57 protein-coding genes (2 of these 57 running past the window's edge) are annotated in these 54,936 nt (G+C 70.8%); 25 read left to right on the top strand and 32 right to left on the bottom strand.

Annotated elements, in window-relative coordinates:
- Positions 1–1,115: the 5' portion of a FadD3 family acyl-CoA ligase gene (locus tag BCF44_RS39470; protein WP_116179697.1), read on the bottom strand. It extends 325 nt beyond the left edge of the window; the window shows 1,115 of its 1,440 coding nt (coding positions 1–1,115); it begins with the start codon at positions 1,113–1,115; the stop codon falls past the left edge of the window.
- A gap of 45 nt (positions 1,116–1,160) precedes the next feature.
- On the opposite strand from BCF44_RS39470, the gene BCF44_RS39465 reads away from it, so the two are divergent.
- Genes BCF44_RS39465 through BCF44_RS39445 form a run of 5 tightly spaced genes read left to right on the top strand, consistent with a single transcriptional unit; the run spans position 1,161 to position 5,118 of the window.
- Complete coding sequence (locus BCF44_RS39465) at positions 1,161–2,288, top strand: acyl-CoA dehydrogenase family protein (RefSeq protein WP_116179605.1); 1,128 nt, start codon at positions 1,161–1,163, stop codon at positions 2,286–2,288.
- Entirely contained in the window at positions 2,285–3,073 is a 789-nt protein-coding gene (locus BCF44_RS39460) for an SDR family oxidoreductase (protein WP_116179604.1), read from the top strand. Before BCF44_RS39465 ends, BCF44_RS39460 begins: the two co-directional genes overlap by 4 nt.
- 9 nt (positions 3,074–3,082) lie before the next feature.
- Positions 3,083–3,682, top strand: coding sequence for a TetR/AcrR family transcriptional regulator (locus BCF44_RS39455; RefSeq protein ID WP_116179603.1), 600 nt, complete (start codon positions 3,083–3,085; stop codon positions 3,680–3,682).
- Entirely contained in the window at positions 3,660–4,814 is a 1,155-nt protein-coding gene (locus tag BCF44_RS39450; protein WP_116179602.1) for an acetyl-CoA C-acetyltransferase, read from the top strand. The genes BCF44_RS39455 and BCF44_RS39450 overlap by 23 nt, the downstream gene beginning before the upstream one ends.
- A 10-nt stretch (positions 4,815–4,824) precedes the next feature.
- Positions 4,825–5,118 (top strand): hypothetical protein, encoded by a 294-nt coding sequence (locus BCF44_RS39445; protein WP_147328796.1) that lies wholly within the window; start codon positions 4,825–4,827, stop codon positions 5,116–5,118.
- Positions 5,119–5,178: 60 nt separating this feature from the next.
- Here BCF44_RS39445 and BCF44_RS39440 read toward each other — a convergent pair whose 3' ends face one another.
- The 3 genes from BCF44_RS39440 to BCF44_RS39430 all read right to left on the bottom strand — a co-directional run bounded on the left by BCF44_RS39440 (position 5,179) and on the right by BCF44_RS39430 (position 8,898).
- A complete protein-coding gene (locus BCF44_RS39440) occupies positions 5,179–6,297 on the bottom strand; it encodes a hypothetical protein (RefSeq protein ID WP_116179600.1) in 1,119 nt (372 codons plus the stop codon).
- Positions 6,298–6,477: 180 nt separating this feature from the next.
- Positions 6,478–7,809, bottom strand: coding sequence for an NtaA/DmoA family FMN-dependent monooxygenase (locus BCF44_RS39435; RefSeq protein ID WP_116179599.1), 1,332 nt, complete (start codon positions 7,807–7,809; stop codon positions 6,478–6,480).
- A 12-nt stretch (positions 7,810–7,821) separates the two neighbouring features.
- Entirely contained in the window at positions 7,822–8,898 is a 1,077-nt protein-coding gene (locus BCF44_RS39430; protein ID WP_116179696.1) for an LLM class flavin-dependent oxidoreductase, read from the bottom strand.
- A gap of 94 nt (positions 8,899–8,992) precedes the next feature.
- Between BCF44_RS39430 and BCF44_RS39425 the strand changes: the two genes are divergently transcribed.
- Positions 8,993–9,391 carry a VOC family protein gene (locus tag BCF44_RS39425; protein WP_116179598.1) on the top strand — a complete coding sequence of 133 codons (399 nt, stop codon included), beginning with the start codon at positions 8,993–8,995 and terminating at the stop codon, positions 9,389–9,391.
- Here the strand turns inward: BCF44_RS39425 and BCF44_RS39420 are convergent.
- Complete coding sequence (locus BCF44_RS39420) at positions 9,375–11,174, bottom strand: coagulation factor 5/8 type domain-containing protein (RefSeq protein WP_116179597.1); 1,800 nt, start codon at positions 11,172–11,174, stop codon at positions 9,375–9,377. The genes BCF44_RS39425 and BCF44_RS39420 overlap by 17 nt on opposite strands.
- Before the next feature lie 133 nt (positions 11,175–11,307).
- Between BCF44_RS39420 and BCF44_RS39415 the strand changes: the two genes are divergently transcribed.
- Positions 11,308–11,907, top strand: coding sequence for a TetR-like C-terminal domain-containing protein (locus tag BCF44_RS39415; RefSeq protein ID WP_116179596.1), 600 nt, complete (start codon positions 11,308–11,310; stop codon positions 11,905–11,907).
- A 4-nt stretch (positions 11,908–11,911) separates the two neighbouring features.
- Here the strand turns inward: BCF44_RS39415 and BCF44_RS39410 are convergent, their stop codons facing one another.
- Positions 11,912–12,643: an SDR family oxidoreductase gene (locus BCF44_RS39410; protein ID WP_116179595.1), complete on the bottom strand. Its 732-nt coding sequence runs from the start codon at positions 12,641–12,643 to the stop codon at positions 11,912–11,914.
- A gap of 141 nt (positions 12,644–12,784) precedes the next feature.
- Between BCF44_RS39410 and BCF44_RS58040 the strand changes: the two genes are divergently transcribed.
- The 6 genes from BCF44_RS58040 to BCF44_RS39375 all read left to right on the top strand — a co-directional run bounded on the left by BCF44_RS58040 (position 12,785) and on the right by BCF44_RS39375 (position 17,702).
- Complete coding sequence (locus BCF44_RS58040) at positions 12,785–13,684, top strand: TetR/AcrR family transcriptional regulator C-terminal ligand-binding domain-containing protein (protein ID WP_246016070.1); 900 nt, start codon at positions 12,785–12,787, stop codon at positions 13,682–13,684.
- A gap of 5 nt (positions 13,685–13,689) precedes the next feature.
- Positions 13,690–14,433, top strand: a complete 744-nt coding sequence (locus BCF44_RS39395; protein WP_246016069.1) for an alpha/beta fold hydrolase — start codon at positions 13,690–13,692, stop codon at positions 14,431–14,433.
- Positions 14,434–14,492: 59 nt separating this feature from the next.
- Positions 14,493–15,125, top strand: a complete 633-nt coding sequence (locus BCF44_RS39390) for an HNH endonuclease family protein (RefSeq protein ID WP_116179594.1) — start codon at positions 14,493–14,495, stop codon at positions 15,123–15,125.
- A 72-nt stretch (positions 15,126–15,197) separates the two neighbouring features.
- The gene (locus tag BCF44_RS39385) at positions 15,198–15,875 is read left to right on the top strand and encodes an NBR1-Ig-like domain-containing protein (RefSeq protein WP_246016068.1); all 678 of its coding nucleotides are present in this window, start codon (positions 15,198–15,200) and stop codon (positions 15,873–15,875) included.
- Between the two features lie 129 nt (positions 15,876–16,004).
- A complete protein-coding gene (locus tag BCF44_RS39380) occupies positions 16,005–16,382 on the top strand; it encodes a hypothetical protein (protein ID WP_116179592.1) in 378 nt (125 codons plus the stop codon).
- A gap of 63 nt (positions 16,383–16,445) precedes the next feature.
- Positions 16,446–17,702, top strand: coding sequence for a helix-turn-helix domain-containing protein (locus tag BCF44_RS39375; protein WP_116179591.1), 1,257 nt, complete (start codon positions 16,446–16,448; stop codon positions 17,700–17,702).
- A 231-nt stretch (positions 17,703–17,933) separates the two neighbouring features.
- On the opposite strand, the gene BCF44_RS39370 is transcribed toward BCF44_RS39375, so the two are convergent.
- The 4 genes from BCF44_RS39370 to BCF44_RS39355 form a co-directional block, all read right to left on the bottom strand.
- Positions 17,934–19,472: an ATP-grasp domain-containing protein gene (locus tag BCF44_RS39370; RefSeq protein ID WP_116179590.1), complete on the bottom strand. Its 1,539-nt coding sequence runs from the start codon at positions 19,470–19,472 to the stop codon at positions 17,934–17,936.
- Positions 19,473–19,562: 90 nt separating this feature from the next.
- Positions 19,563–19,919: a thioredoxin gene (trxA, locus tag BCF44_RS39365; RefSeq protein ID WP_116179589.1), complete on the bottom strand. Its 357-nt coding sequence runs from the start codon at positions 19,917–19,919 to the stop codon at positions 19,563–19,565.
- A 43-nt stretch (positions 19,920–19,962) separates the two neighbouring features.
- Complete coding sequence (gene ileS, locus BCF44_RS39360; RefSeq protein ID WP_170217986.1) at positions 19,963–23,049, bottom strand: isoleucine--tRNA ligase; 3,087 nt, start codon at positions 23,047–23,049, stop codon at positions 19,963–19,965.
- Between the two features lie 21 nt (positions 23,050–23,070).
- A complete protein-coding gene (locus BCF44_RS39355) occupies positions 23,071–23,940 on the bottom strand; it encodes a LysR family transcriptional regulator (protein WP_116179588.1) in 870 nt (289 codons plus the stop codon).
- Positions 23,941–24,053: 113 nt separating this feature from the next.
- On the opposite strand from BCF44_RS39355, the gene BCF44_RS39350 reads away from it, so the two are divergent.
- The gene (locus tag BCF44_RS39350) at positions 24,054–24,956 is read left to right on the top strand and encodes an SDR family oxidoreductase (RefSeq protein ID WP_116179587.1); all 903 of its coding nucleotides are present in this window, start codon (positions 24,054–24,056) and stop codon (positions 24,954–24,956) included.
- A gap of 61 nt (positions 24,957–25,017) precedes the next feature.
- Here BCF44_RS39350 and BCF44_RS39345 read toward each other — a convergent pair whose 3' ends face one another.
- Positions 25,018–25,560, bottom strand: a complete 543-nt coding sequence (locus BCF44_RS39345; protein WP_116179586.1) for a YciI family protein — start codon at positions 25,558–25,560, stop codon at positions 25,018–25,020.
- Positions 25,561–25,619: 59 nt separating this feature from the next.
- Between BCF44_RS39345 and BCF44_RS39340 the strand changes: the two genes are divergently transcribed.
- The 3 genes from BCF44_RS39340 to BCF44_RS39330 all read left to right on the top strand — a co-directional run bounded on the left by BCF44_RS39340 (position 25,620) and on the right by BCF44_RS39330 (position 27,650).
- Positions 25,620–26,096: a DUF4265 domain-containing protein gene (locus BCF44_RS39340; RefSeq protein WP_170217985.1), complete on the top strand. Its 477-nt coding sequence runs from the start codon at positions 25,620–25,622 to the stop codon at positions 26,094–26,096.
- Between the two features lie 73 nt (positions 26,097–26,169).
- Entirely contained in the window at positions 26,170–26,610 is a 441-nt protein-coding gene (locus BCF44_RS39335) for a MarR family winged helix-turn-helix transcriptional regulator (protein WP_116179584.1), read from the top strand.
- On the top strand, positions 26,610–27,650 hold the full coding sequence (locus BCF44_RS39330; protein ID WP_116179583.1) for an LLM class flavin-dependent oxidoreductase: 1,041 nt from the start codon (positions 26,610–26,612) through the stop codon (positions 27,648–27,650). The genes BCF44_RS39335 and BCF44_RS39330 overlap by 1 nt, the downstream gene beginning before the upstream one ends.
- Here the strand turns inward: BCF44_RS39330 and BCF44_RS55995 are convergent.
- Positions 27,610–27,780, bottom strand: coding sequence for a hypothetical protein (locus BCF44_RS55995; RefSeq protein ID WP_170217984.1), 171 nt, complete (start codon positions 27,778–27,780; stop codon positions 27,610–27,612). The genes BCF44_RS39330 and BCF44_RS55995 overlap by 41 nt on opposite strands.
- An 87-nt stretch (positions 27,781–27,867) precedes the next feature.
- On the opposite strand from BCF44_RS55995, the gene BCF44_RS39325 reads away from it, so the two are divergent.
- The gene (locus tag BCF44_RS39325) at positions 27,868–28,815 is read left to right on the top strand and encodes a GlxA family transcriptional regulator (protein ID WP_116179582.1); all 948 of its coding nucleotides are present in this window, start codon (positions 27,868–27,870) and stop codon (positions 28,813–28,815) included.
- A 19-nt stretch (positions 28,816–28,834) separates the two neighbouring features.
- Here BCF44_RS39325 and BCF44_RS39320 read toward each other — a convergent pair whose 3' ends face one another.
- The 5 genes from BCF44_RS39320 to BCF44_RS39300 are packed head-to-tail and all read right to left on the bottom strand — an operon-like array spanning position 28,835 to position 32,491.
- Entirely contained in the window at positions 28,835–29,500 is a 666-nt protein-coding gene (locus BCF44_RS39320; RefSeq protein WP_116179581.1) for a nitroreductase, read from the bottom strand.
- A 2-nt stretch (positions 29,501–29,502) separates the two neighbouring features.
- Positions 29,503–30,237, bottom strand: coding sequence for an SDR family oxidoreductase (locus BCF44_RS39315; RefSeq protein WP_116179580.1), 735 nt, complete (start codon positions 30,235–30,237; stop codon positions 29,503–29,505).
- Positions 30,234–31,106 (bottom strand): ABC transporter substrate-binding protein, encoded by an 873-nt coding sequence (locus tag BCF44_RS39310; protein WP_116179579.1) that lies wholly within the window; start codon positions 31,104–31,106, stop codon positions 30,234–30,236. Before BCF44_RS39310 ends, BCF44_RS39315 begins: the two co-directional genes overlap by 4 nt.
- On the bottom strand, positions 31,106–31,855 hold the full coding sequence (locus BCF44_RS39305) for an SDR family NAD(P)-dependent oxidoreductase (protein WP_116179578.1): 750 nt from the start codon (positions 31,853–31,855) through the stop codon (positions 31,106–31,108). Before BCF44_RS39305 ends, BCF44_RS39310 begins: the two co-directional genes overlap by 1 nt.
- A 12-nt stretch (positions 31,856–31,867) precedes the next feature.
- Positions 31,868–32,491: a TetR/AcrR family transcriptional regulator gene (locus BCF44_RS39300; protein ID WP_116179577.1), complete on the bottom strand. Its 624-nt coding sequence runs from the start codon at positions 32,489–32,491 to the stop codon at positions 31,868–31,870.
- A 123-nt stretch (positions 32,492–32,614) separates the two neighbouring features.
- On the opposite strand from BCF44_RS39300, the gene BCF44_RS39295 reads away from it, so the two are divergent.
- The 4 genes from BCF44_RS39295 to BCF44_RS39280 all read left to right on the top strand — a co-directional run bounded on the left by BCF44_RS39295 (position 32,615) and on the right by BCF44_RS39280 (position 35,985).
- Positions 32,615–33,475: a haloalkane dehalogenase gene (locus tag BCF44_RS39295; protein ID WP_116179576.1), complete on the top strand. Its 861-nt coding sequence runs from the start codon at positions 32,615–32,617 to the stop codon at positions 33,473–33,475.
- Positions 33,472–34,287: an RNA polymerase sigma factor gene (locus BCF44_RS39290; protein ID WP_116179692.1), complete on the top strand. Its 816-nt coding sequence runs from the start codon at positions 33,472–33,474 to the stop codon at positions 34,285–34,287. Before BCF44_RS39295 ends, BCF44_RS39290 begins: the two co-directional genes overlap by 4 nt.
- Positions 34,288–34,388: 101 nt before the next feature.
- Entirely contained in the window at positions 34,389–34,934 is a 546-nt protein-coding gene (locus BCF44_RS39285; protein WP_116179575.1) for a M15 family metallopeptidase, read from the top strand.
- A gap of 91 nt (positions 34,935–35,025) precedes the next feature.
- Complete coding sequence (locus tag BCF44_RS39280; RefSeq protein WP_116179574.1) at positions 35,026–35,985, top strand: methyltransferase; 960 nt, start codon at positions 35,026–35,028, stop codon at positions 35,983–35,985.
- 12 nt (positions 35,986–35,997) lie between these two features.
- On the opposite strand, the gene BCF44_RS39275 is transcribed toward BCF44_RS39280, so the two are convergent.
- From BCF44_RS39275 to BCF44_RS39240, 8 genes are all read right to left on the bottom strand, one after another.
- On the bottom strand, positions 35,998–36,483 hold the full coding sequence (locus BCF44_RS39275) for a DUF6630 family protein (protein WP_116179573.1): 486 nt from the start codon (positions 36,481–36,483) through the stop codon (positions 35,998–36,000).
- A 97-nt stretch (positions 36,484–36,580) separates the two neighbouring features.
- Complete coding sequence (locus tag BCF44_RS39270; protein ID WP_116179691.1) at positions 36,581–37,348, bottom strand: NPP1 family protein; 768 nt, start codon at positions 37,346–37,348, stop codon at positions 36,581–36,583.
- Between the two features lie 117 nt (positions 37,349–37,465).
- Complete coding sequence (locus tag BCF44_RS39265; protein WP_116179572.1) at positions 37,466–39,559, bottom strand: (Fe-S)-binding protein; 2,094 nt, start codon at positions 39,557–39,559, stop codon at positions 37,466–37,468.
- 6 nt (positions 39,560–39,565) lie between these two features.
- Positions 39,566–40,030: a hypothetical protein gene (locus tag BCF44_RS39260; RefSeq protein WP_116179571.1), complete on the bottom strand. Its 465-nt coding sequence runs from the start codon at positions 40,028–40,030 to the stop codon at positions 39,566–39,568.
- 115 nt (positions 40,031–40,145) lie between these two features.
- Positions 40,146–40,595 carry a peroxiredoxin gene (locus BCF44_RS39255; protein WP_116179570.1) on the bottom strand — a complete coding sequence of 150 codons (450 nt, stop codon included), beginning with the start codon at positions 40,593–40,595 and terminating at the stop codon, positions 40,146–40,148.
- Positions 40,592–41,314, bottom strand: a complete 723-nt coding sequence (locus BCF44_RS39250) for a DUF1295 domain-containing protein (RefSeq protein ID WP_116179690.1) — start codon at positions 41,312–41,314, stop codon at positions 40,592–40,594. The genes BCF44_RS39255 and BCF44_RS39250 overlap by 4 nt, the downstream gene beginning before the upstream one ends.
- 56 nt (positions 41,315–41,370) lie before the next feature.
- Positions 41,371–42,648, bottom strand: coding sequence for an SAM-dependent methyltransferase (locus BCF44_RS39245; protein WP_116179569.1), 1,278 nt, complete (start codon positions 42,646–42,648; stop codon positions 41,371–41,373).
- A 67-nt stretch (positions 42,649–42,715) separates the two neighbouring features.
- Positions 42,716–43,189, bottom strand: a complete 474-nt coding sequence (locus tag BCF44_RS39240) for a MarR family winged helix-turn-helix transcriptional regulator (RefSeq protein WP_116179568.1) — start codon at positions 43,187–43,189, stop codon at positions 42,716–42,718.
- Between the two features lie 80 nt (positions 43,190–43,269).
- Between BCF44_RS39240 and BCF44_RS39235 the strand changes: the two genes are divergently transcribed.
- Positions 43,270–44,640 carry an MFS transporter gene (locus BCF44_RS39235; protein WP_246016066.1) on the top strand — a complete coding sequence of 457 codons (1,371 nt, stop codon included), beginning with the start codon at positions 43,270–43,272 and terminating at the stop codon, positions 44,638–44,640.
- Between the two features lie 176 nt (positions 44,641–44,816).
- Complete coding sequence (locus BCF44_RS39230; RefSeq protein ID WP_342775693.1) at positions 44,817–45,827, top strand: sugar ABC transporter substrate-binding protein; 1,011 nt, start codon at positions 44,817–44,819, stop codon at positions 45,825–45,827.
- On the opposite strand, the gene BCF44_RS39225 is transcribed toward BCF44_RS39230, so the two are convergent.
- The 7 genes from BCF44_RS39225 to BCF44_RS39195 form a co-directional block, all read right to left on the bottom strand.
- Positions 45,817–46,884: an XdhC family protein gene (locus BCF44_RS39225; RefSeq protein ID WP_116179566.1), complete on the bottom strand. Its 1,068-nt coding sequence runs from the start codon at positions 46,882–46,884 to the stop codon at positions 45,817–45,819. The genes BCF44_RS39230 and BCF44_RS39225 overlap by 11 nt on opposite strands.
- A gap of 13 nt (positions 46,885–46,897) precedes the next feature.
- On the bottom strand, positions 46,898–48,322 hold the full coding sequence (locus BCF44_RS39220; protein WP_116179565.1) for an NCS2 family permease: 1,425 nt from the start codon (positions 48,320–48,322) through the stop codon (positions 46,898–46,900).
- A gap of 106 nt (positions 48,323–48,428) precedes the next feature.
- Positions 48,429–48,911, bottom strand: a complete 483-nt coding sequence (locus BCF44_RS39215) for a nucleoside deaminase (RefSeq protein WP_116179564.1) — start codon at positions 48,909–48,911, stop codon at positions 48,429–48,431.
- A 12-nt stretch (positions 48,912–48,923) separates the two neighbouring features.
- Positions 48,924–51,182, bottom strand: coding sequence for a xanthine dehydrogenase subunit D (gene pucD / locus BCF44_RS39210; RefSeq protein ID WP_116179563.1), 2,259 nt, complete (start codon positions 51,180–51,182; stop codon positions 48,924–48,926).
- On the bottom strand, positions 51,179–52,525 hold the full coding sequence (locus BCF44_RS39205) for an 8-oxoguanine deaminase (protein ID WP_116179562.1): 1,347 nt from the start codon (positions 52,523–52,525) through the stop codon (positions 51,179–51,181). The genes pucD and BCF44_RS39205 overlap by 4 nt, the downstream gene beginning before the upstream one ends.
- Complete coding sequence (locus BCF44_RS39200; protein WP_116179561.1) at positions 52,522–52,980, bottom strand: (2Fe-2S)-binding protein; 459 nt, start codon at positions 52,978–52,980, stop codon at positions 52,522–52,524. Before BCF44_RS39200 ends, BCF44_RS39205 begins: the two co-directional genes overlap by 4 nt.
- Positions 52,971–53,828, bottom strand: coding sequence for an FAD binding domain-containing protein (locus tag BCF44_RS39195; protein ID WP_116179560.1), 858 nt, complete (start codon positions 53,826–53,828; stop codon positions 52,971–52,973). The genes BCF44_RS39200 and BCF44_RS39195 overlap by 10 nt, the downstream gene beginning before the upstream one ends.
- 107 nt (positions 53,829–53,935) lie before the next feature.
- Here BCF44_RS39195 and BCF44_RS39190 point away from each other — a divergent pair, with 107 nt between their 5' ends.
- Positions 53,936–54,936 carry the 5' portion of a PucR family transcriptional regulator gene (locus BCF44_RS39190; RefSeq protein ID WP_116179559.1) on the top strand. It continues 478 nt past the right edge of the window, so only the first 1,001 of its 1,479 coding nucleotides appear in the window; its start codon is at positions 53,936–53,938; its stop codon lies beyond the right edge, outside the window.

The raw sequence follows: 54,936 nt of genomic DNA, 5'->3' as shown, positions 1-54,936 counted from the left end.
CCGCGGTCGTCGAGGGTTCCGACGTCGCCGGTGTGCAACCAGCCGTCGGCGTCGATGGCCTCCTCGGTCGCGGCGGCGTCGTTGAGGTATCCGACCATCACATTGGGGCCGCGCAGCAGGATCTCGCCGGTGTCGGCGATCTTCACCTCGAAGCCGGCGGTCGCACGACCGGAGGTGTGCGACACGGTCTCGGCGCTGTCGTCGGGCCGGCACATCGTCGCCACCACGGCCTCGGTCAGCCCGTACGCCGTGAGCACCGTGCCGAACCGCTTCTGCATCCGCTCCGCCAACGTGACCGGGACCGGCGCGGCGCCGGTGACCGCCAGCCTGAGGCTGTCGCAACCGGGTTCGGACAGCAGCGACTGGTAGATCGTCGGCGGCCCGGGCAGCACGGTGATCCGCTCCTGCTCGACCAGTTCCCGCGTGCGGGCGACGTCGAAGACGGCCTGCGGCACCAGCGTCGCGCCGGTGAGCAGGCAGACCAGAATGCCGGCCTTGTAACCGAAACTGTGGAAGAACGGGTTGATGATCAGGTACCGGTCGTCCGGGCCGACGTTGCCGCAGTCCGCCCATGCGGCGGCGACGGCCAGCGCCTGCCGGTGCGCGCTCATCGCACCCTTGCTGCGGCCGGTGGTGCCGGACGTGAACAGGATGTCGCTGATGTCGTCGGGCCGCACCGGCGCGGCGTCGACCTCGTCCGTGAACGTCCAGTCGCCGGTGGTCAGCACGAGTTCCGGGACGCCGCCCACCTCCGACAACTCGGCGAGTCGGTTCCGGCCAAGGAAGTCTGTCGCGACCACCAGCGCGGCGGCCTCGCTGCGCTCGATCACGTCCTGCATCTCGGCGGCGGTGAACCGCGTGTTCAGCGGCACCAGGACCCCGCCGGCATAGGAAGCGCCCAGCGCCGCGACGACCCAGTGCCAGGTATTGGGTGCGCAGATCGCCACCCGGTCGCCGGGCCGGATCCCGCCCGCGACAAAGACGGCGGCCAACCGGCGCACCCATGTGCGCAGGTCACGGTAGGAGAGGCGGACCTCCCCGTCGACAAGGGCCGCGTGGTCGCCGAAGCGGTCCGCAGCCGCGTCCACCGCGGCCGCAATGGTCTCAGGCGCCACCAACACCTCCTACCAAGCAACTGCTTGGTAGGCTAGCCTACGGTCATGGCGGTGACCAGATCCGAGATCCGGCGGTGGCTCGCCGAGCATCTCGTCGGGCGCTTCGCCGGGCTCAAGGGGCTCGGCGGGCCTGGCCGCGAGCACGAGGCGTTCGAGCAGCGCCTCGAGTGGGAACGCCACCTCGCCGCGCACGGCTGGACCTGCCCGGCCTGGCCGGTCGAGCACGGCGGCCGCGGCCTGACCTTCGACGAGCAGGTCGCCTTCCACGAGGAGTACGCGCTGGCCGACGCGCCCGCGCGGGTGAACCACCTCGGCGAGAACCTGCTCGGCCCGACCCTGATCGATCTGGGCACGCCCGAGCAGAAGGCCCGGTTCCTGCCGAAGATCAGGGCCGTCGAGGAACTGTGGTGCCAGGGTTACTCCGAACCCGGCGCCGGCTCCGACCTTGCCAGCGTCTCCACCTCCGCCCGGCTCGTCGACGACGAGTGGGTGATCACCGGGCAGAAGGTGTGGACGTCGCTGGCGCACGTCGCCGACTGGTGCTTCGTGCTGGCCCGGACCACGCCGGGATCGGTGGGGCACAAGGGCTTGTCGTACCTGCTCGTGCCGATGCGCCAGCCGGGTGTGGAGGTGCGGCCGATCCGCCAGCTCACCGGCACGTCCGAGTTCAACGAGGTGTTCTTCGACGGCGCACGGACGTCAGCGGATCTGGTGGTCGGCGAGCCGGGCGGCGGCTGGGCGGTGGCGATGGCGACGCTGGCGTACGAACGCGGCGTGTCGACACTGGGCCAGCAGGTGGGCTTCCGTCGCGAACTGGAGGACCTCGTCGCGCTGGCCGATCCGGAAGACGTTGTGCTGCAAGAACAGTTGGCCCGCGCGGCGGTCGAGCTCAGCGTCATGCGGTCGCATGCCCTGCGCACCAGGGGATCCGACCCGTCGGTGAGCAAACTGCTGTGGGCCGGCTGGCATCGACGCCTCGGCGAGCTGGCCATGCGGGTTCGCGGCGGCGAGTCGATGATCGTCAAGTCGACCACCTCCGGGGACGACCTCGACCGGTGGCAGCGGCTGTTCCTGTTCAGCCGGGCCGACACCATCTACGGCGGCTCGGACGAGATCCAGCGCAACATCATCGCGGAACGGGTGCTCGGGCTGCCCAGGGAGGCGCGCGGATGATCGGCCCACATCAAATCGACTACGTGCCTGGCCACAACCTGTTGGCGGACAAGGTGGTCGTCGTGACGGCGGCGGCTGGCACCGGCATCGGGTCGGCGGTGGCGCTGCGGTGCCTTGAGGAAGGCGCGCGGGTCCTGATCAGCGACTGGCACGAGCGCCGGCTCGGCGAGACGCTGGAGAAGTTCGCCGTCGACCACGGCTCGAACGTGGCCGCCCTGGCGTGCGATGTCACCGACGAGGCCCAGGTGCAGGCGTTGATCGACGGCGCGGCGGACCGGTTCGGCCGGCTCGACGTGATGATCAACAACGCCGGGTTGGGCGGCACGAAGTCCGTGCTGGACATGGGCGACGACGAGTGGTCGCGGGTGCTGGACGTGACCCTGAACGGCACCTTCCGCTGCACCCGCGCGGCCCTGCGCAGGCTGGTCGACCAGGGCGGCGGCGGCGCGATCGTCAACAACGCGTCCGTGATCGGGTGGCGGTCGCAGGCCGGGCAGGCGCACTATGCGGCGGCGAAGGCCGGCGTCATGGCCTTCACCCGCTGCGCGGCGGCCGACGTCGCGACGCACGGGATCCGGGTCAACGCCGTGGCCCCGAGCCTGGCTATGCACCCGTTCCTGGCCAAGGTGACGAGCGAGGAGCTGCTCGCCGAACTCACCGAGCGGGAGGCGTTCGGCAGGGCGGCGCAGCCGTGGGAGGTGGCCAATGCCATGGTGTTCCTTGCCAGCGACTATGCCTCGTACCTGACGGGCGAAGTCCTGTCGGTCAGCAGCCAGCACCCCTGAGGAGTCCCCATGAGCCGTCGAGCCGAACTGCTCGCGCTGGCCGCGAGGATGTTCGCCGAGCGCGGCTTCCTCGCCACCACCGTCCGGGACATCGCCGACGCCGCCGGCATCCTGTCCGGCAGCCTCTACCACCACTTCGACTCCAAGGAGTCGATGGTGGACGAGATCCTGCACGGCTTCCTGGACGGCCTGTTCGAGACGTACCGGGAGATCCTGGCGGCGGGGGAGCCGCCCCGGGCCGCCCTGGAGGCGGTGGTCGTCGCGTCGTTCGAGTGCATCGACCGCAACCACGACGCCGTCGCGATCTACCAGCGGGAAGCCGCCTACCTCGCCCAGTTCGAGCGGTTCGGCTACCTCACCGAGCGCAATGTCGAGTTCCGCAAGCTGTGGGTCGGGCTGCTGGAGGAGGGCATCCGGGTCGGCGCGTTCCGCGACGACCTGGACGTGGAGCTGGTCTACCGGTTCATCCGCGACACCGTGTGGGTCGCCGTGCACTGGTATCACCCGGGCGGGGCGCTCACCGCGGACGCCGTGGCCCGGCAGTACCTGTCGATCGTGCTGGACGGGATAGCGCAAGGGAGGGCCGATGGCCCAGGCGTACCTGGTTGACGCGGTGCGGACGCCGGTCGGCAGGCGGGGTGGCGGGCTGAGCCACCTGCACCCGGCCGACCTGGGCGCCCGCGCCATCGAGGGCCTGCTCGCGCGGGTGAACGTGGATCCGGGCGAGGTGGACGACGTGATCCTCGGCTGTGTCGACACGGTCGGGGGACAGGCCGGGGACATCGCCCGCACGGCGTGGCTGGCCGCCGGGTTCCCCGAGGAGGTGCCGGGCGTGACCGTGGACCGGCAGTGCGGCTCCAGCCAGCAGGCGGTGCACTTCGCGGCGCAGGCGGTGCTGAGCGGGACGGCCGACCTGGTCGTGGCCGGCGGCGTGCAGAGCATGAGCCGGATCCCGATCGGCGCGGCGATGACCGTGGGGGAGCAGTTCGGGTTCCCGACCCCGTACGAGGGCTGCGCCGGATGGGCGCACCGGTACGGGTCGGAGGAGATCAACCAGTTCCGGTCGGCGGACCTGATCGCGCAGCGGTGGGAGCTCAGCCGCGCCGAGATGGAGGAGTTCGCGTTCCGCAGCCACACCAAGGCGATCGCGGCGACGGACGCGGGGCACTTCCGTGGGGAGATCGTGCCGGTCGCGGGCGTGGAGGCCGACGAGGGGCCGCGGCGGGACACCAGCCTGGAGAAGATGGCGGCGTTGAAGCCGTTGCGGCCGGAGGGCCGGGTGACGGCGGCGCTCGCCAGCCAGATCTCCGACGGCGCGAGCGCCGTGCTGGTGGCATCCGAGGCCGCGGTGCGCAGCCATCGGCTCCGTCCACGGGCCCGGGTGCACCACCTGTCGGCCCGCGGCGCGGACCCGATCTACATGCTGACCGCGCCCATCCGGGCCACCCGGCACGCGTTGCAGCGGGCCGGCATGACCATCGACGACATCGACCTGTTCGAGATCAACGAGGCGTTCGCCAGCGTGGTGCTCGCGTGGGCCAAGGAGCTCAAGGTCGACCTGGACCGCGTGAACGTGAACGGCGGGGCCATCGCGCTCGGCCATCCGATCGGCGCGACCGGTGCCAAGTTGACGGCGACGCTGCTTGCATCGTTGGAAAGGACCGGCGGGCGTTTCGGCCTGCTAACGATGTGCGAAGGAGGGGGCCAGGCCAACGTGACGATCATCGAGCGCCTGCCCTAGGTTGGGTCCCGTGCCCGAGGAGCCGATCATCGCCTGCTCGCTGACCGAGGGCGAGCAGAAGGACCGTGTGGAGCAGTGGCGGCGGTTGCTCACGACCGCCGTCCGCCGGGAGCCCGTCGACGGCGGGATCCGTATCGTGCTGCCGATGGAGATGGCCGCCCAGATCGTCGCCCTGGCGGCCGACGAGCAGCTGTGCTGCCCGTTCTTCGACTTCGTGCTGCACCTGACCGACGGCCGCCTGGCCTTCGAAGTCCGCGCCCCCGACACCGCCGCCAACCTGGTAGCCGAAGTCTTCGGCACCTGACCAACCCCCGCGAGTCGCGCTCTCAGACATACCGAATGTGGGTTTCAGGCAGAACTGAGCCTAGAGTCCCAGAAGCTCGGCCATGATTGCCGGCGGCAGCGACGGATTGGCCGCCGCTGCCTCGGCAACGTCGGGGTTGGGGTCGGCCACCAGCTCGACGATCGTGTGGGGCGGCAGGTTGGGGTGCCGCGCCGCGTGGCGGCGTGCCTCCTTGTCCTGAAGGCACAGCAGCAACGCGTCGGCTGCCGCGCGCGGGTGCTTGGCGATCACGCGGTACGCCTTCCGCACCGTCTGGGCGTTGCGCGTGATGTGACGCATCAGGTCGGGCGGGCAGTTCGGGTTCCGTGCCGCTCGCGGATACAGGCGCGGGCCGTGCCTGGTCACCAAGTCCCACATCTGCTCGGCGGTAAGCACGGGATTGGTGACGATGCTCTTGCCGACCCCCGGATCGCGATCGGCCACCAGGAGGGTGATCAGGTCGTCGGCCAGGTCCTCCCGCTCGGCGACCAGCATCCGCACCTGCATGATCCGTGGCGTGGCAAGGCCTCGCAGCTCGTCAACGGTGGCGTTGGCGATGCGCGGCAGGAGCGTCGGGCCGATCCGGGTCGTGCCGGCGATGTCGACCAGCAGGTCCAGCGGGATCGACGGGTTCCGTGCGAGGCTGCGCCGCATTTCGCGGCTGGTGTCGGCGGCGACCATCCGGCGCAGTACCGCCGCCGGCGTGGCCGGGTTGGCGGCGATGTCCCAGCGGATCCCCGGCATCGCGTCCGTGGCAAGCCTCGCGTACACCCACTCCGGCAGGTCGGTCCGGTCCACGAGCTGCCAGCGAACGAAGTCGACCGGGTGTCCCACCAGGCGCGCCGTCACGTCGGGCGGGGTGGCCGGATTCCAGGCCAGGCCGGCGTCGATCACGGCGTCACCCCGCCGGCCCAGTTCCGTGAGCACCTCGGGCGGCGTGTTCGGGTCCCGCTCGGGCGGCACGACGTCCGGATCGAGCTCGACGACCGGCTTCCTGGCCGCCAGCAGGCTTTTCTGCTCCGCGGTGAGGTCCTTGCGCAGGGCCAGGTAGTAGCTCAGCTCCTCGTCCGCCAGCTCGACGAAGCGGTCCAGCAGCCGCGCCGGCAGCGCCGGGTTCTCGGCCAGGCCGGCCAGTTGTGGGATGTGGTGGAGCACGGTCACGCTCCCGCTCGGGCGGCCGCGCCGGCCGGCGCGGGTCCGCCACGTGCGGAACGGGCCAGAATCCACCACCCACCGGCGCGGGACAAGCGGTTTGCCGTATTTCGGTGTGACGCTGGGCGGGACTCGCGAGGGTGCCCGAAACCTACATTCGGTGTGTCCGAGAGCGTGACTCGCGGGGGTTCAGACGCCGAGGTGGTGGCGGAGGGTCGGACCGGTGTAGTCGGTGCGGTAGACGCCGCGCTCCTGGAGGAGGGGGATCACCTTGTCGGCGAACTCGTCGAGGCCGCCGGGGGTGACGTGGGGGACGAGGATGAAGCCGTCGGAGGCGTCGGCCTGCACGAGGTGGTTGATCTGCTCGGCGACGGTCGCGGCGGAGCCGACGAAGGTCTGCCGGCCGGTGACCTCGATGATCAGGTCACGGATGGACAGGCCCTTGGCCTCGGCCAGCTCCCGCCACTGCCGCGCGGTCGCCACCGGGTCCCGGTACATGCGGACGTCGGCCCGGCCCTGGGCGAAGGCTCCGGAGCCGACGACCGGGTCGAAGGCCGGCAGCGGCCCGTCCGGGTCGAACGAGCTGAGGTCGGTGTTCCACAGCTGCTCCAGGAACCGGATGGCGGTCTGACCGCTGACCTGCTGCCGTCGCACGACGGCGGCCCGCTCGTGGGCGTCGGCGTCGGTGTCGCCGATCATGTACGTCGCGGCCGGCAGCACGACCAGCTGCGAGGGCGTGCGGCCGTACTTGGCCAGCCGGCCCTTCACATCGGCGTAGAACTTCTGCCCGGCCTCCAGCGTCCCGTGCCGGGTGAAGATCGCGTCGGCGGTGGCGGCGGCGAACTCGCGGCCCTCGTCGGAGTCGCCGGCCTGGATGATCACCGGCCGGCCCTGCGGGCCGCGCGGCACGGGGAACTGCCCGGCGATGTCGAAATGCGAGTCGTGGTGGGCGAAACGCCCCGGCTCGCCGCGCAGGAACTCGCCGGTCGCCTTGTCCGCGACCACGGCGTCGGCCGGCCACGAGTCGAAAAGCTCCCACGCCGTCCGCATGAACGTCTCCGCCCGCGAGTACCGCTGGTCCGACGGCAGGAAGCCGCCGCGCCGGAAGTTCTCGCCGGTGAAGGCGTCCCACGAGGTGACGACGTTCCACGCGGCGCGCCCCTCGGACAGGTGGTCCAGGGTCGCGAACTGCCGCGCCACCTCGAACGGCTCGTTGAACGTGGAGTTGATCGTCCCGGCCAGTCCCAGCCGGGAGGTCACGGCGGCCAGCGCCGACAGCACCGTGAACGTGTCCGGCCGCCCGACCACGTCCAGGTCGTAGATCTGCCCGCCCTGTTCCCGCAGCCGCAGGCCCTCGGCCAGGAAGAAGAAGTCGAACTTGGCGCGCTCCGCGGTCTGCGCCAGCTTCACGAACGAGCTGAACTCGATGTTGCTGCCGGACGCCGGATCGCTCCACACGGTCGTGTTGTTCACGCCGGGGAAGTGCGCCGCGAGGTGGATCTGCTTGAGCGGCTTGGTCATGGCGTTTCCCCCTCAGGCCACGGAATAGCGGTTGGCGGGCCGGTCCAGGCCGAGCAGGCCCCGCAGCGTCGACGCCTCGTACGAACTGCGGAACGTCCCGCGCGACCGCAGCTCCGGCACCAGCCCCCGGCTGATCGCGGCGAGGTCGTGCGGCAGCTCCGCCGGCCGCAGCCGGAACCCGTCGAGCCCGGCCACATGCCAGTCCAGCAGCAGATCCGCCAGCCCGGACGGCGTGCCGGCGAACACGAAGGCGTCGGATTCCAACGGCGCCAACGCATCCAGCCGGGCCCGGCGATCAACCGCGGCCGACTCGGTGGAGTCCAGGAACACCACGAGGTCCGCGAACACCTGCGGCCCGCGCAGATCCTCGATCAGGGACCCGATGTCCTCACGGGATTTCGGCGTCACGAAAAGGACGTCCGCCGACGTGTCCACGATCCCCAGCGACGCCGCCACCAGCGGCTGCCCCTGCGGCGGACGCGGCGTGATCGACGGGCCGCGCACCTTGAAGAACCGGCCCTCGAAGTCGATGTAGTGCAGCTTCTCCCGGTCGACGAACCGCCCGGTGGCGACGTCGCGGATCGCGGCGTCGTCCTCCCAGCTGTCCCACAGCCGCCGCAGCACCTCGACGTAGTCGGCGGCCTCCTCGGTCAGGTCGCCGAACGGCTCCCCGAACGGCCGCCGGCCGAAGTTGCCGTACTCGTCGGCATCCAGCGAGACCGACACCTGCACGCCGCCACGACCCGTGCTGACGTAGTCCAGCGTGGCAATGGCCTTCGACAGGTGGAACGGCTCGGTGTGCGTGGTGACGATCTCCGGCACCAGGCCGATGCCTGACGTCAGCGGCGCGACCCGGGCCGCCACGAGGACGGCGTCGAGCCGTCCCCGCACGCCGTCCGACGGCAGCGACAGCGTGTCACGGAAGGTGACGAAGTCGAGCGTGCCGGCCTCGGCCTCGCGCACGAGATCCACCCAGTAGCCGGCGCTGAACACCTCGGTCGGCCGCGCGTCGGCCGAACGCCAGGCGGCCGGATGCCACCCCGCGCCGTCCAGTGCGACCGCGAGTCGTGGGCCACTTCCACGTGTCATGACGGCGATTGTGCGCCGGGCGCGGCGCATCGCGCAGGTGGTGACCACGCAGTGGGAATGTGCGCGGGACCGGGAATAACGAGAGAATGCGGCCATGTCGCACATCGGACTGGTCGCGGTGGTCGTGCACGACTACGACAAGGCCCTCGCCTTCTACACCGAGGCCCTGGGATTCGAGCTCCGCGAGGACACCGACCAGGGCGGCGGCAAGCGCTGGGTCGTCGTCGCCCCGCCCGGGTCGACGGAGACGGCGATCCTGCTGGCGAAGGCGGACGGCCCGCGCCAGCGGGACCGGGTCGGCGACCAGACCGGCGGCCGGGTCGGCCTCTTCCTCACCACCGACGACTTCGCCCGCGACCATGCGCGCATGCTGAAAGCCGGCGTGGAGTTCGAGGAGGAGCCGCGACACGAGCCGTACGGCACGGTCGCGGTCTTCCGGGACCTCTACGGCAACCGCTGGGACATGATCGAACCCGTCACGGGTACTGCGTGAGCATGGCGAGGTTGGTCGTCTTGTCCGACGGCCCGCCGGTGGTGTTCACGACGTGCGCGATGGTGCCCGTGCCGCCGCCCAGCGCGAACGTGATCATGCTGTGGAACCGGACGCCCGGCCGCTGCGGCGCGGCGATCGCCCGGTCGGCGACGATGGTCGGGTCCACGGCGAAGATGCAGTAGCTGCCCAGCCCCCACGCCTCGTGCCGGCGCACGTGGTCGCCGACCGCGTAGGCCGGGAAGCCGCGGTGCGGGCCGTCCATCCAGCCGGCCTGGTTGGGCGGGTCGTAGGGCATCTCGTTCTGGAAGAAGTAGGTGCGGCCGTTCTCGCCGTTCCACTGCACCTGCGTCTTCTGGTGGTGCTCGACGAACAGCCCGTAGGCCACCACGTCGTCGCCGTTGACGACCAGACCCTGGTCCACGGTGTTGTCGGTCCAGCCGACGCCGTCGCCGTGGTCGGCCCGCCACAGCCAGGTGTTGTCGATGATCACGTTGTTGCTGTTGACGACCACCGACTGCTTGGCCTTGCCGGCCAAGGTGCCGCCGATCCGCGCGAACACGTCGTGCATGGAGCTCGGGTTGGCGCTGTGGTCGCGCTTCGAGCCGGCCGGCCCGAACCGGATCAGCGCCTCGGACTGTGTGGTGCCGGCCTCGATCAGCAGGCCGGCCAGGTTCACGCCGTCCACGTCGGCGACGTCGATGGCGATCGCGCCGTTGTCCGGGATCAGGGTGGCGTAGCCGAGGCCGAGGATCACCGTGTCCGGCTTGGTGACCTTGAGCGACTCGGACAGGTGGTAGATGCCGGGCGTGATCAGCAGGTGCTTGCCGGCGGCCAGCGCCGCGTTCATCTCGGCGACGGTCGTGCCGGCCTTGACGATCAGGAAGTCGGCGATGGGGATCGAGGTTCCCGCTGGCTTCTGCGCCTCCCAGCTGGTGGCCTGAACGTCCCGCCGCACCGCCGGCACGAACACCTGCCACGCGCCGGCCGCGTCCACGTAGAGGAACGGCTTCTCGCGGATCACCGGCGACTTCGGCACGGAGGTGACCGGCGGCGTCGGGAACGTGGTGGCAGGCGCGTTGGCCGTGCCGACGAAGACGATGTTCCAGTTGGAGCCGACCCAGCTGCCCAGCACCGAGTTGCGGGTCACCCACTGCTGCTGGGTGCCGGAGTTGATCTGGCCGGTGAGCTGGCAGTCGGCGATGTAGCCGCCGCTGGACCAGCTGCCGTCGGACAGCTTCAGGTCGCCGAGCAGGTAGATCCGCCGGTAGAAGGTGGCCTGCGAGACGGCCCAGGTGTCCTGGCCGCTGCGGGGCACGATGTTCAGGTTCTCCGCGCCGCGCCAGAAGTTGATCAGTGTGTTGTTGCCGTGGGCCTCGCCGAGGACCTGGCAGGAGCCGGTGATGCCGGCCGCCGACGGCTGGAGGCCGAGGCCCGCCACGTGCGTGTAGTAGCCCAGCTTCACGTCGATGCCGTAGCCGCCGGGCTTGAACAGCAGCGCGTACCGCCCGGAGCCGAACTCGGCGTGCTGCTGCTGGGCGTAGACCGCGTCGACGGTGGCCTGGATCTGGGCCTTCGGCACGGAGCCGTCGAAGACGTACACGTTGGGGCCGAGGTCGGGGTCGCCAGGCTTGGGCCGCGACGGGGGAGGAGGCGCCGGGGCCGGGTCGGCCGCCGCTGGATCGGCCACGGCCTGGGAGACGAACGCCACGGCCGGCGCCGCCGCCAGCGCGGCGCCGAGGAAGCCTCTGCGAGCAAGACCACGACCGGTGTTTTCGGTGGACACAGGGCAAGTCCTTTCGAACCGGGCCCCGACCGCCGCCCGACCGGGGCTTTGTTCGAGAGATGATCTAACTCGTAAAATTTATGAGACGTCAAGGCGTCGCGCCCAGGAGACGCCCTGTCCATATAGTGGGGCCATGACCGAGACGCAGCCGCCGATCCGCCGCGGCCGGGGCCGCCGCCCCGCCGCCGAGGTGCGCGAACAGGTGCTGGCCGCCGCCGGCGAGCTGCTGCTGGCCGAGGGCATGGCCGGCTTCACCATCGAGAAGGTGGCGGCCCGGGCGGGGGCCAGCCGGATGACCATCTACAAGTGGTGGCCCTCCCGCGGCGCGCTCGCGCTCGACGGGTACGCGACCAAGGTCCGCACCGTGCTGGAGTTCCCCGACACCGGCGACATCGAGGCCGACCTGACGGCGCAGGTGCTGGCGTTCACGCATCTGCTCACCGGAACCGGCGCCGGCAAGGTGATCGCGGAGCTGATCGGCGCCTCACAGACCGATTCCGAGCTGTCCTCGGCTTTTCGGGAGCGCTACTCCGCGCCGCGCCGCGCGCTGGCCGTTGAGGCGATGGCCAAGGCGATCGAGCGCGGCCAGCTCCGGGACGACATCGACCCCCAGGTGGTCGTCGACCAGCTCTGGGGGGCGTGCTATCACCGGCTGCTCATCCCCGACGAGCCGATCACCGATGAGTTCGCGAAGTCGTTGGTGCACAACGTGATGCTCGGCATCAAGCGGTGAGGGCTCAGACCACGCCGCCGTTGACGTAGATCACCTGGCCGTTGACCCAGCGCGCCGGGCCGGCGAGGAACGACACCGCCTCGGCGATGTCGTCCGGCACGCCCAGCCGCTCCAGCGGCGCCGCCTTGGCCGCGCGGTCGATCGTCTCCTGGTCCTTGCCGTCGAAGTACAGCGGCGTCGCGGTCGGGCCGGGGGCCACGGCGTTGACGGTGATGTCGCGACCGCGCATCTCCTTGGCCAGGATCAGGGTCATGCCGTCGACCGAGCCCTTGGTGGCGGCGTAGGCGGTGTAGTTCGGCACGGCGATGTGCGTGACCGAGGTGGAGAAGTTGATCAGCGCGCCACCGCGGCGCAGCCGGCGCACGGCCTGCTGGTCGACCACGAACGTGCCGCGCACGTTGATGCGGTGCATCCGGTCGAAGTCGGCCAGGTCCAGGTCGGCGAGCGGCGACACCAGCATGATGCCGGCGGTGTGTACGACCACGTCGACGCCGCCGAAGGTCTTCTCCGTCTCGTCGAACAGCGCCGCGACCTGTTCCTCGTCGGCGACGTCGGCCTGGAACGCGAAGGCGCTGCCGCCGGCCGCGGTGATCGCCTCGACGGCCTCCTCGGCGCGCTTCGGGTTGCCGGCGTAGTTCACGACGACCTTCATCCCGTCCTTGGCCAGCCGCTCCGCGACGACCCGGCCGATGCCGCCCGATCCGCCGGTGACGATGGCGACCCTGGTCTCGCCCATGATGCCCTCCTCCGTAGTGGACGCTATGTACATATAATCAAAGACGTGTACGCCGTGTCCATATGTAACTCTGTGTCAATAGTCACGCGGCGTCCGGTCAAGCTATGCATACACTATGTCCATATACCCGGGAGGTGCGACATGCGTGGCCGACGACCCGCGGACCTGGTCCGCGGCCAGGTGCTGGCCGCGGCCGGCGAGCTGCTGCTGGCCGAGGGCATGGGCGGCTTCACCATCGAGAAGGTCGCCGCGAGGGCCGGGGCCAGCCGGATGACCATCTACAAGTGGTGGCCGTCCAAGGGCTCACTGGCGCTGGACGGCTACGCCTCGGTGGTGCGGCACAGTCTGGAGTTCCCCGACACGGGCGACGTCGAGGTCGACATCGCCGCCCAGCTGCTCGCCTTCGTCCACCTGGTCCGGGACAGCCGCGCCGGCCGGGTGATCCGCGAGCTGGTCGGGGCCGCCCAGACCGACGCCGAGCTCGGCCTGTCCTTTCGGGAACGCTACTCGCGCCCACGCCGTGCACTTGCCGAGCGAATCCTGCGCACCGCGGTGGAACGTGGTGAACTCCGATCCGACTTCGACCCGCAGGTGGTCGTGGACCAGCTGTGGGGCGCCGTCTACAACCGGCTGCTCATCCCCGACGAGCCGCTGACCGACGAGTTCGCCCGGGCGCTCGTCGCGAACATCCTGCCCGGCCTGCGAACAAGGAGAGACACCGTGAGCACTCCCGCCGCCATCCAGGCCTTCGTCGACGCCACCAACAGCGCCGACACCGAGGCGTTCGTGGCCGCCTTCACCGAGGACGCGTTCCTCGACGACTGGGGCCGCCAGTTCCACGGCCACGACGGCGTGGCCAGCTGGAACAAGACCGACAACATCGGCGTGCGGGCGCACTTCGAGATCGAGTCGATCGAGCCGGGCGGCGAGCCCGACAGCTACACCGTGACGATGAAGGTGCGCAGCCACCGGTTCAACGGCACCGGCCCGATGGCCATCAAGGTCCGCGGCGACAAGATCGCCAGCCTGGTGATCTCATAGTCCCCGTGTTCGTGCTCGACGAAGGTCAAGGCTGCCCGGTCTTCCTGCTGCTGCACGGGTTCAGCGGTTCGGTGCGCTGGTTCGACGCCGTCGCGCCGCTGCTGGCCGCGCACGGCCGGGTGCTGCGGGTCGATCTCCTTGGCCATGGCCGGACAGGTGGCCACGACGGGCTGGACGCCGAATCGCAGGCGGCGGCGGTTTGCGTCGTCCTGGATGAGCGAGGCATCGAGCGGGTCACCGCGATCGGGCATTCCTACGGCGCCGACGTGGCGCTGGCCCTCGGCCCGCGGGTCGACAAGCTCGTGATCATCGGCCAGGCGCCGGACTACAGCTACGCGACCTTCCCGACCGGCAGCAGACTGCTGGCCGCGCCGGTGCTCGGCCCGCTGTTGCACCGGCTCGCGCCGCCATCGGCGGTGCGCAAGGCGACGTCCTATGCCTTCGCGCCGGGGTTCGACTTCGATCCGGTGCTGCTGCGCGATCACGCGGCCACCTGCCCGGCGGTGGCGCGGGCGGTGCTCGTGGATCGGCGCGAGGCGCTGGCCCGGCGGCCGTTGGACGAGCGGGTGCGGGACCTCGGCGTGCCGACGCTGGTGGTCCTCGGCCGGCACGACCGGTTCTACGATTGTGCCCGGACGGCCGAGCGCTACCGGGCTGTCGGCGCCCGCGCGGAGATCATCGAGGCTGCCGGTCACAGCCCGCAGATCGAGGCCCCGGCGAAGATCGTTGATCTAGTGCTTTCGTTGTAGCGCAAACTACCCCGAATGACCTCTGTATTGCCGCTCGAAGATCCAGTAGCCATTGGATCATGGCTGGCACCCGAACCGGCGTGGCCGCCGGCATCGCCCTGTTCGCGCTGACCCTGACCGCATGCGACCTGCCGGCGACCGCCGGCAAGGACAGCAACGCGCCCCTGCCCAGCGACAGCAGCGCCCAGCTGGCGTCGCTGAAGATCGGCGCCGCCGGCCCCATGACCGGGTACTCGCGCGACCGCTTCGGCGGCGGCTGGATCACCCAGCCCGACGGCTGCGACACCCGCGCCGACGTGCTGAAGGCCCAGGGCACCGGCGTGCAGTCCAAGGGCTGCACGGTGACCTCCGGCAAGTGGCTCTCGCTCTACGACGGCCAGAACGTCACCTCCCCGCACGACCTGGACATCGACCACCTGGTGCCGGAGGCGGAGGCCTGGCGCACCGGCGCGGCGCAGTGGACCCAGGACCAACGGGTGGCGTTCGCCAACGACCTGGACGAACTGGTCGCGGTCACCGCGCACAGCAACCGCAGCAAGGGCGACCAGCCGCCGCCCGGCTACATGCCGGCGGTGCGGACGGAGTGGTGCGACTACGCCACGCACTGGATCAAGGTGAAGGCGAAGTACAAGCTCACGATCTCGCAGTCCGAGCGCGACGCCCTGACCAGGATGCTGGGCACCTGCCACTGAGACGCGCCTCACAGCCTGACTCGGCAAGCGGATCGGCGAGTCGGGCGTCAACAGGGCGTGAGCGACGGTGCGGTGACGCGACGGCGGGGCCGGGTGGCGAAGGGTCCCGAGGTGACGGTGGGGGCGACGGGATCCTTCGCCCTCCAGTTGTGGCAGCTGAAGAAGGCGGCGGGGGACCCGTCCTACGACCGGATGCGCGCGGAGTTCGGGGCCCTGGCGTCGAAGTCGGCGCTGTCGGACGCGGCGCGCGGGCATCGGCTGCCGTCCTGGGACATCACATGGGAGTTCGTGCGGCCGCTGGCGGTCGGCGTGCTCGGCCAGGACCCTCGGGCGGCGCGCCGGGCCTGGCGGCTGAAGTGGGAGACGGCCGCCTCGCAGCCTGACCTGGCCGTCGCGGCGATCCCGGGCGACCGGTCGACGTTCGTGAGCGATCTGGACGTGCCCGATGGCACGCGGGTCCGCGCCGGCGGCCGGATCGTGAAGACCTGGGCGCTGCGCAACTCCGGCACGGTGCCGTGGGTGGGCCGGTACCTGCGCCGCGCGGCCTCGTTCGGGCCGGCCGAGTGCGTGACGCCGGCCGAGGTGCCGATCCCGGCGACCCGCCCCGGCGAGGAGGTCCGGGTCTCGGTGGACGTCCGTGTGCCGGAAACCCCGGGCTACCACCAGGTCTACTGGAAGATGGTGGACGCGGGCGGCCGGCTGATGCTGCCCGGCCAGCGAGCGGTGTTCTTCCTGCTCGAGGTGGTCTGATTTGTCCGGCGGCCAAATCGGCGACCAGCGCCGTCGGCGGGATTTGTCCGCGATCGCCGCCGGCCGCTTCCCGCTGACGCGGTCACGCGCCCAGCCTGGGGGAGATCCATTCGAGAGAGGGGACCTCCCATGAGGAACTGGATTCCGCTGCTGGCCGCCGGCATCGCGACCGTGGCGCTGGCCGCCCCGGCCGTCGCCGCCCCGGCCGCGCCGGACAGCGCCTCCAAGTGCGGCACGAAGTTCTGCATCGACGTCAAGGGCAGCGGCCTGCATGTGGACTCGGCGACCGTGTCGACCAAGTCGGGGCAGGCCGTGACCGGGTACTTCTACCTGGAAGCGAGCACCGGTTCGGGCGCCTCGTGGGTCTGGTCGCCGAAGGTGACCACCGACGCGGTCACCTTCGGGCCGATCGACTTCACCCGCAACGTGTCGCTGTGCGGCGGCGAGGCCCCGACCAAGTCGGAGGTCGATCACCCCGGCGACGGCTGCATCAGCGTGCACTCCTGACCGGGCCCGCGGTCCTGGCCCGCCCCGTTGGGCCAGGGCCGCGACTTTCGGCCACTTCCGGTCGTGGACGACGTCGCCGACTGCCACTATCAGCGGATGGATCCGCTGCCCGAATCGGTGTGGAACGCGCGGGAGGTCCAGGACGCCGTCGCGGCCAACTCGCCGTCGTCGGTGATCGCGTTCGCCCGTCGCGCCCACGGCCTGCGCCAGGACGAGCTCGGCGCGCTCGCCGGCTTCTCGCAGTCGGCGATCTCCCGGCTGGAGTCGGGCAGCAATCTCGCCTACGACATGCGGGTGCTGCGGATCGTGCAGCGCACCCTGGGCATCCCGGCGCACCTGCTCGGCCTGGCCGAACAGGGCGTCGCCCCCGCCGAGCTGCGTGAACGCGGCGGCACCGAGGCGCTGGTGGCGCTGCTGGGCAGCGGCGCCTCCTCCGGCGCGCCGGCCACGCCGGAGATCGTCCGCGAGCTGCTGGTGGCCCGCCGCATCATCAACGACGCCGACAACCGGCGCGTGTCGGCGGCGCTGAAGCCGGCCGCCCGCGACCTCTACGAGCTGACCGACCGGCTCCGCCGGTCCGTCAGCGGCGAGATGCGCCAGGTCCTGCTGTCCGTGGCGGCCCTGTACGCCGAGTTCGCCGGTTGGCTGCACGAGGAGACCGACGACTGGGACGGCGCCGAGCACTGGACCGCCCGGGCGATGCAGCAGGCGCAGGCGGCCGAGGACCGGGACATGGTGGCGTACACCTACGTGCGGATGAGCCAGCTCGCCGCCCGCGACGGCGACCACGACCGGGTGGTCGGGCTGGCCCGTGCCGCCCAGCGGGAGCGGGACATCAGCCCGGAGCTGCGGGTTCTCGCCCTCCAGCAGGAGGCCCGCGGCCTGGCCCAGGCCCGCGCGGAGGCGGCCTGCATGAGCCGGCTGGACGACGCCGCTCGGTTGATCGACCGGATCGAGCACGTCGACACCGACGAGTACCGGGTCGGCTCCTGGACCGACATCGAGCACGTGGAGATGCAGCGCGCCTCCTGCCTGGTCGACCTCGGCCAGCCGGCGGAGGCGATCAACCTCTACACCAGCCTGCGGCCGCGGTGGGGACACGTCTGCCCGTGGTTCCAGGGCGTGCACACGGCCAAGCTGGCCCGCGCCTACGCCCATCGCGGCGACGTCGAGCAGGCGGCCGCGGTCGGGATGGACGCGGTCGCGCTGGCGAGGGTAAGCGCCTCCCCGCACGTGGTGCGGGAACTGCGCGCGCTGTCGCCCTGGGCGGACACCGCCGCGTTCAGCGAGGTGACCGCCCAGGTGCGGGCGTTGGGCTGACGGGGTTCGGGCCGACCGCGTATGCGGATCGCGCATACGGGACCCGGAGCCGGCATCGTCCCTGCCGCGGCCCCGCTGACCTGGGCGAAGATCGTCGTATGGACGAAGCGGGGACGCGGGTCGAGGTCCGGGACGACCTGCTGTGGATGACCTACGGCGATCTGACCTTGCACTTCTACGCGACCCCGCACCTCGTGGTGTGCGAGGTCGGCGACGTCGGCCCGAAGGCTGTCAGCTCAGTGCCTTGCGGATCCGTGCCTCGGCCTCGCGCGTGACGTCGTGTGGGGCCCGGATGTCCGCGACCTCCGCACCCGCCAGCGCCTCGAGCACGGTGTCCACGGCCGCGTCCACAGTGGACCAGCCGGGCACCCGAACCAGCAGCGCCAGGCCGTCGCGCACGTCGTCGTACTCCGGCGTCACGTACACCGGATCCTGGTGGCAGACGACGACGTCCACGCCCTCGACCGCGACGGCGGCCAGCAGCACGTCCCAGTCCGGCTCCAGCAGCAACAGCACCGGCCGGCCGGACAGCCCGGGGGAGTAGACGAAGGTGCAGTACTCCACGGGCACCAGCGCGGCGACCTCCTCCCGGTGCGTGGCCAGCTCGGTGCGCCACAGCACCAGCGCGCCGAAGTACTCGCGGTGCGCGATCGGCACCTCGCCGGGAACGATCAGCTCGTCGTAGATCTCCGGCTCCGGCATCCTCGGATTGCGGTCCACGCCCAGCAGTTGCCGCTGCTCACGGGGGAAGGCCAGCTGCGTGTACGAGCCGCAGCGGCGCTCGCCCAGCGGCGCGACCGCCCGCCGGGACAGCACGTCGATCCAGTCCTCGGTGATCGACCGGTCGTACTGGAGGTGGATGCTCTCGAACACCATGCCGCCGCCGACCCGGGGGTTGATCTCCACGATCTCGGCGACGCCGTCGGCGGTCACCCGCATCTCGACGTGGTAGCCGCCGTCGGTCAGCCCGAGCGCGTCCATGGCCCGGCGGGCGACGGCCTTGGCCCGCGCCAACTCGTCGTCGGTGACGATGGTGGCGGGGGAGGCCATGCCGCGCTCCAGCACGGTGTCCACGCCGAACTCGATCAGGGTCTTGTCGTGGTCCACGACCAGTCGCTCGGCGCCGTCCTGGCGGATGATCTCCAGGCTGATCTCGCGGCCGTCGATGAAGGACTCGGCGATCAGCTCGTTGTCGGCGAAGTACTCGGCCATCATGTCCGCGTCGGCCGGGCCCTCGGCGAAGGCCGCCCGCAGCGCCTCGACGTCGGCCCACGTCCGGACCAGCCCGACGCACAGCGAGCCGACACCGCGCCGCGGCTTGACCACGAACCGCTCGCCGGCCTCGATCCGTTGCCGCAGAGTGGGATCGGTGATCGGCAACGAGTCGAGGTTCGACAACCCGTTGGCGCACAGGGTCTTGCGCATCCGATGCTTGTCGAGGGTGCCGTCCAGGGCCGCCGGCGGCGCGTCCGGGGCGCCGAGCAGCCGGTTGGCCTCGGCCATCAGCGGACGCAGCGAATCCGCCTGCGTCAGACAGAAGACGAGGCCGTCGACGGCCCGCACGACCGCCGCGACCTCGTCATGGGTGATGGACACCCCGGCGGTGACGGAGTGCTCGACCTCGATCTGCTCGCAGAGCAGCCGGAACTGCCGGCCGCCGTCGGACGGCAGCGAGGACACCACGTACGGCTCGAAGCCCTTCGACCGCAGCGTGTGCACGTGCGATCTGGTCAAGGCCGCGCCCCGCCGCACCAGCAACAGTGCCCGCATGGTTGTCCACCTCCACAAACGGCTCCTCCCGGCCACGCTAGGGCCGGGAGGAGTGCCGTTCGTAGGGTCAGAACCGGCGCGGAAAAGGTGTCACTGCTGGGCGGCGATCTGCTCCCGCACCTTGTCCATGTCCAGCTCCTGGACCTTGCCGATGAGCTCCTCCAGCGAGGCGGCCGGCAGCGCGCCCGGCTGGGCGAACACCACCACGCCGTCACGGATGGCCATCAGCGTGGGGATGGAGCGGATGTTGAACGCCGCCGCCAGCTCCTGCTGGGCCTCCGTGTCGACCTTGCCGTGCACGATGTCCTCGTGCTGGTCGGACGACTGCTCGAAGACCGGCCCGAACATGCGGCACGGGCCGCACCACTCCGCCCAGAAGTCCACCAGGACCGTGCCCTTGCCGACGACCTCGTCGAAGTTCTCGCGGGTCAGTTCCACCGTGGCCATCGCCACCTCCTTCGCTGCCCGTTCAACGCCGCGACGATGGTTTTCATTCCTCGGTGACGTCCGCCACCTTGGTCAGCCAGACGGTCAATCCGAGCTCGGCGAACGTCGTCGGGTTCGCGTCGCCTTCGCCTTCCGACACCTCCACCGCCAGCACCTCCTCCGCGAGCAGGTCCCGGTGCCGACGCAGGGCCGCCGCCACGTCCGGGCGGTCGGCGGTCCACCGGAGCCGGATGCGGTCGGCGACGTCCAGGCCGATGGCCTTGCGCGTGTCCTGCACCAGGCGCAGGGCGTCCCGGGCCAGGCCGGCGAGCGTGAGCTCCTCGTCGAGTTCCAGGTCCAGCGCCACGGACAGGCCGTTCTCGGTGGTCACCGCCCAGCCCTTGCGCGGCTGCTCGGTGAGCACGAGATCGTCGCCGCTCAGCGTGATCGCCTCGCCGTCCAGGTCGACGGTGAGCGAGCCGTCCACCGGCGCGCCGGCGGTGGCGATGGCCTTGGCCAGCTGCTGCATGCGCGGCCCGAACCGCTTGCCGAGTACCCGGAAGTTGGGCTTGACCGTGACCTCGACGAGGTCGGTGGTCATCGGCTCGACCCGGCGGACATTCAGCTCGTCGGCGATCTGGTCCCGCAGATCGGGGCCGAGGTCGGCGAAGCCGGGGGCGTTCACGAGGGCCGACGCGAGCGGCTGCCGGGTGCGGACCTTGTGCACGGCCCGGGTCGACCGACCGAGCTCCACGAGATCCCGCACCAGCCGCATCTGCGCCACCAGGGCGGGATCCGACGGCAGGTCCGCCGCCGACGGCCACGACGCCAGGTGCACGGAATCGGCGTCGGCGTGCAGGTGCTGCCACACGTAGTCGGTGACGAACGGCACGAACGGCGCCATCAGCCGGGTCAGCACGTCCAGAACCTCGTGCAGGGTGGCCATCGCGGACGGCGCGGCCCGCCAGAACCGCCGCCGGGACCGGCGGATGTACCAGTTGGACAGGTCGTCGACGAACCCCGCGAGCCGCCGGCCGGCCGCGGCGGAATCGAAGCCCTCCAGCGCGGCGTCCACGTCGGCGACGACGCCGTGCAGCTCGGCCAGCAGCCAGCGGTCCAGCACGTGCCGCTCGCCGGTGAACGGCGCCGGCCGCCAGTCGGCGAGATCGGCGTAGCGCAGCAGGAAGGACGCCGCGTTCCAGTACGTGAGCAGCACCTTGCGGACGATCTCGCTCAGCAGGTCGTCGCCGACCCGCCGGTCCACCCACGGCGACCCGCCGGCCAGCATCAGCCAGCGCACCGCGTCCGCGCCGTAGCGGTCGAACAGCTCGAACGGGTCGACGATGTTGCCGAGGTGCTTGCTCATCTTGCGACCCTCGGCGTCGAGGATCAGCCCGAGGCACAACACCGTCTCGTACGAGGAGCGGTCGAACACCAGCGTGCCGACGGTCATCATCGAGTAGAACCAGCCGCGGGTCTGGTCGATGCCCTCGCAGATGTACTGCGCCGGGTAGGAGGTCTCGAACTCGGCCTGGTTGCGGTGCGGCGCACCCCACTGCGCGAACGGCATCGCGCCGGAGTCGTACCAGACGTCGATCACCTGCGACACCCGACGCGCCTCGCCGCCGCAGTCGGGGCAGGTGATAACGACGTCGTCGACGAAGGGCCGGTGCGGGTCCAGGGCGCTGAGGTCGCGACCGGCCAGTGTGGACAGTTCGGCCAGCGATCCGACGCAGGTGAGGTGGTCGTCGCCGCATCGCCAGATCGGCAGCGGAGTGCCCCAGAACCTGTTGCGGGACAACGCCCAGTCGACGTTGTTGTCCAGCCACGCCCCGTACCGTCCGTGCTTGACGTGTTCCGGATGCCAGTTCGTGCGCTCGTTCTCCGCGACCAGCCGGTCCTTGATCGCGGTGGTGCGGATGAACCAGGACGGCAGCGCGTAGTAGATCAGGGCGGTGCCGCACCGCCAGCAGTGCGGGTAGCTGTGCGGATACGGCTCGTGCTTCACCAGCAGGCCGCGCTCGGTCAGCGCCTCGATCACGGGCTCGTTGGCGTCACGGAAGAACAGCCCGCCGACCAGCGGCACGTCGGCGTGGAAGTGCCCGTCGACGCCGATCGGGTTCACCATCGGCAGCCCGTGCCGACGGGCGACGGCCATGTCCTCCGCGCCGAAGGCCGGCGCCAGGTGCACGATCCCCGTGCCGCTGTCGGTGGTCACGTAGTCGGCGGTGAGCACGACGAACGCGTCGTCGCCGAATTCGGCCAGCGGCACCAGATCCAGCGGCCGCTGGTACGACGAGCCGGCCAACTCCGCGCCGCTGAGCCGGGCCAGCACGGTCGCCTCCGCCGGCAGCAGCGCCTCGGCGGTGACGATCTTCTCACCGTCCACTGTGGCCAGTGCGTAGACGGCATCGGGATGCACCGCCACCGCCGTGTTCGACGGCAGCGTCCACGGCGTCGTCGTCCACACCAACAGGTTCGCGCCCTGCCACGGGCCGCTCGTGAGCGGGAACCGGACGTACACCGAGGGATCGATGTCGTCCTGGTAGCCCTGCGCCACCTCGTGGTCCGACAGCGGCGTCTCGTCACGCGGACAGTACGGTGTGACGCGGTGATCCTCGACCAGCAGGCCCTTGTCGAAGACCTGCTTCAGCGACCACCAGACGCTCTCCACATAGGACGGAGCCATCGTGAGGTAGGCGTTGTCGAGGTCGACCCAGTAGCCCATGCGCTCGGTCATCGCCCGGAACTGGGCGACGTTGCGCAGCGCCGACTCCCGGCAGCGGGCGTTGAACTCGGCGATGCCGTAGGCCTCGATGTCCTGCTTCTTGGTGAAGCCGAGTTCCTTCTCCACGGCCAGTTCCACCGGCAGGCCGTGGCAGTCCCAACCGGCCCGCCGCTGGACGTGGTGGCCCTTCATCGTCTTGAAGCGCGGGAACAGGTCCTTGAACACGCGCGCCTCGACGTGGTGCGCGCCCGGCGTGCCGTTGGCGGTCGGCGGGCCCTCGAAGAAGCCCCAGCGTGGGCCGCCGGCCGTGCGCTCCAGGGAGCGGCCGAACACGTCGGTGGCCCGCCACCGGTCGAGAATCTCCCGCTCGACCGCCGGCAGGTCGATCTCGGTCGGCAGCGGGGAGAAGGCGCGTTCGCTCACGGAATCGACTGTAACGACGGGTCAATTCGGTTTCAGCTCGGCCTCCGCGATCTTGCGGAACTCCGCCACCAGGCGGCTGCGGTCGTCGGCGCGGGTGGCCACCGCCACGTGGCTCGGGTCGACGCCGTCGAGCGGGATCACGGTCAGGTCGGGCCGGAGCCGGCGAGCGCTGCCGGCCATCGGCACGATCGCGATGGCCTCGCCGGCGGCGATGTGCTCGAACTTGTCCTCGATCACGGTCACCAGCGGCCCGTCCGGGGCGCGTCGCCCGTCCGGCCGCGGGTCGATGCGCCAGAAGGCGTTCCACACCGCGTCCTCGACGCGGGGCAGTGGCTCGTCGGCGATGTCGTCCAGGGCGAGCGTCTCCCGGTCGGCCAGCGGGTGGTCCATCGGCAGCAGCACGCCCCGCGGCTCGTCGTAGAGCACCGTGACGTGCAGACCGTCGGTGGCGAACGGCAGGCGCGCCACCACCGCGTCCACCCGGTGGTCGAGCAGCGCCTCCCGGACCTCGCTCCACGCAACGTGCAGTGTCTGCACGTCCGCGTCCGGACGTCGGTTGCGCAGCTGGCGCACCGCCTTCGTGATGATGATGTTGATGGTGTAGCCGAGCACGATCCGGCTGGGCTGGGCGGCGGCCCTGGTGTGCGCGGCGGCCCGCGCGGCCGCCTTCAGCAGGGCCTTGGCCTGGGGGAGGAACACCTCGCCGGCCTCGGTCAGCGCCGTGCCCCTCGGCGTGCGATCCAGCAGGCGCGCGCCGAGATCGTGCTCCAGCCGCTGGATCTGCCGGCTCAGGGACGGCTGGGCGACCCGCAGCTCCTCGGCGGCGCGGCCGAAGTGCCGGTGCTCGGCGACCACCGTGAAGTACCGAACCAGGCGCAGGTCGAGGTCCACGTACCCAGCCTAACTGCGGTGATGCCCGAACCGCATTGTCTCCTGCGGAAAAGGACTTGGACCCGTGGAGATCATCGGGCGCAGGGTTGAGTGGACACAGAGAGGAGCGCCCAATGCGCGTGTTCGTCACCGGTTCGACCGGGTTCATCGGCAGTGCCGTCGTCCGCGAGCTTCAGGAGGCAGGTCACCAGGTGCTGGGGCTCGTGCGGTCGGATGCCAACGCCTCGGCGCTGGCCGAGACCGGCGCCGAGGTCCATCGCGGATCCCTGGACGACCTCGACAGCCTGCGGGCCGGCGCGGCCGCCACCGACGGCGTGATCCACACCGCGTTCAACCACGACTTCACCGACATCGCGGCCGCCGCGGCTACGGACCTGGCCGCCGTCGAGGCCATCGGCGAGGTGCTCGTCGGCTCGGGCCGGCCGCTCGTGATCGCCTCCGGCGTCGGCGCACTGCACAAGGGCCGCCCGAGCGTCGAGACCGACGTGGCCGACTCGACCGAGCCGATGGCGCGGCGCATGCAGTCGGAGGTGGCCCTCCTCGCGCTGGCCGAACGGGGCGTTCGCACCTCGGCCGTCCGGCTGCCGCCCTCCGTGCACGGCGAGGGCGACCACGGCTTGGTGCCGCGGTTGATCCAGATCGCCCGGGACAAGGGCGTCTCCGCGCATCCCGGCGACGGGGAGAACCGCTGGTCGGCCGTGCACCGCCTCGACGCCGCCCGGCTGTTCCGCCTGGCGCTGGAGAACTCGCCCGCCGGCCGCGTCTACCACGCCATCGGCGACCAGGGCGTGCCGGTTCGCGACATCGCCGACGCCATCGGCCGGCACCTGGGCCTGCCGGTGACGTCCGTGGCGCGCGGCGACGAGGCCGTCCGGCACTTCGGCTGGCTCGGCGCGTTCTTCGGCAACGACGTCCAGTCGTCCAGTGCCCTGACCCAGCAGTGGCTGGGCTGGCGGCCCACCGGTGTGGGGCTGCTGGCCGACCTGGAGCAGGGCCACTACTTCAAAGCACTATGACTTCAGTGACGAGTGAAATTAATAGCTGACCGAGAGGAGGACGAAAAAACCGGCGAAGACGTCAACGCCGGCCGCCGAACTGCCAGTTGTGCACCTCGATTGCGGCATACCGCTCCAGGCTCAAGATCGCGCGCGCCGCGTCCGGGTCCGGCGCCCGGAGCAGCACGGCCGTGCCGAGCCAGGCGGTGCCGTCGTCGGAGAGCAGCGGCCCGTAGGCGATCAGCTCGTCCCGGTCGTCAGGCACGGCGAGGTCCGCCGCCTCGCCCATGCCGAAGCCCAGCACCAGGTAGCGGTTGCCGCCGGTCCGGCCGCCGGGGAAGTCCCGCATGGTGCGGCCTATGGCGTTGTGCCACCGGCGCAGCAGCACGTCCCGGTACACGCCGGCCTGGTAGTTCGGCTCGTCGAAGGCGAACGCGCGGGCCGCGGCGGGATCGGGTAGGTCGATGATGTGCACGCTGCCGGTGGCGGTTTCGCCGGCCAGCGTCGGCCCGCGGGCGATGAGCTCGCGCTCGTACCGGTCCATGTACGCCCAGTGCCGCTCGCCGAGCTCGCGGCGCAGCACCTCCGAGCCGGGCCGGTCGCGGTGGTAGCAGAAGAACTCCATAGGTTGATCTTGCCGCCTCGGCCGCCGGGAATGCCGGTTTCCGATGACAGGATCTGACCGTGACCGATCTCCCCCGCGTCAAGGTGGCATTCGATCTTCCTCAGGAGCCCGGCCGGCCGTCGAGTGGCCGGGAGCACTTGTGGGCCACCCCGTTGCCGGACAGCGAGGACGTCCGGCTGGACAACATCCCCTTCTTCGTCGACGGCGTCGCGCTGGGCGACGTCTTCAGCGTCCGCGTCGGCGAGGACGGTTACCTGTACGCGGCGGAGAAGGTGGCCTGGTCCGGCGCCTGCACGATCCGGCTGGTCGTCCTCGACGACGGTCCGCTCGCCGGCGACGTGACGCGGGCCCTCGACCTGCTCGCGCCGCTGTTCGTGGAGGGCGAGGCCGCCGAGCAGTACCGGATGCTGGCGCTCACCGTTCCGCCGGAGGCCGATCTCGCGGCTGTGAAGAACCTGCTCATCGACGGCGTGGTCGACGGCTGGTGGGAGTACGAGGAGGCCTGCGTCGGCGACGCGTGGCGGGCCGCCGAGTAGGCCCGGGAATGTCCCCGCGTCCGTAGTTGTTCGTTCAATTGCTGTTCGGACAGGAAACCACGGAGGAGGGACGATGGCGCAGCCAGTGGCCGGCACGGTCAGTCACCTGATCTTCCGGTTGGCCCGCGAGCACCGGCTGCTCGCCGGGCACCTGTTGCGCGAGATCGGCCTGCACCCCGGCCAGGAGCTGGTGCTGCTGTCGCTGTGGGACAACGGCCCGCAGCGCCAGGCCGACCTGGTGCGGATGCTGGGCTCCGACTCGGCGACCATCACCCGCACCGTGTCGCGGCTCGAACGCGCCGGCTTCGTGCGCTGCGAGCACAGCGCCGACGACCGTCGCGTGGTGGTCGTGCACGCCACGGAGGCGGGTCAGGCGCTGCGACCCGAGGTGGAACGCGTCTGGCAGCGGCTTGAGGAGCTGACCACGGCCGGCTTCGACGAATCGGACGACGGCGCCGCCCGCGCCGTGCTGGCCCGCCTGGAGGCCAACCTCCTGGGCGCGAAGGGAAAGTGATGACTGCACCCGTGGAGTTCGGGGTGGACACCTTCGGCGACGTCACCGTCGACGCCGAGGGGAACCGCAAGTCGTACGCGCAGGTGCTGCGCGACGTCGTCGAGGAGGCCGTGCTGGCCGACCAGGTCGGCATCGACTACTTCGGGGTCGGCGAGCACCACCGCGACGACTTCGCCGTCTCCGCCCCCGAGGTGGTGCTGGCCGCGATCGCCGGCCGCACCGAGCGGATCAAGCTGGGCACCGCCGTCACCGTGCTCAGCTCGGACGACCCGGTCCGCGTGTTCGAGCGGTTCGCCACGCTGGACGCGGTGTCCAACGGCCGGGCCGAGATCACGCTGGGCCGCGGTTCGTTCACCGAGTCGTTCCCGCTGTTCGGCTACGACCTGGCCGACTACGAGAAGCTGTTCACCGAGAAGATCGACCTGATGGCCCACCTGCTCACCGAGGAGCCGGTGACCTGGCAGGGCACCGTCCGGCCGCCGCTGGAGGGCGCGAACGTGTTCCCGAAGACGGAGCGCGGCCGCATCCCCACCTGGGTGGGCGTCGGCGGCAGCCCCGAGTCGGTCGTCCGCGCCGCCAGCTACGGCCTGCCGCTGACGCTGGCGATCATCGGCGGCGACCCGGCGCGGTTCGCCCCGTACGTCGATCTCTACCACCGGGCGCTGAAGCAGTTGGAGTTGGAGAAACTGCCGGTGGCCGTGCACTCGCCCGGCTTCGTCGCCGACAGCGACCAGGAGGCCGCCGACCTGGTGTGGCCGCACAGCAGGGCGATGCACGACCGGATCGGCCGCGAGCGGGGCTGGCCGCCCATGACCCGGGCCCAGTACGACGGCGAGATCGCGCACGGCTCGCAGTACATCGGCGCGCCCGAGACCGTCGCCCGCAAGATCGCCCGCACGGTCAAGACCCTTGGCGTGCAACGGTTCGACCTGAAGTACTCGAACGGGACCATCCCGCACGAGCACGCCATGCGGAACCTGGAGCTCTACGGGACGAAGGTCATTCCTCTCGTGCGTGAGCTCCTCGCTGAGGGGGAGTGACCCGCAGGTCCGCGAGGACCCGGGCCAGGTCGCGGTCCTCGATGTCGGTGCTGCCGTAGAGGCGGGAGTGCGGCATCGACGGTCCGCGGCGGAGGGCGTTGCGCAGGCGCTGGGTGAAGTGGTTCGTCATGGCTAGAAGTGTGCGCTGAGATAAATCCTGCCAACAGTGGCAGGTCAGACGTTGTTGCACAAAATCCTGCCAGGTAGACTTCGCCGCATGTTGAGGTCCGTCGCCGCGCTGGTCGTGGACGGTATGGCGCCGTTCGAGTTCGGTGTGGTGTGCGAGGTGTTCGGCGTCGACCGCACCGACGACGGCGTGCCGCCGTTCGACTTCCGGGTCTGCGCCGAGCGGCCCGGCGAGCCCGTTCGGACCGGCGTCGGCGTCACGCTGACGCCGGACCGCTCCCTGGACGACCTCGTCGCCGCCGACCTGGTCGCCGTGCCCGCGTGCACCATCCGCCCCGAGTACCCGCCGGCCGTGCTCGACGCCCTGCAGGAGGCCACCGCTCGTGGCGCCGCCGTGCTTTCCGTGTGCAGCGGCGGTTTCCTCCTCGGCGAGGCCGGTCTGCTGGACGACCGCCCGTGCACCGTCCACTGGCGGTACGCCGAGGAGTTCCAGCGCCGTTTCCCCAAGGCCCGCGTCGACGCCGATGTGCTGTACGTCGACGACGGCAACCTCATCACCAGCGCCGGCACCGCCGCCGGCATCGACGCCAGCCTGCACATCGTCCGCCGCGAACTGGGCGCCCGCATCGCCACCCTCATCGCCCGTCGCATGGTGGTGGCGCCGCAGCGCGAGGGCGGTCAGCGCCAGTTCGTCGAGATGCCGGTGCCCGAGTGCACCGCCGACAGCCTCCAGCCCGTGCTGCTGTGGATGCTGGAGACCCTCACCGAGGAACACACCGTCGCCGAGCTCGCCGACCGCGCCGCCATGTCCGAGCGCACCTTCGCCCGGCGTTTCGTCGCCGAGACCGGCACCACCCCGCACCGCTGGCTCACCACCCAGCGGGTGCTGCACGCCCGTACCCTGCTGGAGCAGAGCGCCCTGAGCATCGACGAGATCGCCCGGCTGGCCGGCTTCGGCACCCCCGCCCTGCTTCGCCACCACTTCCAACGCGTCATCGGCGTAACCCCCACCGACTACCGCCGCTCCTTTTCCGCCTGACGCGCCGTCGTTCCGGCCGTCAGCCGTCGACGAACCTGACGGTCTCCGCCAGCCCTGCCCGCCCGACCCGATCCTGGCTCCCCGCCGGATCCTCGTACCCGATGGACATGCCGCAGAACAGCATCAGCTCAGCCGGCGGCGACAGCACCTCGCCGACCGTCCGGTGCAGCTTCGCCCAAGCCATCTGCGGGCAGCTGTGCAACCCCTCGGCCCGCAACAGCAGCATCACCGTCTGCAGGTACATACCGAGATCCGACCACTGTGGACGGCACATTCCCCGGTCCACATAACAGAACAACGCCGCCGGAGCGCCGAACGCCGCCCAGTTGTCACTGGCAGCCCGTTGCCGTGCCTCCCAGTCGTCCCGAGCGATACCGAGCGCCCCGTAGCGCTGCCGACCGAACTCGGACCGGCGCTCGTGGTAAGGGGATTTCAACTCTGCCGGATACATCTCGTACTCCGGCTCGTCCCAAGCATCGCCCGCCGCCAGCCGTTCGGCGCACCGCTTCTTCAAATCCGCCAACGGCGCGCCCGTCACCACAAAGATGTTCCACGGCTGGAGGTTCGACCCGGAGGGAGCCCACGCAGCGCCGGTCAGCACACGCTCCAAAGTCTCTCGGGGAACAACCCGGTCGCTGAAAGCGCGCACCGCCCGGCGGCTGCGCACGGCCTCATACACGTCCATGATCAGCGCGACCGCAGCCAGTCGCGGTAGCGGGTGCTGGCCAACGACGCCCCATCCCGTGGCACAAGCGCATCGCCCTTCACCAGAGCGAAAAGCCCCGCGCTCGCGTCGGTGACGACGTGACGCTTGTCCCCGGTCGCCTCCAGCGTGATACGGCCCAATTCGTCCAAAGTGAACACCTCGGGACCGGCGATCTCCCGCGTGCCCTGGAGCGGCGTGCCGGCCGCGACACCAGCCACCGCCGCGGCGACCTCGGCCGAACTGATGGGCTGGATCGGCGTAGCGGGCAGGCGCACGACATCCCCTTCGGTGGTCCACTCCATCGACGGGCCGACGAACTCCATGAACTGTGTGGCGCGGACGATCGAGTACGGGATCGGGCCGGCCTTCACCAACTCTTCCTGCAGCGTCTTGGCCCGGTAGTACGCCATGTCCGGCACCTCGTCGACGCCGACGATCGACAGCGCCACGATGTGCCGCACGCCGGCCGCCTCGGCCGCCGCCAGCAGATTGGTCACCGACGTGCGGAAGAAGTCGAGCGAGGCGTCGTCGAACGTGGGCGAGTTGCTCACGTCGACCACGACCTCGGCGCCGCGCACCGCGTCGTCGAGCCCGGCTCCGGTGAGGAGATCGATGCCGGTGGAGCGGGAGTGACCGGTCGCCTCGTGGCCGGCCGCGGTCAGATCGCTGACCACCTGGGAGCCGATGAGTCCGGTGCCGATGACGGCGATCTTCATGGCTGGTCCTTCCGGTAGAAGTCGGCCGCGGTGACGGTGGCGGGCACGCCGAGCTCGGCGGCGACCGCGGTGATCGCGGCGTCGCCGACGGCGAGGTCGGCCTGGCCGTCGGTGGTGAAGTACGGCGCGATGAACGTCTTGTAATGGGCGCGGATCTCGTCAGTCGTCTGCCCGCCGAGGAACGTCCGCATGTGCCGGACCGTCGTCACTGGATCGGCAGAAATCACCCGGAGCGCCCGTCGGTGCGCTCGCACGACCGCCTGCACCGCAGGGTCGTCCGGCGCGATATGGGTTGGATCGACGGCAACGCCGACGGTCGGGATCTGGAAGTGGTCGCCGACCCAGGCCAGCACTCGCCACCCGTTCTCCGCGGCGACCGCTTCGGGCGCCATCGTGCTGCCGACGTAGGCGGCGTCGATGGTGCCGTCGCGCAGCCGACGCAGGTCCATGCCGTAGTCGCCGGGGGAGCGGACGATCGTGTCGACGTCGCGGTCCGGGTCGATACCGTTGCGGCGCAACACGATTCGGGCGAAGCAGCCGGGCGCGGTGCGCGGCGCGTGCACCGCCAGCTTCCGTCCGGCGAGGTCGTGCAGTGACGTCAGCTCCGGTCGGGCGAGGAACCAGAACAGGGGGCGATCGGTGTTGACGTTGAGCGCGACCCAGGGAACGCCGCCGGTCAGCCGGGACAGCAGCGCGCGCCCGAGGCCGATGGTGGCGCCGCGGCGCAGCCGTTCCTCGTCCCAGGCGCGGCCGTCCCGCAGCGCGACACGGACGCCTTCTTGCTCGTAGAACCCTTCCTGGTCGGCGATGTAGGCAGCCAGTTCCTCGTGCAGGCCCCGTCCGACGTAGGCCAGATCGATGGAGAGCATCAGTACATCGCCATCCCGCCGTTGACCGCCGCAGTGGTGCCGGTCATGAAGGAGCTGTCCTCGCCGGCGTAGAAGGCGACCGCCTGCGCGACGTCGGTGGGCAGGGCCAGCCGCCCGAGCGGGGTCGCCGCGATCTGACGTTGCGCCTGCTCCCCGTCGAGCACGTGCGAGATCCGGGTTTCCGCCACCGGACCGGGCTCGACGACGTTGACCGTGATGCCCTGCGGGCCCAACTCCTGGGCGAGATAGCGGGCGAACTGCGTGAGCGCGGCCTTGGCCGTGCCCAGCGCGATCATGCCCTCCCGAGGCCGGCGGCTCAGACCGGTGCCGAGGTAGATGATCCGCCCCGACCGCCGTTCGGTCATGCCCGGCAGCACGGCCTTGGTGACGGTGAACGCGGCGCGCATCTCGTCGTCGACCTTGCCGCCCAGCTCGTCCCACGTCATGTCCTGGAACGGTTTGATGGCGTACGGCGTGAGGGCGTTGTGCACGAGCACGTCCACGTCGCCCCAGACCCGTCGCACCTGGTCGAGCAGGCCGGCGACCGCCGCCGGTTCGCGTACGTCGGCCTGCACGGCCATGGCCTCGCCGCCGGCGGCCTCGATGTCGGCCACGACTTCCTTGGCCGCCGCCTCGCTGCGCAGGTAGTTGACCACCACCCGCATTCCCCGGGCGGCCAGCAGACGTGCCGTCGCCGCCCCGATTCCGCTACTGGCGCCGGTGATCAGCGCCACCCTGTCCCCAGTCACGAGTCTTTCCTCCTAGTCGGTGCCGGGGCGGATCGCCCCGTGGAGCACCGTGTCGACGGTCGCCCGCAGCAGATCGGCGGCCGTGCAGTCGAGTCGGCGGGGGAGTTGCGAGTTGAGCAGTCGCTCCACCGCGCCCCGGGTGATCTCGCCGAGCAACTCGGGCGGCGCGGACAGCAGCCCGCGCTCGTGCCCGTCCCGGAACAGCTCGTCGAGCCGCTGGTAGACGACGGCGTCGATGCGCTGCTCCACGTGTCGGCGCAGGACCGCGTCGCCGCGTCCGGTGGCGAGCTGGGCCGCGCCGATCTGGTCGAGCCCGCCGCACGCGGCAATCAGGAACTGCCGCACCTGCTCGCCGAACGGCTGGTCGACCGTCTCCGCGGCCGCCGCCGCCACCGCGCGCTCGATCACGGCGAACTGCCGGTCCAGCACCACCGTCATCAGGCTGTGCTTGTCCGGGAAGTGCCGGTAGATCGTCTTCTTGCTCATGCCGAGCTCGCGGGCCAGGTCGTCCATGCCGACCCGGCCGGGGCCGGGGGCGAGGAACAGCCGTCCGGCCGCCTCGACGATCACCGCCCAGCGTGGGTCGTCGGCGCCGCGCGGATCCTCGGAAACTGCGGAAACTATTTCGGTTTCCATAGTTTCCACGGTGCTCCGGTGATCTTGGGGTGTCAAGTGACGTGGGTCTCACGCACGCCGATGTCACAGCCGGCCCCGGGCGCGTGTCCAACCCGGTGAAGGCAGTTCAACGAGGGAGGACACATGAAGACCGTCGAGGTCTTGGACTCGGTCATGGCGTACCGCGAGGAGGGCGCCGGGGACACCACGATCGTGTTCCTGCACGGCAACCCGACGTCGTCCCATCTGTGGCGGAACGTGATCCCGCTGCTGTCGGACCGGGCCCGGTGCCTCGCGCCGGACCTGATCGGCATGGGCGACTCGGGCAAGCCGGACATCGACTACCGGTTCGTGGACCACGTCCGCTACCTGGACGCCTGGTTCGACGCCCTCGGTCTGGGTGACGGGGGCCTGGACGACGTAGTGATCGTCGGGCAGGACTGGGGCGGCGCGCTGGGGATGGACTGGGCCCGGCGGCACCCGGACCGGGTGCGCGGGCTGGCGCTGGTGGAGACCTTCCTGCGGCCGCTGAGCTGGGCCGAGATGCCGCCGCTGGGGCAGGACATCTTCCGGCGCATCCGGTCCGCCGAGGGCGAGCAGATGGTGCTGCGGGACAACCAGTTCATCGAGTTCAACCTGCCGCACGGGGTGCAGTCGGGGCTGGCGCCGGCCGATCACGACGTGTACCGCGCGCCGTACCCGGACGAGCGGTCGCGGCGTCCGCTGCTGGCCTGGCCGCGGGAGATCCCGTTCGACGGCGAGCCGGCCGACGTGCATGATCGAATGGTCGCCTACGGCGAGTGGCTGGCGGCGACGCCGCAGGTGCCGAAGCTGGTGATGACCGTCGAAGAGGGAGTGGGCATGGGGTCGGCGGAGACGGCGACGTGGGCCAAGGAGACGTTCGCGGCGGTGACGCTGGTGTCGCTCGGACCGGGCGGGCACCAGGCGCCGGAGGACCAGCCCGAGGCGATGGGCCGGGCGATCGGGTCCTGGCTGTGGGCATGAGCGACGTCGTCGCCCGGGCCGTCGACGGGGACCAGGAGGCGCTGCGGGAGATCGTGCACGAGCTGCGCGATCCCCTGTACCGCCTGGCGTTGCGGATGGTGTGGCGGCCGGCGGACGCGGAGGACGCCACCCAGGAGATCCTGATCCAGGTGATCACCCGGCTGGCGTCGTTCCGCGGCGAGGCCAAGCTGCTCACCTGGGCGTACCGGATCGGCGTGAACTACCTGCTCAACCTGCGCCGCAAGACGCCGCAGGAGGCGAGGGAGCTCAGCCTGGACGAGTTCCGCGACGACCTCGCCGACGGGCTGGCCGACGCCGACTACGCCGGCCCCGACGCGGACCTGCTGGTGAACGAGGTGCGGCTGTCCTGCACGCAGGCGGTGTTGCAGTGCCTGGAGCGGTCGGAGCGGGTGGCGTTCGTGCTCGCCGACGTCTTCGAGCTGACGTCCACCGAGGCGGCCTGGGTGCTGGACATCTCGCCGGCGGCGTACCGGAAGCGGCTGGAGCGGGCCCGGGAACGGCTGCGGACGTTCATGGGGTCGACGTGCGGCATCGTGACGCCGGAGGGGTTCTGCCGGTGCGCGCGGCGGGTGGAGAAGGCCGTGTCCGTCGGCCGGATCGACCCGGCCGCGCCGGCGCTCGTCGGGCACGCCGTCAACGGGCGTGGCGTGCAGGAGGCGGCGGCGCAGATGCACAAGCTGCACGACGCCGCCGCGGTGCTGCGGGCGCATCCCGACTACGCCGCCCCGCGTGAGCGCACCGACGCGATCCTGGGGTTGCTCCGTTCCGGCACGTTTCCGCTGCTGGAGTGAAAGACCAGACCCTGGTATGACGCCGGGATCAGCGGCTGGGATGACGTCCGGGCGGGTCGAGGGTTCCTAGCATTCGGTCACCGACCGAAAGAGGGCCCACCATGGACGTCTACCGGTTGGCCACTATCGGCCTGGCGCGGCTGCGGCTGCCGCTGGACACGCTCGCCGGGCGCTGGCGTCCGCGCGAGCGGGCCGCCGAATGGGCGTTGGGTCTGCGGTTTCCCCACGAGGACCTGACCGGCCTGGACACCGGCGCCCGGGTCGCCTTCGCCGCGGCCCGGTGCGAGGCCCTCTGGCGGCACGGCATCGTGATCGGCCTGACCTCCGGCGCCCGCAGCGCCGCCGAGCAGCAGCGCCTGTTCGACGAGGCCGTGCTGGAACACGGCAGCGCGGCGGCCGCGCGCCAGTGGGTCCTACCTCCGGCCGAGTCGCTCCACGTGCAGGGCCGCGCCCTGGACATCCGTCCCCGGGAAGGCGCCCAGTGGCTGGAGACCCACGGCCACCGCTACGGCCTCTACCGCACCTACGCCAACGAGTGGTGGCACTTCGAACACTGGCCCCACTCCCGCCCCACCCTCCACGAAACCCCCGCGAGTCGCGCTCTGGGACACACCGAATGTAGGTTTCAGGTAGATCATCAGCGCTGACGCACTCACGTGCGGGCGGAATCCCGGTTGACAGGGCGTGGCACCGTTGATCTCCGTGACCACACAGGACAACGTTGCCGCTATTCGACAGATGGCCGGTCTGGCCACACCTATGGCGCTCAGAGTGGCGGTCACCCTCGGCCTGCCGGATCGGCTGCGAGAGCCGGCAACGGCGGATCACCTCGCGACGGAACTGGAGGCGTCGCCGGTGGGGCTGGAGCTGCTGCTGAGCCACCTGACCACGCTGGGCATCCTCGACAGCACCGACGAGGGTTTCCACACCACCGACTTCGGCGAGACGCTGTGCACGGACGCCGGCAACGGGCTGACGAACTTCCTGCACCTGGACATGGCGGGCGGCCGGTCGGAGATGGCGTTCGTGGAGCTCCGGCACAGCGTGACGACCGGCGAACCCGGCTATGCCAGGCACTTCGGCGCGGACTTCTGGACGGACCTCGACCGGAACCGCGACCTCCGCGAGCAGTTCGACCAGCAGATGGTCCAGCGGTTCCAACAGACGCTCCCGCCGATCGTCGCCAACTACGACTGGGGCCGCTTCGCCAGCATCGTGGACGTCGGCGGCGGCAACGGCACGGTCCTCGCGGCGATCCTTGACGCCAACGAGAAGACGACCGGCAAGGTGGTCGAGCTCGAACCGACGGCCGCCGCGGCGAACAAGCGCTTCGCGGAACGCGGCCTCGACAGCCGCGCCGAGGCTGTCGAGGGCAGCTTCTTCGACCCGCTCCCGGCCGGCGCGCAGGCGTACCTGCTGGCCGACATCCTGCACGACTGGGACGACGACCACGCGCACCGGATACTGGCCCGCTGCGCCGAGGCCGCCGCCCCGGACGGCCGCGTGCTGATCCTGGAAGCCGTCCGGGGCCGCATGTCCACGACGGCGTTCGACCTGGCCATGTTCGTGATCTTCGCCGGCCGTGAGCGACGGGTCGAGGAGTTCGAAACCCTCGCCGCCGCCCACGGGCTGGCCCTCGTCACCGTCACCGATGTGAGCGATGAGCGCTGCCTGCTGGAGTTCCGGCGGGTGTCCTAACGGGACAGATCGTCAGAAGGTGAACGCCTTGAAGCCGGCGGTGGAAGCGAGGGCGACCAGGGTGTCGGCGTCGCCGTTGGGCAGCAGCACGAGCGGGTAGCAGTCGGACTCGATGTCCAACGCCGCCAACGTGGTGCCGGCCGCCCGCAGCCGGGACCCGAGGGACTGGCAGAACTCGTACGTCGGCAGGTCCTCATCCACCCATACCTCCGGCGCGTCCGGGGCGGAGTCCAGCCGACGCAGCTGGGCGACGATCTCCTGCGGGTCCTCGTGCCAGTCGATCTCGGCGAGCAGGCGGTGGTCGTCCAGCGCGTCGACCAGCGCGATCCACGCCAGGTCGGGGATCGCCTCGTCGATGCCGCGATCGTCGAGGCGGTCGGCGTGCTCGGCGAGGAAGGCCTCGGGATCGTCATGGGCGCTCAGGGTCCGCTCGGCGACGTCGGCGTGGGCGGGCGCGAGCAGCGTCGCCACCGCGAGTAACGCGTCTCTCTCGGTCATGGCGTGCAGGTTAGAGGTTGGCTGTCGGGCACGCGGCGGGGAGCGACCACAGGGAAACCCCGGCCCGCTCGCGGGTCGGGGTTTCGGTGGGACGGGCTCAGCCGTTGGGGTTGAACGGGATGCCCGGCGGCTCCGAGTGCGCGAGACCGTAGGCGAAGTTGCCGTCGTTGATCTTGATGGTGGCCTCGCCGAAGTTCGCCGTCATCAGCTTGTCCTTCAGGGCCTGCGACGGATAGCCGTTCCACCCGACCAGCGGCGGGTAGAACCAGTTGTGCGTGTAGTTCTCGGCCGGCTCGTCGTTGTTGTTGGCGAGCCGGAAGAAGTGCGTGCTGGCGCCGTCCTTGTGGTAGACGACCTTGGGGTGGGTGCCGTCGAAGCGGACCTGCGAGCGCGGGTACCACTTCCACGTGCTGTGCTGCGAGGTGGAGACGTAGTCGACCTGGTTCTCGGCGATGTTGATCCAGACGACCACGTGCTCCCAGTCGTGGGTGTGCCCGATGGCGAGCGGCCCGAGGGTGGCCTGGTCCTTCTCGAAGTAGCTGGCGTACATCACCGCGCACCAGCCGTTGTTGCAGAGCTCCCGCGAGTAGGTGTTGGAGTTCTGCAACTGGGCCGGGTCGTGGCAGTGCCCGTTGACGTCGCCGCCGAGCTTGAGCTCGGGGTTGAGGTTGCCGTTCGGGTCGATGGCGGCGGTGGCGTAGCAGCCGTCGCCGTCGTAGTCGTAGGCGGGGGAGAAGCTCTGCTCCCACCCGTCCGCGTTCTGCGGCAGCGGGGTGAGGATGGCGGCTTCGGCGGGGATCGGCAGGGACAAGGCCAGCACCGCGACGGCCGACGCCGTCGCGAGCGCGGACAGGGTGCGCAACATCCACTCCTCGTGGTGCATCGGGCGGCGGCGGGAGAACTATGACCGAGATCGGCAGGGTCGATCAAGACGAGCGACGTGAACTCCCCTGTGTTTCAGGGGAGTTCACGTCACGTCAAATCAGGCGATGCTGTCCCGCTGCCGGTGCACGGCGTCGAGCAGGAGCTGGGACACGTCCCGGACGGACACGTTCGCACCGATGTCCTCGCTCTGGCGCTGCACCAGCCCGTCACTGATCATCACGCGGCAGAACGGGCACGCCGTCGCGATGGTCTCGGCGCCGGTGGCCAGCGCCTCGTCCACGCGCTCCAGGTTGATGCGCTTGCCGATCCGCTCCTCCATCCACATCCGCGCGCCGCCGGCGCCGCAGCACATCGAGCGGTCGGCGTGGCGGGGCATCTCCGTCAACGCGGCCCCGGCGGCGCCGGCGACCTCGCGCGGCGGCTCGTAGACCTTGTTGTGCCGGCCCAGGTAGCACGGGTCGTGGAAGGTGATGGACTGCCCGGCGCTGCCGGCCGGCTGGATCGGCGTGAGCTTCTTCTCCCGGACGAGCCGGTTCAGCAGCTGCGTGTGGTGCACGACCTCGTAGTTGCCGTCCAGCTGCGGGTACTCCCGGCCCAGGGTGTTCATGCAGTGCGGACAGGTGGTGACGATCTTGCGACGGCCGGGTTCACGCTCTCCGAACGTCTCGTTGAGCAGCCCGGCGGTCTCCTGCGCCAGCATCTGGAACAGGAACTCGTTGCCGGAGCGGCGGGCCGGGTCGCCGGTGCAGCGCTCCCGGTTGCCCAGCACGCCGTAGTTCACGCCGGCGATGTGCAGCAGCTCGGCGGTGGCCTGCACGGTGGCGCGGGCCTTGTCGTCGAACGCGCCGGCGCAGCCGACCCAGAACAGCCACTCGACGTCGTCGGGCAGCTCGCCGGAGATCACCGGCACCTCGAAGTCGAGGTCCTTGGCCCAGTCCATCCGGGCGTTGTTGTTCTGACCCCAGGGATTGCCCTTGTTCTCCAGGCCCCGGAACAGCGCGCCGAGCTCGGTCGGGAACTCCGACTCGATCATCACCTGGTAGCGGCGCATGTCCACGATGTGGTCCACGTGCTCGATGTCCACCGGGCACTGCTCGACGCACGCGCCGCAGGTGGTGCACGACCACAGCACGTCCGGCTCGATCACGCCGCCCTCGGCGACCAGCGGCACCGGCTCGCCTTCCCGCTGTCCCATCACGTACGGCGCGCGGTCGAACAGGTGGTCCCGCAGGTCCATGATGACCATCTTGGGGGACAACGGCTTCCCGGTGTTCCAGGCCGGGCACTGGGACTGGCACCGCCCGCACTCGGTGCAGGTGGCGAAGTCGAGCATGCCCTTCCAGGTGAAGTCCTCGATCTTGCCGCGACCGAAGATGTCGTCGTCGGCGGGATCGGTGAAGTCCACCGGCTTGCCGCCGGACTCCACCGGCAGCAGCGGGCCGAGGGCGTCCGGCAGCCGCTTGGCCGTCACGTTCAGCGGCGCCAGGGCGATGTGCAGGTGCTTGGAGTGCACGACCAGCACCAGGAAGCCCGTGATCACGGCGATGTTGCCGAGCAGGAACACCGTCTCGATCACGGCGTTGACGGTCGTGCCGAGCGGGGCCAGCGCGTGCGCGAGCAGCCAGGTGGCGAACGGCCAGCCGCTGTGGTCGAACGGGAAGTGGCCGGTGTTGTACTGCCCGGCCCGGTACAGCAGCAGCGTCACCATCACGCCGGCGATCATCGCCAGCACCAGCCAGGCCGGGCCGGTGTGCGAGCCGTAGAACCGGGAGGCGCGCTCCTTGCGCTCGGGCGCGTTGCGGACCCGGATCACCGCGAAGGTCGCCAGCGCGAGGAGCACCGCGACGGTGAAGAAGTCCTCGAGGAAACCGAGCCAGGGCTGGGTGCCGAACCACCAGAAGGCGAAGTCGCGGTCGAACAGCGCGCCCCACGCCTCGACGATGGTGAAGGCCAGGATGAGGAAGCCCCAGAAGGTGAAGAAGTGAGCGACGCCGGGCACCGACCACTTCAGCAGCTTGCGCTGGCCGAACACCTCGCGCAGTTGGGCGGCGGCCCGCGCGCCGAGCCGGTCCGTGCGGCCGGAGGCCGGCTGCCCGGAGCGGATGAGGGCGGCCAGCCAGAGCACCCGGCGGCCGGCGATCGCCAGCCCCACAACGGTGATCAGCAGGCCGAGGACGAGACGAACGATCACCAGTGCTCAGCTCCACTCGGATTGAAACCAGCCGGCGTAGTACCGGCATGCCTTGCACGCGTAGCGCATCTTCCGCACCCGCCAGTGCCGCTGGTACAGCTCGAAGCCGCGCCAGGGGGCGCTGTGCAGGCCGAGCTGGTCGTAGTGGCTGAGGGAGGCGGCCGAGCCCGAGTCGACCGTGCCCAGGTCGAATTGCTCAGTGGCCCAGCCCAGGTGCGCGCGGCGCAGCGCGACCCCGCAGTCGGGGAACAGGTGCTCGTTGCAGAACTTGTGCAGCAGCACCAGGTCGGGCAGGCCGCGACCGGTCCCCACATGGCCGGTCGGGCGACGGGTGGCGTCGTCGTGGTAGTCCACGACGACGTGGCCCGGATGCAGGTCGCCGACGTCGTCGACGAGCACGGGCAGTCCGCAGTAGACGCACGGGTGCCGGAAGCCCCGCCGTGCCGAGAACGCCGTTGTGATCAAGGCCACAAGGCGGAGGTTACTGGTGAGTTCGGTTCCGCGCTACTTCCATTGGTATGGCGATGATCGTAAGCCGGCGCGGCCGATCGGCCGCGCCGTTGCGCCGGAAGGGGTAAACCGCTGGTCAGAGGGCCCGCAGAGCCTCCAGTGCCTTGTCCGCGTGCACGGCCATCCGCAGCTCGCTCTTGATCGACGTGACCAGCCGGCCGTCGGCGCCGATGACGAAGGTCTGCCGCCGGGTGAGCAGCGGTCCGAACCTGCGGCGCACCCCGAACTGGGTGGCGACCACGCCGTCGACGTCGGACAGCAGCGGATAGTCGAACGAGTTCATCGCCGAGAACTCGCGCTGCTTGCCGACGGCGTCGGGGGAGATGCCCAGCCGCTGCGCGCCGACGGCCTCGAACTCGGCCCCGAGGTCCCGGAAGTGGCAGCTCTCCGCGGTGCAGCCGCCGGTCATCGCCGCAGGGTAGAAGAACAGCACGACCGGCCCCTTGGCCAGGAATTCGGACAGCCGCCGGGGCCGGCCGTGGTCGTCGGGCAGCTCGAAGTCCGCGACCAGGTCGCCGTTGTTCATCGGGTTCCTTCCGGTTTCGGCGGCAACGGGAGGAAGCCGCTGGTCCGCCGCACGTACTCGGCGTAACCGGGCCGGCCCCCCATCGCCCGCTCGGTCAGCGCCTTGCCGGTGCCCCTGGTCAGGAAGAAGGTCATGACCAGCGGGGAGAGCACCGTCAGCGCGCCGAGCCAGTGCTGGCAGGCGATCAAGTACAGACCCCACCACACGGTGGCGTCGCCGAAGTAGTTGGGGTGCCGGGTGTACCGCCACAGGCCCCGGTCCATGATCCGGCCCTGGTTCGCCGGGTCGGCCTTGAACCGGGCCAGCTGCCAGTCGCCGACGGCCTCGAACACGATGCCCACGAGCCACACCGCCGCGCCCAGCCAGGTCAGGAGGCCGGCGCCGCCCGTCTCGTACTGGGCCGCCTGCACGGGCCAGGACACGAACCACATGATCACGCCCTGGACCAGGTAGATCTTGCGGAACGCGTACAGGTGCGGGTTGCCGGTGGCCTTCTTCATCAGCGCCACGTAGCGCGGGTCCTCCGGACGGCGGCCGTTGCGGAGCTGGATGTGGATCGCCAACCGCAGGCCCCAGATCACGGTCAGCGCCGTCACCAGCCAGCCCGAGCCCGACACGACAAGCCCCACGACGGCGATCACCGCGAAGCCGAGGCCCCACACGGTGTCCACGCCGTCGTGACGGCCGCGCGCCACGGCCACGCCCAGCGCGACGAGCATGACCACCAGCACGGCGGCGGCGGTGATGCCCAGGTTGGCCAGCAGACCGACCAGGTTCACGCGGGGACCTCCCGGGTCCGGGGCATCCCGCTCGCGCCGGACACCGTTGGCCGCACGGCGAGGATCTGGTCCACGCCCATGCGGTTCTCCTGGAACGCCAGCGAGCCGCCGGCGAGGTACAGCCGCCACACCCGGAGTTGCCCCTCGCCGACCAGCGCGGTCAGCTCGGCCGCGCTTTCCTCCAGGGTCCGCGCCCAGGCGTCGACGGTCCAGACGTAGTGCTCGCGCATCGCCTGCACGTCCCGAACCTCCAGGCCGGCCCGCTCCAGCATGGCGATGGTCTCGCCGACCGGCCGCATGTGCATGTCGGGGGCCACGTAGCGCTCGATGAACGCGCCGCCGCCGGACGCCTTCGGCGCGGTCGCCACCCGGGACATCTGCTGGAGCAGCAGCCGGCCCTCGGGCTTGAGCAGGCGGAACAGCTGTGCCGCGTACGTCGGGTAGTTGCCGAGGCCGACGTGTTCGCCCATCTCGACGGTCCCGATGGCGTCGAAACCGGCGTCGGGAATCTCGCGGTAGTCCTGAAGCCGGACTTCGACCAGTTCGGTGAGGCCGCGTTCGGCGATCCGCTGCTCGATGAACTGGCGCTGCTGCGCCGCCAGCGTCACGCCGGTCGCGTGCACCCCGTAGTGCGTGGCGGCGTGCAGGATCAGCGAGCCCCAGCCGCAGCCGACGTCCAGCAGCCGCATGCCGGGTTTGAGGTCGAGCTTCCGGCAGATGAGATCCAGCTTGTCCCGCTGCGCGTCCTCGACGGTGTAGTCCGGCGCGTCCGACGTCCAGTACCCGCAGGAATACGCCATGTTCGGGTCGAGCAGGGTCCGGTAGAAGTCGTTGGACAGGTCGTAGTGGTGGGCGATGGCGTCCCGGTCCCGGGACTTGGTGTGCTCGGCCCCGGACAGCCGCGCCTCCTCGGGCGGCGGCTCCGGCCGGGGACCGATCACGCCCAGCTTCAGGGCCTGGCCGACGGCATGCAGCCGGTCGGCGGCGGTCAGTTTCACCTTGCCGAGGTTCTCGCGGCGGGCGAGGCCCCAGAACCGGGCCAGGCCCTCCTTCAGATCGCCCTCGACGTCGATGTCGCCGGCGACGAATGCGCGGGCCAGTCCCAGTTCGTTGGGGTCCCACAGCAGGCGCCGCAGCGCCCGCCGCGACCTGATCACCACCATCGGCGCGCCGGCGGGGCCGGCCACGCTGCCGTCCCACGCCCGCAGCCCCACGGGCAGGTCCACGCCGAGGAACCGCCGCACCAGGGCGGCCAGGGTCTGGGCGACGCTCACTGGGGAGTCCTTCTGCACGACAACCGTCACGGCACGTGTTCGCGCGCGACCGGCGGCTCGGTTCGGGTCAGGGCGTGACGAGGTGGTCGACGAGCAGGTTCAGCGCCGGCAGCGCGTCGGCGACGGCCGCCCGGGCCTGCGGCGGGAGCTTGTCCAGCGCGGCGGAGATGCGGCGCTCGTGCGCCTGCTGCCACTCGGACAGCTGCTGCCGGCCGGCGTCGGTGAGCGACACCCGGGCCACCCGGCGGTCGGACGGGTCGCTGTCGCGGACGGCCAGGCCGCCCTCGACCAGCTGCTGGACCAGCCCGCTGACGGTATTGGGCGCGAGCCGCTGCAGCGAGGCCAGCTGGCCGATCTTGGCCGGGGCGTGGTCGGCCAGCGCCATCAGCAGCTCGACCTGGGCCATCGGCAGCGCTTCCCAGGGGTAGTCGGTCCGGATGCTGGTGCGCAGGGCACGGCGCAATCTCGTGACCACCTCGGTGAGGGTGCGGGCGTCGTTGACGCTCGACGGGGCGTCGTGCTCGGGCGTGACCTGCGACATCCCCTAAGCGTAGCCAGGTGGTGATGACCGCCATACTTGTCGGTCACCGATTATGTCGGTGACCGAGATAAAGTTGGCGTGTGGACACCGTGCTGCTGCGCCGTCTCGGCGTCGAACCGGCCCGTCCCCGGGTCGTCGCCCGCTGGCCGCACGCGCACTGGCTGGCCGTCGCCGCCGTCTGCCTCGGCGCGTTCATGGGGCAGCTCGACGCCAGCATCGTGACCCTGACGTTCCCGGCCCTGAGCAGGCAGTTCGACGCGTCGCTGGCCGGCGTGCAGTGGGTGTCGCTGAGCTACCTGCTCACCCTGGTCGCCCTGCTGGTGCCGGTCGGTCGGCTCGCCGACTCGGTCGGCCGCAAACTCGTCTACCTCTACGGCTTCGGCGTCTTCACGGTGGCGTCGGCCGCCTGCGGCTTCGCCGACTCGCTGCCGCTGCTGGTCGGCCTGCGGGTGGTGCAGGCCGTCGGCGCCGCCATGCTCCAGGCCAACAGCGTCGCCCTCGTGACGACGAGCTCGCCGCGGCGGTCGCTGCGCGCGGCGCTCGGGGTGCAGGCGGCGGCGCAGGCGATCGGGCTCGCGCTCGGGCCGACGCTGGGCGGCGTGCTGGTGGCCGGCGTGGGGTGGCAGTGGGTGTTCTGGGTGAACGTCCCGATCGGACTGTCGGCCATCGCGGCCGGCCGGTATTTGTTGCCGCGCACCCGTCAGCGGACCGAATTGCGTACGGTCGACTGGCCGGGCGTGGCACTTTTGGGCAGTTCTTCGACCGCACTGTTGCTCGCCCTATCCGCTCTGTCCGGTTTGGACATCCCATGGTGGGCCGTAGTAACCCTTTTCTTCGTGGCGGTGGCGGCCGGCGTCGGATTCGTTCTCCGGCAGCGGACGGCCCCCGAACCGATGATCGATCTGAATTTGTTGCGGGACCGGGTGATCGCAAGTGGTCTGGTCGCCGCGATGCTCGGATATCTGGTGCTCTTCGGCCCGCTCGTGCTCGTACCGGTACTCGGGGGTTCCGTTGTGCGGGCGGGATTCGTGCTCACCAGCCTGCCGGCCGGCTTCGCGCTGGCTGCGACGTTCGGGGGCAGCCGCTGGCCGGATCGGACCAAATCTGATCGATTCGGCGCGCTGGCCGGCGGCCTGCTCTGTGTGGCCGCGCTGATCCCGTTGTGTCTGCTGCCATTGACGGATCCGGTGCTGTCGATCTCGTTGGCCGGCCTGGGGATCGGGCTGGGCCTGTTCACGCCCGCGAACAACGCCACCGTGATGGGAGCGATCCCGGCGGCCTGCTCGGGCGTCGGCGGCGGTCTGGTCAACATGGCGCGGGGCCTGGGCACCACGCTCGGTGTCGCGTCGGTGACGCTTGCGCTGCACGGTGTCGGCCCGGTCGCGGCCATGATCGTGTTACTTGTCGCCGCGCTCGGACTGGCAATTGTTTCCCGGCGACAGCCAGCTTGACTCGTGTGCCGCTCACGCGGTGAACTACCGCATCTCAGCCAAGCGTAGTGGAGGCAATGCGGATGCGGACCGTCGTCGCCGTAGCCGGGTGTGCACTCGTGCTTGTCGCCTCCTCCGCCTGCGGAACTGCTTCCAACAGCGCCGCCAACGGAACCGCGACACACACCAAACCCAAGGTGGGCGTGATCCTGCCGGACAAGACCACCTCAGCCCGTTGGGAGGACTCGGACAAGCCACTGCTCACATCCCAGCTCAGTTTCGCGGGCATCGACCCGATCGTCGAGAACGCGCAGGGCGACGAGAAGCGGTTCGCGTCGCTGGCCGACCAGATGATCGCCCAGCACGTGAACGTGCTCATGATCACTCCGCTGTCCACGGACGGCGGCGCCGTCGTGGAGAAGAAGGCGGCCGCCGCGCACATCCCGGTCATCGACTACGACCGGATCAGCCTCGGCGGCACCGCGGAGTACTACGTCTCCTTCGACAACCCCGCGGTCGGCCAGCTCCAGGCCGACGGCCTGTTGGGGTGCCTCGGCACCAAGGTCAACGGCGCGCAGATCATCGAGATCGAGGGCGCGTCCACGGACAACAACGCGACCCAGTTCCACAAGGGCCAAGAGACCGTCATGAAGGCCCATTACGACTCGGGGAACATGCGACTGGTCGCGAGCAAGTCCATCGACAACTGGTCGCCCGACCTGGCCGCCACCACCTTCACCAGCCTGCTCGACGCGAATGGCGGCCACGTGGACGGCGTGCTCGCCGCCAACGACGGCATGGCCCAGAGCATCGAGGCAGTGCTGAAGGCCCGCGGCCTGTCCAACGTGCCGGTCACCGGCCAGGACGCCACCCTCGACGGTCTGAAGGCGGTGCTGAAGAGCACCCAGTGCATGACCGTGTACAAGCCGATCGACATCGAGGCGGAGGCGGCCTCGCGGCTGGCCATCGCGTTGGCGACCGGCCGGCACGGCGACGCCGACGACCTCGCCACGGGCAACACCCAGGACCCGAAGGGCGGCCCCGACGGCAAGGGGCGCGACGTCAAGTCCGTCCTCCTCGGACCACAGTCGATCGGCCGCAACGACGTGCAGGGCCTGGTGGCCAAGGGCGTCGTCAAGACGAGCGACCTGTGCGCCGGTGACATGGTCGGCGCCTGCCAGGCGGCGGGAATCCCCGTCAACAACTGACAGCGAACACCGCGCGGCCCTCGTCCCCACCGGGGCGGGGGCCGTTCGCATGGATGGGGCCGGAACCTCCCGTGAGCGCCAATCCGGTGCCGCTGCGGCGCAACGCGACGATCTCCGCGGCGATGGACACCGCCGTCTCCTCCGGCGTGCTGGCCCCCAGATCCAGCCCGATCGGAGCCCGAAGCGAGGACAGCTCACGCTCGGTCAGCCCGATGTCACGCAGCCGTGACAGGCGCTGCGCGTTGGTGCGACGGGAACCCAGCGCGCCGACGAACGCCAGCGGCCGGCGCAGGGCGTCGGCCAGCAGCGGCACGTCGAACTTCTCGTCGTGGGTGAGCACGCAGACGATCGTCCGATGATCGGTGGGCGTGCCGGCGAGGTAGCGGTGCGGCCAGTCCACGACGACCTCGTCGGCGTCCGGGAAGCGCGCGGTGGTGGCGAACACCGGCCGCGCGTCGCATACCGTCACGCGGTAGCCGAGGAACTTCCCCATGCCCACCAGGGCGGCCGCGTAGTCGATGGCCCCGAAAACCAGCATGCGTGGCGGCGGAGACCACGGTTCTATGAACAGTTCCAGATTCCGGTACGACTGGCGGCCGGTCGCGGTGGCGTGGCGCACGAGGTCGGGGTCGACGATCGGGTCGCCGACGACCCGATCCCCGAAGACGGCCATGCCCTTGCCCAGCAACGACTCCGGGCCGCCGATCACCCGGGCCAGCACGACCGGCTCGGGATCGGCCGCCAGGGCGGCGGCGATCGCCGGGGTGCTCGGCTGCACGAACACCTCCAGCACGCCGCCGCACGTCAGGCCGACGGCGAACGCGTCGTCGTCGGAGTAGCCGAAACGTTGCCGCTGTGGCAATCCTGTCGTCAGCGCCTCCCGCGCCAGCTCGTAGACGGCTCCCTCCACGCACCCGCCGGAGACGCTGCCGAACGCCTCGCCATCGTCGGTCACCGCGAGCGCGGAGCCCAGGCCCCGCGGCGCGCTGCCGCTGACGTCGACCACGCTGGCGACGGCGAACCGCTGCCCGCGCAGCGCCGCTGCTATTTCTCTCATGTGGTTAGGTACCTCATCGGGCCAGCGCCTCGATCCCGGCAATGCCGAAGTAGGCGACGAAGATCGCCGCGATGACCGCAACCAGCCAGTGCACCTCGCGCCACTGGCCCTTGCCCAGCTTCACCACCACGTAGCTGACCACGCCCGCGCCGACCCCGTTGGTGATCGAGTACGTGAACGGCACGATCGCCATCGTGAGGAACACCGGGATGGTGAAGTCGCTGTCCTGGAACGGGATCCGGCGACACTGGGCCATCATGATGCCGCCGATCACCACCAGCGCGGGCGCGGCTGCCTGCGCCGGCACGATGCCGGCGATCGGCGTGACGAGCATGGTCGCGCCGAGCAGCGCGCCGGTGACCACGCTGGCCAGCCCGGTGCGCGCGCCCTCGCCGACGCCGGCCGCCGACTCCAGGAACACCGTGTTCGGCGCGGAACCCGTGCCGCCGCCGACGATCGCGCCGACGCCGTCCACCAGCAGGATCTTGCCCATGCCGGCGACCTTGCCGTCCTTCGTGGTCATGCCGGCCTCGTGGCAGACGCTGGTGATCGTGCCCATCGCGTCGAAGAATCCGCTCAGCACCAGCGTGAACAGGAACACCGTGGCGGTGATCGCGCCGGCGCTGGCGAAGCCGCCGAACAGGTCGACGTGTCCGAACAGGGCGAAGTCGGGCGCGGCGACCAGGTGGGTGGGCAGCTTCGGGGTGACCAGGCCCCAGCTCGCGCCCGGCCACAGCGCGTTGGCGATCACCGCGATGAGCGTGGCGACGACGATGCTGATCAGCACCGCGCCGGGCACCGCCCGGGCCATCAGCACGATCATCAGCAGCAGGCCGACCGCGAACACCACCATCGGCCAGCCGACGAGGTGGCCGCCGTCGCCCATCCGCACCGGCACCGTGGAGTGCGCGGAATCCGGTGTCCTGGTCACGAATCCGGCGCTGACCAGGCCGACCAGCGCGATGTAGAGGCCGATGCCGACCGAGATGGCGGTCTTCAGCGCCGCCGGGATCGCGTTCATGATGCGTTCCCGGATGCCGGACACGGCCAGCACGACGATGCAGACCCCTTCCAGCACGACGAGTCCGAACGCCTGCGCCCAGGTCATGGTCGGGGCCAGCTGGAAGGCGACGATGCCGTTCACGCCCAGACCGGCGGCCAGCGCGAGGGGAGCGTTGCCGACCAGTCCCATGAGGACGGTCATCACGCCGGCGGCCAGCGCCGTCGCGGTGGTGACCTCGGGAATGGTCAGGCGCGCGCCGGTGATGTCGGCCGAAGCGCCCAGTATCAGGGGGTTGAGCAACACGATGTAGGCCATCGCGACGAATGTGGTGACGCCGCCTCGGACTTCCCGCCCGAGGGTGGTGCCGCGCTCGGCCAAGCGGAAACGTCGTTCCAACAGGGCAGTTGTGGGGCGGCGGTCGCGCAACTGGGTCATGACGTACTCCCATGCCGGTGGGCGCGCGGAACCAGGCCATCGGACTGATGGCCTGAATCCACGAACGTTTAAGCGGTGGTGCTCCGGTCAGCACACGCGGCGAGGGTCAGTACTCGACGCGGTCGGTGCGGGAAAGCCACGCGGAGAACGGGGTGTTGTGGTCCGCGGTGGACACTTGCAGCACGGGGACGGGCCAGGTTGCCCGCTGCTGCTCGAACAGGTCGTAGAAGGCGCGGTCGTCGAAGCCGGCCGCGGCGGCGTCGTCGCGGTCGGCCGCGAAGACGACCCGGTCCAGCCGGGCCCACAGGGAGGCCGACAGGCACAGCGGGCACGGCTCGCACGAGGAGAACAGCACGCAGCCGGTGAGCCGGAAGTCGCCGACCCGTTGGCATGCCTCGCGAATCGCCACCACCTCGGCGTGGGCGGTCGGGTCCAGCGTCGGCACGACCCGGTTGACGCCGGTGGCGATCAGCTCGTCGCCGCGCACGACGACGGCGCCGAAGGGCCCGCCGCCGGTCGCGACGTTCGCGGCAGCCAGCCGGACGGCCTCGTCGAGCCACTCCTGGTCGGTGGCGGCTGTCGTGGTCATCGGTGGATTCTCCTAGGCCGAAGGGGATTGTGTGTCTGTGAGGTGTTCCGGTCGAACCGGAACGCGGGTGAGGGCCAGGCCGGTGGCGGCGCGGATGGCCGCGACCACCGCCGGTGTGGACGAGATCGTGGGCGGTTCGCCGACCCCGCGCAGCCCGTAGGGGGCGTGCGGGTCGGCGAGCTCGAGCACGTCCACCGGCATCGGCGGGGTGTCGAGCACGGTCGGGATCAGGTAGTCGGTGAACGACGGGTTGCGGACCTTGCCGCCGGAGACCTGGATCTCCTCCATCACGGCCAGGCCGAGGCCCTGCGTGCTGCCGCCGTGGATCTGGCCGAGCACGGCCTGCGGATTCATCGCCTTGCCCACGTCCTGCGCGCAGGCGAGCTCGACGACCTTGACCAGGCCGAGGTCCACGTCCACGTCGACGACCGCGCGGTGCGCGGCGAAGCCGTACTGCACGTGCGCGAAGCCTTGTCCGGTATCGGGATCCAGCGCTGTGGTCGGCCGGTGCCGCCACTCGACGGTTTCCTCGATCACGTCATCGCCGAGCACGGCGACGACGTCCGGCGCGCTGAGCTCGGAGCGGGGTTCGCCGAACCGGGCCACCGCGAGCTTGAGCAGCTTCTCCCGGACGGCCTCGCACACGGCCTTCACCGCGCCGCCGGTGACATACGTCTGGCGCGAGGCCGAGGTGGAGCCGCCGTTGCCGACGGTGGTGTCGGCCGGATGCACGGTGACCTGGTCGATGCCCAGCTCGGTGCGGACGATCTGCTGTTGGATCGTGACGAGCCCCTGGCCGACCTCGGCCGCGGCGGTGTGGATCACGGCCGCCGGCTCGCCGTTGATCACCTGCAGCCGCAGGCGGGCGGTGGAGTAGTCGTCGAAGCCCTCGGAGAAGCAGATGTTCTTGATGCCGACCGCGTAACCGACGCCCCGCACGACACCCTCGCCGTGGGTGGTGTTGGAGACGCCGCCGGGCATCGCCGTCAGGTCCAACGGCCCGTCGGTGGCCGGTGGCAGCGGCCTTTCCTTGACCAGGCGCAGAAGTTCCTCCACCGGCGCGGCGGAGTCGACGACCTGGCCGGTCGGCATCACGCTGCCTTCGCTCATGGCGTTGCGCACCCGGACGTCCACCGGGTCGATGCCCAGCGCGGCGGCGAGCTTGTCCATTTGCGACTCGTAGGCGAAACCCGCCTGCACGGCGCCGAATCCGCGCATCGCGCCGCAGGGCGGGTTGTTCGTGTACGCGCCCCAGCAGTCGACGGTCACATTGTCCACATTGTACGGACCGATGCCGAGCGTGGCGGCGTTGGCCACCACGGCCGGGGTGCTCGACGCGTACGCGCCGCCGTCGAGGTAGATCCGGCAGCGGACGTACCGCAGCGTGCCGTCGCGGTCGGCCCCGTGCTCGTAGTACAGCTTGGCCGGGTGCCGGTGCACGTGCCCGTAGAACGACTCCTCGCGGTTGTAGACCATCTTCACCGGTTTGCCGGTGTGCAGCGCGAGCAGGCATGCGTGCACCTGGATGGACAGGTCCTCGCGGCCGCCGAACGCGCCGCCGACGCCGGCGAGCGTCAGCCGCACCTTGTCGGTGGGCAGGTCCAGCGCGAAGCAGATCTGCTTCTGGTCCACGTGCAGCCACTGGGTGGCGACGTAGAGGTCGACGCCGCCGTCCTCGGCGGGGATGGCCAGGCCGGACTCGGGGCCGAGGAAGGCCTGGTCCTGCATGCCGACCTCGTACACGCCGCTCACCACGACGTCGGCCGTCGCGTGCTGATCGCCGCGCTCGATGTGCACCTTGCGGACGACGTTCCCGCCGTTGTGCAGCGCCGGCGCGTCCGGGCCGACGGCCGCCTCCGCGTCGGTGATCGGCGTCAGCACCTCGTAGTCGACCTTGATCTTCTTGATCGCCCGCCGGGCCGTCTCGGGGTGGTCGGCGGCGACCAGCGCGATCGATTCCCCGTGGTAGCGCACGACATCCACCGCCAGCACCGGCTGGTCGGGGTGCTCAAGGCCGTACAGGTTCGTGCCGGGCACGTCGTTGTGGGTGAGGACGGCGTACACCCCGGGCACCTTCAGCGCCTCGCCGATGTCGACGGAGCGGATCCGGGCGTACGGGTGCGGGCTGCGCAGGGTCGCGCCCCACAGCATGTCCTCGTGCCACAGGTCGGACGAGTACGCGAACTCGCCGCGCACCTTGAGCGTGCCGTCCGGGCGCAGCGGGCTGTCGCCAACCCCGCCTTTGGTTGTTTCCCTGGTGGGGGAGGTCATCGCAGCACCTCCGCGGCTTGTGCGAGGTCACGGGTGATGGAGTCGAGGTCGGCGGTGCGCAGCTCGCCGCCGGCGATCACGCTGCGGCCGCCGACCAGCAGGCGGTCCACCTTCGGCGCGGAGCTCAGCACGAGCGCCGCCACCGGATCGGCGATGCCGGCGTGGTCCAGGTCGTCCATCCGCCACACGGCGAGGTCGGCGACCTTGCCCGGCTCGATGGAGCCGATCTCGTGGTCCCGGCCGAGGCAGCGGGCGCCGCCCATGGTGCCCATCCACAACGTCTCGCGAATGGACAACGCCGTTGCACCGCCACGGAACCGGGCCACCAGCAGCGCCTGCTTCAGCTCCTCGCCGAGACCGCCGGACTCGCTGGACGCGGCGCCGTCGACGCCGAGCCCGACCGGTGCGCCGGCGTCCAGCAGCTGCCGCACCGGGGCCATGCCGGCGGCGATGCGGCCGTTGGAGGTAGGGCAGTGCGCGGAGCCGGTGCCGGTCTGGCCGAAGCGCTTGATCGCCTCGTCGGAGAGGTGGATGGTGTGCGCCAGCCAGACGTCGTCGCCGAGCCAGCCCAGCTGCTCGGCGTACTGCGCCGGCGTGCAGCCGAATTCGGCCAGGCACTGTTCTTCCTCGTCAATGGTCTCGGCGAGGTGCGTGTGCAGCCGCACGCCGTGGCGGCGCGCCAGCACGGCCGCCTGCTCCATGAGCTCGCGGCTGACCGAGAACGGCGAGCAAGGCCCGACGGCGATCCGGATCAACCCCAGCGGATCCGGATCGTGGTGGTCGGTGATGGCCTTTTCGGTGCCCGACAACGCCTCGTCGATGTCCTCGACGATGTTGTCCGGAGGCAGCCCGCCCTTCGACTGCCCGCGGTCCATCGACCCGCGCACGGCGTGCAGCCGTACCCCAAGCCGCTTGGCCTCGCCCACGAGCGCACCGATCTGGTCGCCGCCCTCGTTCGGGAAGACGTAGTGGTGGTCGGCGATCGTGGTGCAGCCGGTCAGCGCCAGCTTGGCCATTCCGGCCGCGCCGGCCGCCCGCGTGACCTCCTCGGTCAGCCGCCCCCACACCGGATACAGCGTGGTCAGCCACTCGAACAGCTCGGCGTCCCGCGCGTAGCCGCGGGTCGCCCACTGGTAGAGGTGGTGGTGGGTGTTGACCAGGCCCGGGGTGACCAGGCAGCCGCCGGCGTCGATGTAGTCGTGCGTCTCGACCGGCCGCTGGGCCATGCCCGCGCCGACCTTCTCGATCAGCCCGTCGCGGATGACGATGTGGCCGCCGGCGTGCTCGGTGCCGCGCGCGTCGACCGTGGCGATCGCCGCGTTGTCGAGTACTACAAGGCTCATCGAGTGGCCGCCAACCGCACGGCGTCCAGGATCTTCTCGTATCCCGTGCAGCGGCACAGGTTGCCGGCCAGCGCCTCGCGGATCTCCGGATCGGACGGGTTCGGCACGCGCTTGAGCAGATCGTGCGCGGCCACGACCAGGCCCGGCGTGCAGAAGCCGCACTGCACCGCGCCGGCGTCCACAAAGGACTGCTGCACGCGGTCCAGCTGGTCGCCCTCGGCCAGTCCTTCGACCGTGCGGACCTCGCAGCCCTCCGCCTGACCGGCCGCGACCAGACACGAGCACACCGGCGTGCCGTCGAGGTAGACGGTGCAGGATCCGCACTCGCCCTGCTCGCACGCGTTCTTCGAGCCGGGCAGGCCCAACCGCTCGCGCAGGACGTAGAGCAGGCTCTCGCCCTCCCACACGTCGTCGGCCTGCCTGGCCTCGCCGTTGACCGTGACGTTCAGGCGCATCGCGCGTAGTCCTTCCATGCCCAGGTGAGCGTGCGGCGGGCCAGCACGGACAGCGCGTGCCGGCGGTAGGCGGCGGTGCCGCGCACGTCGTCGATCGGCGTCGCGGCCGCGGCGACCAGCTCGCCGAAGCGCCGCGCCACCGCGTCGGTCAGCGGCTTCGGCGAATCCCACGAAAGCTCCTCGGCGGCGAACCGCTCCGCGTCCACGGCGCGGATCGGCGTCGGCCCGGCCGAGCCGATGCCCGCCCCCACCCGGTTGTCCGCGGGATGCAGCGCCACCCCGAACGAGCAGACCGCGATCACCATCGCGTTGCGCGTGCCGACCTTGCTGAACTGCTGCGGGCCGCCGCCCTCGGGCAGGTGGATCGCGGTGATCAGCTCGTCGGGCTCCAGCGCGTTCCGCTTCACACCCCGGTAGAACTCGCCGATCGGGATCTCCCGCACGCCCCGGACCGACGCCACTTCCACCACCGCGTCGGTCGCCAGCAGCACCGGATGCGTGTCGCCGGCGGGCGAGGAGGCGCCGAGGTTGCCGCCGACCGTGCCCCGGTTGCGGATCTGGGGCGAGCCGACCGTGCGGGAGGCCATCGCCAGGCCCGGCAGCCGGTCGCCGAGCTCGGCGATGATCCGCGTGTACGGCACGCCCGCGCCCAGCCGCGTCCCGGTGGCCGTCACCGACCACTCGGCCAGCTCGCCGACCCGGTTCAGGTCCAGCAGCGCCGCCGGCCGGCGGTGGTCGAAGTTCAGCTCCACCATCACGTCGGTGCCGCCGGCGATCGGCACCGCGTCCGGGTTCGCGGACTTGGCTTCGAGGGCCTCGGCCAGCGAGGTCGGTCGTAGGAATTCCACGTGACGTAGTACACAGTCCGGTCGTGTCGGCTGCTAGCGGCAGACGTTACGAAACGCCGACCCGTTCGGGCGGGTCTTTTGGAGGATCCTCCAAGTACCCTGCTCGCGTGCGCCTGGGCGAGCTGCTGGCCGACCCCGGGCTCGGGCTCCGGCTGCTGGTCGGGGCGGTCGAGCCGGACCCGGAGTTCCGCTGGATCTACATCACCGACCTGCGCGACCCGCGCCGCTACCTGGGCGGCGGCGAGGTCGTGCTGACCGGCATGCTCTGGTACCACGACCCGCGAGACGCCGAGGCGTTCGTGTCGGCGATCGCCGAGATGGGCGTGGTCGGGCTGGGCATCGGCACCGCCGAGATCGGGCCGGTCACCTTCGACGTGGTGGTGGAGGCGTGCCGGCGGCACGGCGTGCGGCTGTTCACCGTGCCGCTGGACGTGTCGTTCGCGACGATCACCCAGCGCGTGGTCTCGGCGCTGGCCGCCGAACATGTTCGTCGATCGAGCGCCGTGCTGGAGCACCACCGACGGCTGGTGGCCGCGCTCGGCGACGGCGGCGGCCTGGACGGTCTGGTCGCCGCCGGGGCCGTGGAGCTGGGCGTGCCGTGCTGGGTGATCACCCCGGCCGGCCGGCTGGTTGCCGGCGCCGTGGAGCTGCCGGACGCCGCCGCTGTCGCCGCCGGCTTCGTGTCCGCCACCCGCGTGCCGTGCCAGGTCGGGTCGTACCGGGTGCTGCCCGTCGGCACCGGCCACCGGCTCGCCGGCTGGGCCCTGGTCGTCGCCGATTGGACCGCCGACCAGCACGAGATCACCGTCGAGCTGGCCACGCTGATCGGCCTGGAGCGGTCCGCGCTGGCCGCCGGCCGGATCGTCGAGCGCCGGGCCGCCACCCAGCTGCTGTCGCTGCTGGCCGACGAGGCGACGCCGGCGTCGGACATCACCGCCCGGCTGACCGCCGCCGGCTTCGGCGCCGAGGACCAGCTGTGCGTGGTGTCGATGACGATCACCGGCGAGATCGGGCTGGCGCTGGCCGTGCTCGACGAGCTCGTGGACGGCCTGGTGACCGAAGTGGACGGTGAGGCCGTCGCGATCACCCTGGCCGGCAACGACGTGCT

The sequence above is a fragment of the Kutzneria buriramensis genome (assembly GCF_003387475.1).
Taxonomy (GTDB): Bacteria; Actinomycetota; Actinomycetes; order Mycobacteriales; family Pseudonocardiaceae; genus Kutzneria; species Kutzneria buriramensis.
This window is presented reverse-complemented; position numbering and strand designations above follow the sequence as displayed.

What these genes read in the sequence shown, in the direction of transcription:
- BCF44_RS39320 (WP_116179581.1), bottom strand. Translation starts at nt 29,500, where the DNA reads ATGGACGTGTATGAGGCCGTGCGCAGCCGCCGGGCGGTGCGCGCTTTC.
- BCF44_RS39295 (WP_116179576.1), top strand. Translation starts at nt 32,615, where the DNA reads ATGAAGACCGTCGAGGTCTTGGACTCGGTCATGGCGTACCGCGAGGAG.
- BCF44_RS39350 (WP_116179587.1), top strand. Translation starts at nt 24,054, where the DNA reads ATGCGCGTGTTCGTCACCGGTTCGACCGGGTTCATCGGCAGTGCCGTC.
- BCF44_RS39255 (WP_116179570.1), bottom strand. Translation starts at nt 40,595, where the DNA reads ATGAACAACGGCGACCTGGTCGCGGACTTCGAGCTGCCCGACGACCAC.
- BCF44_RS39380 (WP_116179592.1), top strand. Translation starts at nt 16,005, where the DNA reads ATGAGGAACTGGATTCCGCTGCTGGCCGCCGGCATCGCGACCGTGGCG.
- trxA (WP_116179589.1), bottom strand. Translation starts at nt 19,919, where the DNA reads ATGGCCACGGTGGAACTGACCCGCGAGAACTTCGACGAGGTCGTCGGC.
- BCF44_RS39430 (WP_116179696.1), bottom strand. Translation starts at nt 8,898, where the DNA reads ATGACACGTGGAAGTGGCCCACGACTCGCGGTCGCACTGGACGGCGCG.
- BCF44_RS39310 (WP_116179579.1), bottom strand. Translation starts at nt 31,106, where the DNA reads ATGCTCTCCATCGATCTGGCCTACGTCGGACGGGGCCTGCACGAGGAA.
- BCF44_RS39285 (WP_116179575.1), top strand. Translation starts at nt 34,389, where the DNA reads ATGGACGTCTACCGGTTGGCCACTATCGGCCTGGCGCGGCTGCGGCTG.
- BCF44_RS39450 (WP_116179602.1), top strand. Translation starts at nt 3,660, where the DNA reads ATGGCCCAGGCGTACCTGGTTGACGCGGTGCGGACGCCGGTCGGCAGG.
- BCF44_RS39425 (WP_116179598.1), top strand. Translation starts at nt 8,993, where the DNA reads ATGTCGCACATCGGACTGGTCGCGGTGGTCGTGCACGACTACGACAAG.
- pucD (WP_116179563.1), bottom strand. Translation starts at nt 51,182, where the DNA reads ATGACCTCCCCCACCAGGGAAACAACCAAAGGCGGGGTTGGCGACAGC.
- BCF44_RS39300 (WP_116179577.1), bottom strand. Translation starts at nt 32,491, where the DNA reads ATGGAAACCGAAATAGTTTCCGCAGTTTCCGAGGATCCGCGCGGCGCC.
- BCF44_RS39220 (WP_116179565.1), bottom strand. Translation starts at nt 48,322, where the DNA reads ATGACCCAGTTGCGCGACCGCCGCCCCACAACTGCCCTGTTGGAACGA.
- BCF44_RS39280 (WP_116179574.1), top strand. Translation starts at nt 35,026, where the DNA reads ATGGCCGGTCTGGCCACACCTATGGCGCTCAGAGTGGCGGTCACCCTC.
- BCF44_RS39435 (WP_116179599.1), bottom strand. Translation starts at nt 7,809, where the DNA reads ATGACCAAGCCGCTCAAGCAGATCCACCTCGCGGCGCACTTCCCCGGC.
- BCF44_RS39410 (WP_116179595.1), bottom strand. Translation starts at nt 12,643, where the DNA reads ATGGGCGAGACCAGGGTCGCCATCGTCACCGGCGGATCGGGCGGCATC.
- BCF44_RS39335 (WP_116179584.1), top strand. Translation starts at nt 26,170, where the DNA reads ATGGCGCAGCCAGTGGCCGGCACGGTCAGTCACCTGATCTTCCGGTTG.
- BCF44_RS39345 (WP_116179586.1), bottom strand. Translation starts at nt 25,560, where the DNA reads ATGGAGTTCTTCTGCTACCACCGCGACCGGCCCGGCTCGGAGGTGCTG.
- BCF44_RS39225 (WP_116179566.1), bottom strand. Translation starts at nt 46,884, where the DNA reads ATGAGAGAAATAGCAGCGGCGCTGCGCGGGCAGCGGTTCGCCGTCGCC.
- BCF44_RS39315 (WP_116179580.1), bottom strand. Translation starts at nt 30,237, where the DNA reads ATGAAGATCGCCGTCATCGGCACCGGACTCATCGGCTCCCAGGTGGTC.
- BCF44_RS39215 (WP_116179564.1), bottom strand. Translation starts at nt 48,911, where the DNA reads ATGACCACGACAGCCGCCACCGACCAGGAGTGGCTCGACGAGGCCGTC.
- BCF44_RS39370 (WP_116179590.1), bottom strand. Translation starts at nt 19,472, where the DNA reads ATGCGGGCACTGTTGCTGGTGCGGCGGGGCGCGGCCTTGACCAGATCG.
- BCF44_RS39290 (WP_116179692.1), top strand. Translation starts at nt 33,472, where the DNA reads ATGAGCGACGTCGTCGCCCGGGCCGTCGACGGGGACCAGGAGGCGCTG.
- BCF44_RS39390 (WP_116179594.1), top strand. Translation starts at nt 14,493, where the DNA reads ATGGCTGGCACCCGAACCGGCGTGGCCGCCGGCATCGCCCTGTTCGCG.
- BCF44_RS39205 (WP_116179562.1), bottom strand. Translation starts at nt 52,525, where the DNA reads ATGAGCCTTGTAGTACTCGACAACGCGGCGATCGCCACGGTCGACGCG.
- BCF44_RS39240 (WP_116179568.1), bottom strand. Translation starts at nt 43,189, where the DNA reads ATGTCGCAGGTCACGCCCGAGCACGACGCCCCGTCGAGCGTCAACGAC.
- BCF44_RS39465 (WP_116179605.1), top strand. Translation starts at nt 1,161, where the DNA reads ATGGCGGTGACCAGATCCGAGATCCGGCGGTGGCTCGCCGAGCATCTC.
- BCF44_RS58040 (WP_246016070.1), top strand. Translation starts at nt 12,785, where the DNA reads ATGCGTGGCCGACGACCCGCGGACCTGGTCCGCGGCCAGGTGCTGGCC.
- BCF44_RS39270 (WP_116179691.1), bottom strand. Translation starts at nt 37,348, where the DNA reads ATGTTGCGCACCCTGTCCGCGCTCGCGACGGCGTCGGCCGTCGCGGTG.
- BCF44_RS39330 (WP_116179583.1), top strand. Translation starts at nt 26,610, where the DNA reads ATGACTGCACCCGTGGAGTTCGGGGTGGACACCTTCGGCGACGTCACC.
- BCF44_RS39275 (WP_116179573.1), bottom strand. Translation starts at nt 36,483, where the DNA reads ATGACCGAGAGAGACGCGTTACTCGCGGTGGCGACGCTGCTCGCGCCC.
- BCF44_RS39200 (WP_116179561.1), bottom strand. Translation starts at nt 52,980, where the DNA reads ATGCGCCTGAACGTCACGGTCAACGGCGAGGCCAGGCAGGCCGACGAC.
- BCF44_RS39460 (WP_116179604.1), top strand. Translation starts at nt 2,285, where the DNA reads ATGATCGGCCCACATCAAATCGACTACGTGCCTGGCCACAACCTGTTG.
- BCF44_RS39325 (WP_116179582.1), top strand. Translation starts at nt 27,868, where the DNA reads ATGTTGAGGTCCGTCGCCGCGCTGGTCGTGGACGGTATGGCGCCGTTC.
- BCF44_RS39415 (WP_116179596.1), top strand. Translation starts at nt 11,308, where the DNA reads ATGACCGAGACGCAGCCGCCGATCCGCCGCGGCCGGGGCCGCCGCCCC.
- BCF44_RS39250 (WP_116179690.1), bottom strand. Translation starts at nt 41,314, where the DNA reads ATGCTCGTCGCGCTGGGCGTGGCCGTGGCGCGCGGCCGTCACGACGGC.
- BCF44_RS39455 (WP_116179603.1), top strand. Translation starts at nt 3,083, where the DNA reads ATGAGCCGTCGAGCCGAACTGCTCGCGCTGGCCGCGAGGATGTTCGCC.
- BCF44_RS55995 (WP_170217984.1), bottom strand. Translation starts at nt 27,780, where the DNA reads ATGACGAACCACTTCACCCAGCGCCTGCGCAACGCCCTCCGCCGCGGA.